The sequence below is a fragment of the Paracoccus ravus genome (genome assembly GCF_004522175.1).
Lineage (GTDB): Bacteria > Pseudomonadota > Alphaproteobacteria > Rhodobacterales > Rhodobacteraceae > Paracoccus > Paracoccus ravus.
On record NZ_SDEB01000002.1, the window covers coordinates 222,277 to 278,072 of the forward strand.

General features: G+C 64.6%; 54 protein-coding genes (2 of these 54 only partly in view). 25 read left to right on the plus strand and 29 right to left on the minus strand.

From position 1 onward, the window contains the following. From ESZ60_RS02960 to aqpZ, 3 genes are all read left to right on the plus strand, one after another. A protein-coding gene (locus ESZ60_RS02960; RefSeq protein WP_134678915.1) for a tripartite tricarboxylate transporter permease crosses the window boundary here: on the plus strand, positions 1-1,503 show its 3' portion. It extends 15 nt beyond the left edge of the window; 1,503 of the gene's 1,518 nt are visible here — the last part of the coding sequence; its start codon lies beyond the left edge, outside the window; the stop codon is at positions 1,501-1,503. A 132-nt stretch (positions 1,504-1,635) separates the two neighbouring features. Then, entirely contained in the window at positions 1,636-1,788 is a 153-nt protein-coding gene (locus ESZ60_RS20670; RefSeq protein WP_167620040.1) for a hypothetical protein, read from the plus strand. 657 nt (positions 1,789-2,445) lie between these two features. Beyond that, entirely contained in the window at positions 2,446-3,132 is a 687-nt protein-coding gene (gene aqpZ / locus ESZ60_RS02965; protein WP_134679011.1) for an aquaporin Z, read from the plus strand. Between the two features lie 17 nt (positions 3,133-3,149). Here the strand turns inward: aqpZ and glmS are convergent, their stop codons facing one another. Both glmS and glmU read right to left on the minus strand, forming a co-directional pair. Continuing rightward, a complete protein-coding gene (gene glmS, locus ESZ60_RS02970; RefSeq protein ID WP_134678916.1) occupies positions 3,150-4,967 on the minus strand; it encodes a glutamine--fructose-6-phosphate transaminase (isomerizing) in 1,818 nt (605 codons plus the stop codon). Between the two features lies 1 nt (position 4,968). Further along, positions 4,969-6,309: a bifunctional UDP-N-acetylglucosamine diphosphorylase/glucosamine-1-phosphate N-acetyltransferase GlmU gene (gene glmU, locus ESZ60_RS02975; protein ID WP_134678917.1), complete on the minus strand. Its 1,341-nt coding sequence runs from the start codon at positions 6,307-6,309 to the stop codon at positions 4,969-4,971. A 102-nt stretch (positions 6,310-6,411) separates the two neighbouring features. Between glmU and ESZ60_RS02980 the strand changes: the two genes are divergently transcribed. Continuing rightward, positions 6,412-7,089: an HAD-IA family hydrolase gene (locus ESZ60_RS02980; RefSeq protein ID WP_134678918.1), complete on the plus strand. Its 678-nt coding sequence runs from the start codon at positions 6,412-6,414 to the stop codon at positions 7,087-7,089. A gap of 38 nt (positions 7,090-7,127) precedes the next feature. On the opposite strand, the gene bfr is transcribed toward ESZ60_RS02980, so the two are convergent. Both bfr and ESZ60_RS02990 read right to left on the minus strand, forming a co-directional pair. Next, complete coding sequence (bfr, locus tag ESZ60_RS02985) at positions 7,128-7,613, minus strand: bacterioferritin (protein WP_134678919.1); 486 nt, start codon at positions 7,611-7,613, stop codon at positions 7,128-7,130. After that, entirely contained in the window at positions 7,561-7,851 is a 291-nt protein-coding gene (locus ESZ60_RS02990) for a (2Fe-2S)-binding protein (RefSeq protein WP_134678920.1), read from the minus strand. Before ESZ60_RS02990 ends, bfr begins: the two co-directional genes overlap by 53 nt. Positions 7,852-7,974: 123 nt before the next feature. Between ESZ60_RS02990 and queA the strand changes: the two genes are divergently transcribed. From queA to lpdA, 4 genes are read left to right on the plus strand one after another with little or no spacing between them, the layout of a single operon-like run. Further along, complete coding sequence (queA, locus tag ESZ60_RS02995; protein ID WP_134678921.1) at positions 7,975-9,024, plus strand: tRNA preQ1(34) S-adenosylmethionine ribosyltransferase-isomerase QueA; 1,050 nt, start codon at positions 7,975-7,977, stop codon at positions 9,022-9,024. A gap of 11 nt (positions 9,025-9,035) precedes the next feature. Beyond that, positions 9,036-10,280: an MFS transporter gene (locus ESZ60_RS03000; protein WP_134678922.1), complete on the plus strand. Its 1,245-nt coding sequence runs from the start codon at positions 9,036-9,038 to the stop codon at positions 10,278-10,280. Positions 10,281-10,334: 54 nt separating this feature from the next. Further along, positions 10,335-10,931: a DUF924 family protein gene (locus ESZ60_RS03005; protein ID WP_134678923.1), complete on the plus strand. Its 597-nt coding sequence runs from the start codon at positions 10,335-10,337 to the stop codon at positions 10,929-10,931. 33 nt (positions 10,932-10,964) lie between these two features. Further along, complete coding sequence (gene lpdA / locus ESZ60_RS03010) at positions 10,965-12,356, plus strand: dihydrolipoyl dehydrogenase (RefSeq protein WP_134678924.1); 1,392 nt, start codon at positions 10,965-10,967, stop codon at positions 12,354-12,356. 158 nt (positions 12,357-12,514) lie between these two features. On the opposite strand, the gene ESZ60_RS03015 is transcribed toward lpdA, so the two are convergent. The 3 genes from ESZ60_RS03015 to ESZ60_RS03025 all read right to left on the minus strand — a co-directional run bounded on the left by ESZ60_RS03015 (position 12,515) and on the right by ESZ60_RS03025 (position 16,941). Further along, a complete protein-coding gene (locus ESZ60_RS03015; protein ID WP_134678925.1) occupies positions 12,515-13,684 on the minus strand; it encodes a M20 aminoacylase family protein in 1,170 nt (389 codons plus the stop codon). 64 nt (positions 13,685-13,748) lie between these two features. Next, entirely contained in the window at positions 13,749-15,092 is a 1,344-nt protein-coding gene (locus ESZ60_RS03020; protein ID WP_134678926.1) for an NAD(P)/FAD-dependent oxidoreductase, read from the minus strand. A gap of 10 nt (positions 15,093-15,102) precedes the next feature. Further along, entirely contained in the window at positions 15,103-16,941 is a 1,839-nt protein-coding gene (locus tag ESZ60_RS03025) for an ABC transporter ATP-binding protein (protein WP_134678927.1), read from the minus strand. A gap of 221 nt (positions 16,942-17,162) precedes the next feature. On the opposite strand from ESZ60_RS03025, the gene ESZ60_RS03030 reads away from it, so the two are divergent. From ESZ60_RS03030 to ESZ60_RS03040, 3 genes are read left to right on the plus strand one after another with little or no spacing between them, the layout of a single operon-like run. Then, positions 17,163-18,866 carry a peptide ABC transporter substrate-binding protein gene (locus tag ESZ60_RS03030; protein ID WP_134678928.1) on the plus strand — a complete coding sequence of 568 codons (1,704 nt, stop codon included), beginning with the start codon at positions 17,163-17,165 and terminating at the stop codon, positions 18,864-18,866. 59 nt (positions 18,867-18,925) lie between these two features. Beyond that, entirely contained in the window at positions 18,926-19,933 is a 1,008-nt protein-coding gene (locus ESZ60_RS03035) for an ABC transporter permease (RefSeq protein WP_134678929.1), read from the plus strand. Next, positions 19,926-20,873, plus strand: a complete 948-nt coding sequence (locus tag ESZ60_RS03040; protein WP_134678930.1) for an ABC transporter permease — start codon at positions 19,926-19,928, stop codon at positions 20,871-20,873. Before ESZ60_RS03035 ends, ESZ60_RS03040 begins: the two co-directional genes overlap by 8 nt. Here ESZ60_RS03040 and ESZ60_RS03045 read toward each other — a convergent pair. Genes ESZ60_RS03045 through ESZ60_RS03055 form a run of 3 tightly spaced genes read right to left on the minus strand, consistent with a single transcriptional unit; the run spans position 20,870 to position 23,017 of the window. After that, the gene (locus ESZ60_RS03045; protein WP_134678931.1) at positions 20,870-21,514 is read right to left on the minus strand and encodes a thiamine diphosphokinase; all 645 of its coding nucleotides are present in this window, start codon (positions 21,512-21,514) and stop codon (positions 20,870-20,872) included. The two genes, ESZ60_RS03040 and ESZ60_RS03045, sit on opposite strands and share 4 nt — an antisense overlap. Continuing rightward, positions 21,511-21,723 carry a DUF2842 domain-containing protein gene (locus ESZ60_RS03050; RefSeq protein WP_134678932.1) on the minus strand — a complete coding sequence of 71 codons (213 nt, stop codon included), beginning with the start codon at positions 21,721-21,723 and terminating at the stop codon, positions 21,511-21,513. Before ESZ60_RS03050 ends, ESZ60_RS03045 begins: the two co-directional genes overlap by 4 nt. Before the next feature lies 1 nt (position 21,724). Further along, positions 21,725-23,017 carry an adenylosuccinate synthase gene (locus ESZ60_RS03055; RefSeq protein ID WP_134678933.1) on the minus strand — a complete coding sequence of 431 codons (1,293 nt, stop codon included), beginning with the start codon at positions 23,015-23,017 and terminating at the stop codon, positions 21,725-21,727. Between the two features lie 195 nt (positions 23,018-23,212). Here ESZ60_RS03055 and ESZ60_RS03060 point away from each other — a divergent pair, with 195 nt between their 5' ends. From ESZ60_RS03060 to ureG, 11 genes are all read left to right on the plus strand, one after another. Further along, positions 23,213-24,022: an urease accessory protein UreD gene (locus ESZ60_RS03060; protein ID WP_245155553.1), complete on the plus strand. Its 810-nt coding sequence runs from the start codon at positions 23,213-23,215 to the stop codon at positions 24,020-24,022. 15 nt (positions 24,023-24,037) lie between these two features. Next, positions 24,038-24,340, plus strand: a complete 303-nt coding sequence (locus ESZ60_RS03065; RefSeq protein WP_134678934.1) for an urease subunit gamma — start codon at positions 24,038-24,040, stop codon at positions 24,338-24,340. Between the two features lie 9 nt (positions 24,341-24,349). Beyond that, entirely contained in the window at positions 24,350-24,898 is a 549-nt protein-coding gene (locus ESZ60_RS03070; RefSeq protein ID WP_134678935.1) for a HupE/UreJ family protein, read from the plus strand. Then, positions 24,895-25,203, plus strand: coding sequence for an urease subunit beta (locus ESZ60_RS03075; protein WP_134678936.1), 309 nt, complete (start codon positions 24,895-24,897; stop codon positions 25,201-25,203). Before ESZ60_RS03070 ends, ESZ60_RS03075 begins: the two co-directional genes overlap by 4 nt. A gap of 21 nt (positions 25,204-25,224) precedes the next feature. Then, positions 25,225-26,040 (plus strand): cyclase family protein, encoded by an 816-nt coding sequence (locus ESZ60_RS03080; RefSeq protein WP_134678937.1) that lies wholly within the window; start codon positions 25,225-25,227, stop codon positions 26,038-26,040. Further along, complete coding sequence (locus ESZ60_RS03085) at positions 26,040-26,438, plus strand: carboxymuconolactone decarboxylase family protein (protein ID WP_134678938.1); 399 nt, start codon at positions 26,040-26,042, stop codon at positions 26,436-26,438. The genes ESZ60_RS03080 and ESZ60_RS03085 overlap by 1 nt, the downstream gene beginning before the upstream one ends. Then, positions 26,439-28,139, plus strand: coding sequence for an urease subunit alpha (ureC, locus tag ESZ60_RS03090; protein WP_134678939.1), 1,701 nt, complete (start codon positions 26,439-26,441; stop codon positions 28,137-28,139). Positions 28,140-28,248: 109 nt separating this feature from the next. Continuing rightward, positions 28,249-28,467, plus strand: coding sequence for a hypothetical protein (locus tag ESZ60_RS03095; RefSeq protein ID WP_134678940.1), 219 nt, complete (start codon positions 28,249-28,251; stop codon positions 28,465-28,467). Positions 28,468-28,492: 25 nt separating this feature from the next. After that, positions 28,493-28,963 (plus strand): urease accessory protein UreE, encoded by a 471-nt coding sequence (locus tag ESZ60_RS03100; protein WP_134678941.1) that lies wholly within the window; start codon positions 28,493-28,495, stop codon positions 28,961-28,963. Beyond that, positions 28,960-29,589: an urease accessory protein UreF gene (locus tag ESZ60_RS03105; protein WP_167620045.1), complete on the plus strand. Its 630-nt coding sequence runs from the start codon at positions 28,960-28,962 to the stop codon at positions 29,587-29,589. Before ESZ60_RS03100 ends, ESZ60_RS03105 begins: the two co-directional genes overlap by 4 nt. After that, positions 29,586-30,212 carry an urease accessory protein UreG gene (gene ureG / locus ESZ60_RS03110; RefSeq protein WP_134678943.1) on the plus strand — a complete coding sequence of 209 codons (627 nt, stop codon included), beginning with the start codon at positions 29,586-29,588 and terminating at the stop codon, positions 30,210-30,212. The genes ESZ60_RS03105 and ureG overlap by 4 nt, the downstream gene beginning before the upstream one ends. A gap of 2 nt (positions 30,213-30,214) precedes the next feature. Here the strand turns inward: ureG and ESZ60_RS03115 are convergent, their stop codons facing one another. From ESZ60_RS03115 to guaB, 8 genes are all read right to left on the minus strand, one after another. Beyond that, positions 30,215-31,009, minus strand: coding sequence for a class II glutamine amidotransferase (locus ESZ60_RS03115; RefSeq protein WP_134678944.1), 795 nt, complete (start codon positions 31,007-31,009; stop codon positions 30,215-30,217). A 65-nt stretch (positions 31,010-31,074) separates the two neighbouring features. Then, positions 31,075-31,365, minus strand: a complete 291-nt coding sequence (locus tag ESZ60_RS03120) for a DUF1330 domain-containing protein (protein WP_134678945.1) — start codon at positions 31,363-31,365, stop codon at positions 31,075-31,077. Next, positions 31,362-34,019 (minus strand): alanine--tRNA ligase, encoded by a 2,658-nt coding sequence (gene alaS / locus ESZ60_RS03125; protein ID WP_134678946.1) that lies wholly within the window; start codon positions 34,017-34,019, stop codon positions 31,362-31,364. Before alaS ends, ESZ60_RS03120 begins: the two co-directional genes overlap by 4 nt. Before the next feature lie 180 nt (positions 34,020-34,199). After that, complete coding sequence (locus tag ESZ60_RS03130) at positions 34,200-36,155, minus strand: ATP-binding protein (RefSeq protein ID WP_245155554.1); 1,956 nt, start codon at positions 36,153-36,155, stop codon at positions 34,200-34,202. Positions 36,156-36,307: 152 nt separating this feature from the next. Next, the gene (locus ESZ60_RS03135; RefSeq protein ID WP_134678948.1) at positions 36,308-37,456 is read right to left on the minus strand and encodes an RsmB/NOP family class I SAM-dependent RNA methyltransferase; all 1,149 of its coding nucleotides are present in this window, start codon (positions 37,454-37,456) and stop codon (positions 36,308-36,310) included. 66 nt (positions 37,457-37,522) lie between these two features. Further along, positions 37,523-38,320: a lysozyme family protein gene (locus ESZ60_RS03140; protein ID WP_134678949.1), complete on the minus strand. Its 798-nt coding sequence runs from the start codon at positions 38,318-38,320 to the stop codon at positions 37,523-37,525. Positions 38,321-38,442: 122 nt separating this feature from the next. Continuing rightward, the gene (locus ESZ60_RS03145) at positions 38,443-38,901 is read right to left on the minus strand and encodes a hypothetical protein (protein ID WP_245155555.1); all 459 of its coding nucleotides are present in this window, start codon (positions 38,899-38,901) and stop codon (positions 38,443-38,445) included. 27 nt (positions 38,902-38,928) lie between these two features. Further along, positions 38,929-40,377: an IMP dehydrogenase gene (gene guaB / locus ESZ60_RS03150; RefSeq protein WP_134678950.1), complete on the minus strand. Its 1,449-nt coding sequence runs from the start codon at positions 40,375-40,377 to the stop codon at positions 38,929-38,931. Between the two features lie 250 nt (positions 40,378-40,627). On the opposite strand from guaB, the gene ESZ60_RS03155 reads away from it, so the two are divergent. Beyond that, the gene (locus tag ESZ60_RS03155; RefSeq protein WP_134678951.1) at positions 40,628-41,782 is read left to right on the plus strand and encodes an OmpP1/FadL family transporter; all 1,155 of its coding nucleotides are present in this window, start codon (positions 40,628-40,630) and stop codon (positions 41,780-41,782) included. Positions 41,783-41,832: 50 nt separating this feature from the next. Here ESZ60_RS03155 and murD read toward each other — a convergent pair whose 3' ends face one another. From murD to ESZ60_RS03200, 9 genes are all read right to left on the minus strand, one after another. Then, complete coding sequence (gene murD, locus ESZ60_RS03160) at positions 41,833-43,233, minus strand: UDP-N-acetylmuramoyl-L-alanine--D-glutamate ligase (RefSeq protein WP_134678952.1); 1,401 nt, start codon at positions 43,231-43,233, stop codon at positions 41,833-41,835. Positions 43,234-43,320: 87 nt separating this feature from the next. Further along, positions 43,321-44,403, minus strand: a complete 1,083-nt coding sequence (gene mraY, locus ESZ60_RS03165; protein WP_134678953.1) for a phospho-N-acetylmuramoyl-pentapeptide-transferase — start codon at positions 44,401-44,403, stop codon at positions 43,321-43,323. Continuing rightward, positions 44,403-45,788 carry a UDP-N-acetylmuramoyl-tripeptide--D-alanyl-D-alanine ligase gene (locus ESZ60_RS03170; RefSeq protein ID WP_134678954.1) on the minus strand — a complete coding sequence of 462 codons (1,386 nt, stop codon included), beginning with the start codon at positions 45,786-45,788 and terminating at the stop codon, positions 44,403-44,405. Before ESZ60_RS03170 ends, mraY begins: the two co-directional genes overlap by 1 nt. Continuing rightward, positions 45,785-47,254 (minus strand): UDP-N-acetylmuramoyl-L-alanyl-D-glutamate--2,6-diaminopimelate ligase, encoded by a 1,470-nt coding sequence (locus tag ESZ60_RS03175; protein WP_134679014.1) that lies wholly within the window; start codon positions 47,252-47,254, stop codon positions 45,785-45,787. Before ESZ60_RS03175 ends, ESZ60_RS03170 begins: the two co-directional genes overlap by 4 nt. 29 nt (positions 47,255-47,283) lie before the next feature. Beyond that, positions 47,284-49,089: a peptidoglycan D,D-transpeptidase FtsI family protein gene (locus ESZ60_RS03180; RefSeq protein WP_134678955.1), complete on the minus strand. Its 1,806-nt coding sequence runs from the start codon at positions 49,087-49,089 to the stop codon at positions 47,284-47,286. Further along, entirely contained in the window at positions 49,086-49,496 is a 411-nt protein-coding gene (gene ftsL, locus ESZ60_RS03185) for a cell division protein FtsL (protein ID WP_134678956.1), read from the minus strand. The genes ESZ60_RS03180 and ftsL overlap by 4 nt, the downstream gene beginning before the upstream one ends. Next, complete coding sequence (rsmH, locus tag ESZ60_RS03190; RefSeq protein ID WP_134678957.1) at positions 49,496-50,470, minus strand: 16S rRNA (cytosine(1402)-N(4))-methyltransferase RsmH; 975 nt, start codon at positions 50,468-50,470, stop codon at positions 49,496-49,498. The genes ftsL and rsmH overlap by 1 nt, the downstream gene beginning before the upstream one ends. Position 50,471: 1 nt before the next feature. Next, a complete protein-coding gene (gene mraZ / locus ESZ60_RS03195; RefSeq protein WP_134678958.1) occupies positions 50,472-50,981 on the minus strand; it encodes a division/cell wall cluster transcriptional repressor MraZ in 510 nt (169 codons plus the stop codon). A gap of 676 nt (positions 50,982-51,657) precedes the next feature. Beyond that, on the minus strand, positions 51,658-52,773 hold the full coding sequence (locus ESZ60_RS03200; protein ID WP_134678959.1) for an Mrp/NBP35 family ATP-binding protein: 1,116 nt from the start codon (positions 52,771-52,773) through the stop codon (positions 51,658-51,660). A 320-nt stretch (positions 52,774-53,093) separates the two neighbouring features. Here ESZ60_RS03200 and ESZ60_RS03205 point away from each other — a divergent pair, with 320 nt between their 5' ends. Further along, positions 53,094-53,321 (plus strand): DUF1127 domain-containing protein, encoded by a 228-nt coding sequence (locus ESZ60_RS03205; protein ID WP_134678960.1) that lies wholly within the window; start codon positions 53,094-53,096, stop codon positions 53,319-53,321. 533 nt (positions 53,322-53,854) lie between these two features. Beyond that, on the plus strand, positions 53,855-54,631 hold the full coding sequence (locus ESZ60_RS03210) for a 23S rRNA (adenine(2030)-N(6))-methyltransferase RlmJ (protein WP_134678961.1): 777 nt from the start codon (positions 53,855-53,857) through the stop codon (positions 54,629-54,631). Here the strand turns inward: ESZ60_RS03210 and ESZ60_RS03215 are convergent. Together ESZ60_RS03215 and ESZ60_RS03220 are read right to left on the minus strand one after the other, a co-directional pair. Further along, on the minus strand, positions 54,616-55,242 hold the full coding sequence (locus tag ESZ60_RS03215; RefSeq protein ID WP_134678962.1) for an N-acetylmuramoyl-L-alanine amidase: 627 nt from the start codon (positions 55,240-55,242) through the stop codon (positions 54,616-54,618). The genes ESZ60_RS03210 and ESZ60_RS03215 overlap by 16 nt on opposite strands. Beyond that, positions 55,239-55,796: the 3' portion of a hypothetical protein gene (locus ESZ60_RS03220; protein ID WP_134678963.1), read on the minus strand. It continues 9 nt past the right edge of the window; 558 of the gene's 567 nt are visible here — the last part of the coding sequence; the start codon falls outside the window, past its right edge — the gene reads right to left on this strand; its stop codon occupies positions 55,239-55,241. Before ESZ60_RS03220 ends, ESZ60_RS03215 begins: the two co-directional genes overlap by 4 nt.

Consider the following 55,796-nt stretch of genomic DNA (forward strand, 5'->3'; position numbering starts at 1 on the left):
TTTCTTCTGCAAGGCCTCGCCACCGCCGCCGAGCCGATGATGCTGCTTTACGCGCTGATCGGCGTGACGCTGGGCACCGCCGTGGGCGTTCTGCCCGGCATCGGCCCGGCGCTGACCGTGGCGCTGCTCTTGCCCGTCACATACCGGCTGGATGCGGCGGGTTCGCTCATCATGTTCGCGGGCATCTATTATGGCGGGATGTATGGCGGCTCGACCACCTCGATCCTGCTCAATACGCCCGGTGAAAGTGCCTCGATCATCACGGCGCTCGAAGGCAACAAAATGGCCCGCAAGGGGCGCGGAGGCCCAGCGCTGGCCACCGCCGCCATCGGTTCCTTCATCGCGGGCCTGATTGCGACGCTGCTTCTGGCCTTTCTGGCGCCCAGCATCGTCAAGGTCGCGCTGGTCTTTGGCCCGCGTGAATATTTCGCGCTGATGGTGCTGGCTTTCGTCACGGTTTCCGCCGCCTTCGGGGATTCCGCGCTGCGCGGGTTGACCTCTCTGTTTCTGGGCCTTGCGCTGGCCTGCGTGGGCATCGACCAGTTGACCGGTCAGGCGCGGCTGTCCTTCGGCGTGCCTGAGCTGCTGGACGGGATCGAGGTCACCACCATGGCCGTCGCCATGTTCGCCGTCGGCGAGGCGCTGTTCATCGCCGGGCAACGCAATGTCCAGGCTGACGAGGTGACTGCGGTCAAGGGCTCGATCTGGATGAGCCGCGCGGATTGGGCGCGCTCGTGGAAGCCATGGCTTCGCGGCACCTTCCTGGGCTTTCCCATCGGGGCCATGCCCGCAGGCGGTGCCGAGATCGGGACTTTCTTGTCCTATGCGACCGAAAAGAAGCTGACCAAGCATCCCGAGGAATTCGGCGAGGGAGCAATAGAGGGCGTCGCCGGTCCCGAGGCCGCGAACAACGCCTCGGCCGCCGGGACGCTGGTGCCGCTCTTGACGCTGGGCCTGCCGACCTCGGCCACGGCGGCGATCATGCTGGCGGGCTTCCAGCAATTCGGGCTGCAACCGGGTCCGCTGCTTTTCGCGACCAACCCGACGCTGGTCTGGGGTCTGATCGCCTCGCTCTTGATCGCCAACGCGATGCTGCTGGTCCTGAACCTGCCGATGATCGGGCTTTGGGTGAAGCTGCTGACCGTGCCGAAACCCTGGCTTTACGCGGGCATCCTGCTTTTCGCGACGCTGGGCACCATCGGCGCGAACCCCTCCAGCTTCGAGCTGGGGATGCTGCTGGCCTTTGGCGTGCTGGGCTATGTGATGCGGCTCTTTGGCTATCCCATCGCGCCCATCGTCGTTGGCCTGATCCTTGGCCCCATGGCCGAGCAGCAACTGCGCCGCGCGCTATCGATCAGCCAGGGCGACTGGACGACGCTGGTGCAATCACCCATCGCTGCCGTCCTGCTGGGGATCGCCGCGCTGGCGCTGATCGTTCCGCTGATCCTGCGCGCGCGGGGCAAGGGACAGGTTCTGTCGCAACTCGCGGGCGACGAAGACTGACTATCCCGCGAGTGCGGGCAAAGGCCGCCATGTCCTGAAGGCATGGCGGCTTTGACCCGTTCCCGTGTTGTGGAATCCCGGCACAGGGCACATCTGATGGCTATCGAAACATCAGATCAGTCAGGCAGAAAAATGACCGTCCTCCGCTCCATCCGCTCGGTTTTCAGCACGCTTCGTGCCGCTGTCCATGCCGCCTCGGCGGTTGAGATGCACCGCGTTCCGGCAACCCGCGATCTGAACACGCTTGGCATCGACAAGGACGCCTTCCGCGCGATCCATCTGTAAGGGCAAGCAATCCTTACGACGTGACTAGGTGATGCAATGCCGCTCTGGTTCAGACGAACCAGGGCGGCTTTTCATTTTCACCCTATGTGAGGCCGCGCAAGTCGCTGGCAGGTCCCGGCGCTGCCAAAGAGGTCGTGGCCCCTCCTTGGTGAAAGATGGCGATGCGATCCGGGCCGGGACCACGATTGGCCCGATCATGATCGAGCCACCGGAATTGGCCGCCCGGTAGGGAGCCGCCACATGCAATGCCTTGCGGCCCGCGGGCGAGGATCACCGGGGCGCAGGGCTTTGTCGGGGATCTCTACGTCACGGCAGGAAGCCCGGCGGTCCAACCGACCGCCATTCGAAGAGGAAGCGCAATCCGGCATCGCGGCGGCAATGGGCCGGATGGCATGGGCAATGCACGCACGACCGAGCTCGTTTTGTGGCGCGAGGACGGCCCGGCCACCGCCCAAACGTCTTCCACAGCTGATAATCCTGCGAGGGCGCAGCTAACTTTGTGCCGCGCGTCTATTGAAGCCAAGCTGCAACAGTCCGGGTATCCCGCAAATGCGCGGGTCATTAATCCATTCGGGATCCGGCTCGGGAATGAGACCATTCCGGCGCATTGCTCCAATTTGTCGGCGCGATGGCGGTTTCATCTTGTGGAGACGAATGATGCAGAAGCAATTGTCTGCCGAAGCTCTTGGAACATTCTGGTTGGTTTTCGGAGGTTGTGGCAGTGCGGTTCTGGCCGCTGGCGTGCCGGAACTGGGAATCGGATTTGTTGGTGTATCCATGGCGTTCGGCCTGACGGTCTTGACCATGGCCTATGCGGTGGGTGGCATATCGGGGGGGCATTTCAACCCTGCCGTCACCGTCGGGCTTACCGTGGCCGGGCGTTTCCCGGGATCTTTGGTATTGCCCTATATCCTCGCGCAGCTGGCCGGCGCGATCGCGGCTGCGGCGGTTCTCTACGTGATTGCGTCGGGCAAGGCCGGGGCAGAGTTGGGCAGCTTCGCGGCCAATGGTTACGGCGCTGCTTCGCCCGATGGCTATTCGATGATGGCGGGGCTGCTGGCCGAGATCGTGTTGACCGCGTTCTTCCTGATGGTGATCCTCGGCGTGACGCATGGCCGCGCGCCCGTGGGCTTTGCCCCGATCGCGATCGGCCTTGCGCTGACGCTGATCCACCTGATCTCGATTCCCGTCACCAATACATCGGTCAACCCCGCGCGCTCGACCAGTCAGGCGATCTTTGCCCAAGGCCCGGCCTTGGCGCAGCTCTGGTTGTTCTGGGTCGCTCCGATGATCGGCGCCGCAATTGGCGCGCTCATCTGGAAGGCGTTCGGCGAGACCGACTAACCGCGCGATCCCGCCGCCTATTCCACCGTGACCGACTTGGCGAGGTTGCGCGGCTGATCCACATCCGTGCCCTTCGCCACAGCGGTGTGATAGGCCAGATATTGCATGGGCACGGCGTAAAGAATGGCCGCGAAAGCGCCCCCGCCCGAAGGCATGGTCAGGCTGGCCCGGGTGCCGTGCCCGCCTTTCTCGATGCCCTCGGCATCCGAGATCAGCAGCACCTGCCCGTGACGGGCCATGACCTCCTGCATGTTCGAGACGGTCTTGTCGAACAGCGCATCGCGCGGCGCGACGACCACCACCGGCACGTTGCGGTCGATGAGCGCAATCGGCCCGTGCTTTAGCTCGCCCGAGGCATAGCCCTCGGCATGGATGTAGCTCAGTTCCTTGAGCTTCAGCGCGCCTTCCAACGCGACCGGGTAAAGCGGCCCGCGCCCCAGATAAAGCACGTCCTGCGCCTCGGAGAGCCAGCTTGCGAGGCTGCGGCATTCGTCGCTCACCGAAAGGGTCTGGTTCAGCAGGCCCGGCAGCGCGCGCAGGTCCTCGAGATGGGCGCGCTGCTCGGCATCCGTCAGGCGACCCCGGTCATGCGCGGCCTTCAGCGCAAGCACGGCCAGCACAGCCAATTGGCAGGTGAAGGCTTTGGAAGATGCGACGCCCACCTCGATTCCGGCCAGCGTCGGCAAGGCGATATCGGCATCCCGTGCGATGGCCGAAGTGCCGACATTCACCACGCCCACGGTCTTGGCGACCTTGTCGCGGGCGTAATGCAGGGCGGCCAGCGTGTCGGCGGTTTCGCCGGACTGGCTCACGAACATGGCCCAGCTTTTCGGGGAAAGCGGCGGCTCGCGATAGCGGAATTCCGAGGCCACATCGAGGTCGCAAGGAAGCCCGGCGAGGCTTTCGAACCAGTAGCGCGCGACGCAAGCAGCGTAATAGGCGGTGCCGCAGCCGACCAGCGTCAGACGATCGACATCGGCAAAATTGATCGCCTCGGGCAGGACGATACGGCCGTCCTTGATGTAATGGCTCAGCGCGTCGCCCAGGACGGCGGGCTGCTCGGCGATCTCCTTGGCCATGAAATGGCGATAGCCGCCCTTGTCGATCTGGGTCGCCCCCACGTCGATCTGCTGGATCTCGCGGTTCGCGGGTGCGCCGGCGGCGTTGAAGATTTCGGCCCCTTCACGGGTGATGATCGCGTGATCGCCGTCTTCCAGATAGGTGATGCGGTCGGTGAAGGGCGACAGCGCCACCGCGTCCGAGCCGATGAACATCTCGCCCTTGCCATGGCCGACCGCGAGCGGGCTGCCCTTGCGCGCGGCGATCATCAGGTTGCCCTCGCCCTCGAACAGGAAGGCCAGCGCGAAGGCCCCGTGAAGGCGGGCCAGCGTCGCACGGGCGGCCTCGACCGGGCTATTGCCTTGATCCATGTGCCAGGCGGTCATGAGCGCCACGATCTCGGTATCGGTCTCGGATTCGGGCGTGAGCCCCAGCGAGATCACCTCGTCGCGCAACTCGCGGAAGTTCTCGATGATGCCGTTATGGACCACGGCGACGGGGCCGCGGCGATGCGGATGGGCATTGGCCTCGGTCGCGGCGCCATGCGTGGCCCAGCGGGTATGGCCGATCCCGGCATGTCCCGGCAGCGGCTCATGCACCAGCCGGTCGGACAGGTTCACCAGCTTGCCGACCGCGCGACGGCGGTTTAGCTGCCCCGAGGCGTCCACGGTCGCCACCCCCGCGCTGTCATAGCCGCGATATTCCAGCCGCTTCAGCGCCTCGACCAGTTGCGGCGAGACCTCGTGGCTGCCCAGAATGCCGATGATTCCGCACATGTTACTGACCCTTCTTCTGGCGCAGCGCCTGCATCAGGCGGGTGGCGAGGCCGGGCTTGTTCACTTGCCGCGAGCGACCCAGCGCCATCGCGTCATCCGGCACGTCCTCGGTGATGACCGAGCCCGAGCCGGTCATGGCGCGGTTGCCGACGCGCACCGGCGCGACCAGCATCGTGTCCGAGCCGATGAAGGCGTTGGCCCCGATCTCGGTCCGGTGCTTGCCGACGCCGTCGTAATTGCAGGTGACGGTGCCGGCGCCGATATTCGTGGCCTCGCCGATGTGGGCGTCGCCCAGATAGGTCAGGTGGCCGACCTTGACGCCTTCGTCCAGCACCGAGTTCTTGATCTCGACGAAATTGCCGACATGGACATCGCCGCCCAATTCCGCACCGGGACGCAGGCGCGCGAAGGGGCCGACGGTCGCGCCGGAACTGATATGGCAGCCTTCGAGATGGCAGAAGGGCAGGATCTCGGCTCCGCTTTCCACGGTGACGCCGGGACCGAAGACCACGTTCTGCCCGATGATGGCATCGCGCCCGACATAGGTGTCGAGCGCGAACCAGACGGTCGCCGGATCGGTCAGGGTCACGCCATCCTCAAGCGCGCGGGCGCGGGCGCGGGTCTGGAAGGCAGCTTCGGCGGCGGCGAGTTCCTCGCGGGTGTTGATGCCCAAAGTCTCGGCTTCGTCGCAGGTGACGACCTCGACGCGGCGGCCCTCGGCGCGGGCGAACGCGGGGATATCGGTCAGGTAATATTCGCCCGCCGCATTGGCATTGCCGATGCGCGGCAGAAGCGCGCGCAGCAGGTCCGCATCGGCGGCCAGAACGCCGGAATTGACCAGACGGATGGCGCGGGTGGCCTCATCGGCATCCTTGTATTCGACGATGCGCTCTAGCCCCTCGGGACCAGTGACGAGGCGGCCATAGCGGCCGGGATCGGCGGCCTCGAAGCCCAGCACGACGACATCGGCATGGTGGCTCGCCAGCGCCAGCAAAGTGTCCTCGCCGATGAAGGGGGTGTCGCCGTAAAGCACGATGACGCGGCCCTCGAAGCCCTCGAGATGCGGCAGCGCCTGCTGCACGGCATGGGCGGTGCCCAGTTGCTCTTCCTGCAGGGCGATCGCGGCCTCGGAATCAAGCTTGCCGACAGCCTTCTTCACCGCCTCCGCGCCATGTCCGGCAACGACCACGACCTGTTCAGGCTCCAAGGCGCGTCCAACGGCCAGCGCATGGCCCACCAGCGGCACGCCGCCCAGACGATGCAGAACCTTGGGCAGATCCGACTGCATCCGGCTTCCCTGCCCTGCTGCCAGAACGATGAGCGCGACGGGATTGTCTGACATGACGGCCTCTTGCCTGTTTCTTATCTGATCTTGGCGTTCTACCTATGGGGCGGCATCGGGGAAAGTCCCGACCGATCAAACATCTTTACGGAAGGTTACAGCATGGCGGGAACGGTGGTCTTCGATCTGGACGGGACGCTGGCGGATACGTCGGGCGATCTGATCGCGGCCGCGAATGCCTGCTTTTCCGGTCGCGGCCTCGGCCCGCTTCTGGATCCCGTCGCCGATGCGCTGATCGCATTTCACGGCGGACGCGCGATGCTGCGGGCAGGCTATGCGCGCATCGCGGCCGATACGCTGTTGCCCCCCGGTGCCGAGGACGAGGATTATCCGCGCCTGCTCGAGCATTATGCTGGGTGCATCGCGCAGCATACCCGCTTGTATCCGGGAACCGCGAGGGCGCTGGATCTGCTTGCCGAGGCCGGCCACAGGCTTGCCGTCTGCACGAACAAACCCGAGGCCCTCGCTGAAATCCTGTTGCGGGAACTGGGGATACGCGACCGCTTCGCGGCCCTGATCGGGGCTGACACTTTGCCCGTCCGCAAGCCCGATCCCCGCCCCTATGCCGCGGCGGTCGCGGGCGCGGGCGGCGAAATTGCCCGCTCGTTTCTGGTCGGCGATACGGAGACCGACCGCAAGACAGCTTCGGCTGCGGGTGTCAGGGTGGCGTTGGTGGCTTTCGGACCCGAAGGCGAGGCCCTGTCCCGGCTTGCCCCCGAAGCCATGCTTGGACATTTCGATGAATTGCCCGCATTGGCGCAGGACTGGCTTGGGGCGTGAAAAGGGGGCCAGGACGGCCCCCGTTCCCGGTCCCGATGTCACTCGGCCTCGCTGGCCGGTTTCGCGTTCAACTGGCCGTAATTCTGCGCCCCGATCGTCTCGTAGAGATCAAGCTGGGTCTCGAGGAAGTCGATATGGCCTTCCTCATCGGCGATCAGATCCTCGAACAGGTCCTTGCTGACATAGTCCTTGACCGATTCGCAGTGGTCGCGGGCCTCGATATAAAGCGTGCGCGCGTCATGCTCGGCGGCAAGGTCTGATTCCAGCGTCTCGCGCAGATCCTGCCCGATGCGCAGCGGATCCAGCTTTTGCAGATTCGGATGACCTTCAAGGAAGATGATGCGCTGGATCAGCCGATCAGCGTGATGCATTTCCTCGATCGATTCGGCGCGGGACTTGTCGGCGATCTTGCCGAAGCCCCAATCCTCTTGCAGCCGGTAATGCAGCCAATACTGGCTGACGGCGGTCAGCTCAGACCGTAGCGCTGCGTTGAGATATTCGATGACCTTGGCGTCGCCCTTCATCGCTGGCTCCTTTGCGGCTGGCTCTCAGCCCCCGAAGGATCGGGGGCACGGCCAGATTATCGCAATGGCGCATCGTGTCCAGAAACAAGGGCATACAGCCGCCGCAATCGGCGCGTTTGCCGAGGGCGTGGTAGATTTTTCCGGGGGTGATGATGGTCTCGGGATCGGCCGCGCGCATCCAGTCCACCGCCGCGCGGATGTCATGGTCGGAAATCTGGGTGCAATGGCAGACGATCATGTGAGTCACCTAGTCGAATTGGGCAAAACTTACCGATTCCGTCGGCCAAGTAAAGTCCGAGTTTTTCACTTTGTGATTAGTCGCCGCCTTGACGCTGCGAGATGGCGGCGCGACAAGCCGGGCATGAAGCTAGACGATTTCGACTTTCACCTGCCCGAAGGGCTGATCGCCACCCGTCCCGCGCGCCCGCGCAGTTCGGCACGTTTGCTGCTGGCCGAGGGCCTCGCGACGCGCGATCTGCATGTGCGCGACCTGACCGACCTGCTCGGGCCGGGCGATCTTTTGGTGCTCAATGACACCAAGGTCATTCCCGCCCGCCTCACCGGCACCCGCGCGCGCCAGACGCCCCAGGGCGAGGTCGTGGCCAAGGTCGAGATCACTCTGCTGGAACCCGACGCCAATGGCGGCTGGAAAGCGCTGGCGAAGCCCCTGCGCAAACTGAAGCAGGGCGAGGTGATCCGCTTTGGCGAGGCGCTTTCTGCCGAGGTCGCCGAGATTGCCGAGGCCGGGCTGACCCTGCGCTTCGACGCGACGGGCGATGCTTTCGACGCGGCTCTTAGCCAAGTCGGCGCGATGCCCCTGCCGCCCTATATCGCGGCCTTGCGCGCCCCGGACGAGGCCGACCGCGAGGATTACCAGACCGTCTGGGCCAAGAAGAGCGGTGCCGTCGCTGCGCCGACGGCCAGCCTGCATTTCGACGCCGAACTTCTGGACGCACTTCGCGCCAAGGGTGTGCGTTTCGCCCATGTCACGCTGCATGTCGGCGCGGGCACTTTCCTGCCCGTCAAGGTCGAGGATGTCACCACCCACAAGATGCATGGCGAATGGGGCGAGGTGACCCCTGAAACCGCCGAGGCGATCAATGCCACCCGCAAGGCCGGTGGCCGGATCATCCCCGTGGGTACCACGGCGCTGCGCCTGATCGAATCCGCCGCGCGCGAGGATGGCACCGTCGCGCCGTTTCGCGATGTCACGGAAATCTTCATCTATCCCGGTTACCGCTTCAGGGTGACCGACGCGCTGATGACCAATTTCCATCTGCCGAAATCAACCCTGCTCATGCTGGTCAGCGCGCTCATGGGACAGGACCGGATTCGCGAGATCTATCGCCATGCCGTGGATTCGGGATATCGCTTCTTTAGTTACGGCGATGCCTCTCTTCTGATTCCCTGAAGGATTCCGAAATGCTTTCCGTGCTGCGCACCACCTGGCCCTTGCTTCTTGGCATCCTGTTTCTGATGGTCGGAAACGGGATGCAGGGCACGCTACTGGGTATTCGCGGCGCGATCGAGGGCATGTCCACGACGCATATGTCGGTGGTGATGTCCTCGTATTTCGGCGGCTTCTTGCTGGGATCGCGGATCGTTCCGGACATGATCCAGAAGGTCGGGCATGTGCGGGTCTTTGCCGCGTTGGCCTCGATGATTTCGTCGGTGCTGATCCTTTACGCGGCATGGCCGCATTGGATCGTCTGGGCGATGCTGCGGCTGGGCATCGGCTTCTGCTTCTCGGGGGTCTATATCACCGCGGAAAGCTGGCTGAACGCCAGTGCCCGCAATGAAACGCGCGGGCAGGCCCTCTCGGCCTATATGATCGTGCAGATGCTGGGCATCATCGCCGCGCAAGTCCTGATGAACATCAGCGATCCGGCAGGCTATCTGCTTTTCGTGATCCCTTCGGTCCTGGTCAGCCTGTCCTTCCTGCCGATCCTTCTGTCGAGACAGCCCGCGCCCCAATTCTCGACGATCCAGCGCATGACCTTCGCCCGCCTGTTCCAGGTCTCGCCCCTTGGCTGCATCGGCATGTTCCTCATGGGCGGCGTGTTTTCGGCGATTTTCGGGATGGCCTCGGTCTGGGGCTCTCTCAAGGGCCTGAGCGTCACCGAAATCTCGGCATTCGTGGCGGCGATCTATCTGGGCGGGCTGGTGCTGCAATACCCGGTGGGCTGGTTCTCCGACCATAACGACCGCCGCATGATCGTCATGGTCCTGTCTCTGGTCGGGCTGATCGTCAGCGCGGTCACGCTCTATGTTCAACCGGGGATCTGGGGGCTGTTGCTGACTGCGGCGATCATCGGCGGCGTCGCCAATCCGGTCTATTCGCTCCTCATCGCCTATACCAACGACTTCCTCGACAATACCGACATGGCGGCAGCCTCGGCCGGTCTGCTGTTCATAAACGGCATCGGCGCGATCACCGGCCCGCTGATCACCGGCTGGCTGATGTCGCGGCTGGGACCCGAAGGGTTCTGGGTCTATATCGGCATCCTGCTCGCGCTGCTGACCATCTATGCGGGCTGGCGCAAGCTGCGTCGCGCCGCGCCGGCGATGGACCAGAACTTCGCCGTCATTGCGCCCTCGGCCACCCCCATCGCCATCGAGGCCGCGCTGGAAAATGCCGGCCCCGACGAGGTTCAGGCTGCCCAGTGACTTGCAGCCCGGGTGCGGCTCTGCAACCATCTCCTATGCAATAGGAGGGATGGCATGACCCAAGGGATCGCAACCCCGGATGAGATCAACCGCTTCTGGCTCGACGAGGTCGGGGAAAAGGGCTGGTATACCCGTTCTGACACGCTCGACCAGACGATCGAAAGGCGCTTTCTCGCGACTTGGCAGATGGCCGATGCGGTTGTCCCGGACTGGGTCCGCAGCCCCGAAGGCGCGCTTGCAGCACTGATCCTCACCGATCAGTTCCCCCGGAACATGTTTCGCGAAGATCCGCGCGCCTTCGCGACGGATGAGCTGGCCCTGAGCCTCGCCGAAACCGCGATCGCCGCAGGCTTCGATCTCAGCATCCCACCCCCCGCGCGGCAGTTCTTTTACCTTCCCTTCGAGCATAGCGAGAAACTGGCCCATCAGGACCGCGCCGTGGCGCTGTTTTCCGAATTCATGCCCGGAGAAAACCTGCGCCATGCCGAATTGCATCGCGACACGATCGCATTTTTCGGCCGTTTTCCCTGGCGCAACGCGGCGCTCGGTCGCGAACCGACGGCAATTGAAACCCATGTCATGCAGACCGGCGGCTATGGCGCGCTGGTCTCGGGAAAGCTGTTGCTTGCCGATCTGGAGAAAATGGTTTAACGCTCAACTATCTTTTTCGGTAGGGGGAATTTCATGGCGCAATCCTTCGATATGGTGGTGATCGGCTCGGGTCCGGGCGGTTATGTCTGCGCCATCCGCGGAGCCCAGCTTGGCCTGAAGGTCGCGGTGATCGAGCGCGAGCATCTGGGCGGCATCTGCCTGAACTGGGGCTGCATCCCGACCAAGGCGCTGTTGCGCTCGGCCGAGGTCTTCCACCTGATGCACCGCGCCAAGGAATTCGGCCTGTCGGCTGGCAGCATCGGCTATGACCTGCCCGCCGTCGTCCAGCGCTCGCGCGGCGTGGCCAAACAGCTTGCCAGCGGCGTCGGCCATCTGCTGAAAAAGAACAAGGTCACCGTCATCATGGGCGAGGCCACGCTGACCGGCCCCGGCAAGATCTCGGTCAAGACCGACAAGGGTGCCGAAGACGTCATCGGCAAATCAATCGTTCTGGCCACCGGCGCCCGGGCCCGCGAACTTCCGGGCCTCGAGCCCGATGGCGATCTGGTCTGGAACTACAAGCACGCGCTGAACCCGCCGCGCATGCCCGGCAAGCTCCTCGTCATCGGTTCAGGCGCGATCGGCATCGAATTCGCGAGCTTCTTCAACACGCTCGGCGCGGACACCACCGTTGTCGAGGTGATGGACCGCGTTCTTCCCGTCGAGGACGCGGAAATCTCGGCCCTGGCGAAAAAGCAATTCGTCAAGCAGGGCATGAAGATCATGGAAAAGGCGACGGTCAAGAAGCTCGACCGTGCCAAAGGAAAAGTCACCGCCCATATCGAGATCGGCGGCAAGACCGAGACCCATGACTTCGACACTGTCATCTCGGCTGTCGGCATCGTCGGCAATGTGGAAAACCTCGGCCTCGAGAAACTGGGCGTCAAGATCGACCGCACCCATGTCGTGACCGATCAATATTGCCGCACCGGCGTTGCGGGCCTCTTCGCCATCGGCGACGTTGCGGGCGCGCCTTGGCTTGCGCACAAGGCCAGCCACGAAGGTGTCATGGTCGCGGAACTGATCGCAGGCCAGCACCCTCACCCCATCAAGCCGAACTCGATCCCGGGCTGCACCTATTGCAATCCCCAAGTCGCCTCCGTCGGCCTGACCGAGGACAAGGCCAAGGAAGCGGGCTACGAGATCAAGGTCGGTCGCTTCCCCTTCGTCGGCAATGGCAAGGCCATAGCCCTTGGCGAGCCCGAAGGTCTGGTCAAGACCATCTTCGACGCCAAGACCGGCGAACTTCTCGGCGCGCATATGGTCGGCGCCGAGGTCACCGAACTGATCCAGGGCTATGTCATCGGCCGCACGCTGGAAACCACCGAGGCGGAACTGATGGAAACGGTCTTCCCGCATCCGACGCTCAGCGAAATGATGCACGAATCGGTGCTCTCGGCTTACGGCCGCACCATCCATTTCTGATGCGAAAGGGGGCCGATGGCCCCCTTCTTCTTTCTTGAAGAAATATCCCACGGGGGTCCGGGGGTGTGAAACCCCCGGAATCTTGTCGCGGGTCCGGGGGTGTGAAACCCCCGGGATCTTGCCGCGGATCCGGGCTTTCCCGCCCGCGCGCCGGTAGTTCAGGCCGAAACCGGCATCCTGGCCTCGACCATGCCGGCATACCAGCTCGAACCGGCAGGGATGGCATTGTCGTCGAAATCATAGGCCGGGTGATGCACCATCGCCGTGTCGCCATTGCCGACAAAGATATAGGCGCCGGGACGTTCGTTCAGCATATAGCTGAAATCCTCGCCGCCCATCATCGGCTGCATGTCCAGATTGACCGCTCCCGCGACCTGACGGGCCACCTCGGCGGCGAAACCCGTCTGCTCGGGATGGTTCATCGTCACGGGATAGCCGCGTTCATATTGCACATCGGCCTTTGCGCCAAAGGCTGCCGCGATATTCTCGGCGACCCGCGCAATCCCCTCTTCAAGCTGGTCACGCACGTCGGGGTCAAGGCTCCGGGCGGTGCCCTTCAGCTTCACCACCTGCGGGATGACGTTATGCGCCTTCGAATCCGTCTCGACCACGCAGACCGAGACCACCGCGTTCTTCAGCGGGTCGATATTGCGCGAGACGATGGATTGCAGCGCCACGATGATCTGGGCGGAAACCAAGGTCGTGTCGATCGTCTCATGCGGCTTCGCGGCATGGCCGCCCTTGCCGGTCACCACGATGTCGAACTGATCCGCCGCCGCCATCATCGCACCCTCGCGGATCGCGAAACTGCCGGTCGGATAGCCCGGCATATTATGCATGCCGTAGAATTCCTGAATACCCCAGCGCGAGACAAGGCCGTCCTCGACCATGGCGAGCCCACCGCCGCCGCCCTCTTCCGCGGGTTGGAAGATCACCACCGCCGTGCCGTCGAAATTCCGGGTCTCGGCCAAATATTTCGCCGCGCCCAGCAGCATGGCGGTATGGCCGTCATGGCCGCAGGCATGCATCACACCCGGCGTCTTCGAGGCATATTCCGCGCCGGTGATCTCGCGGATCGGCAATGCATCCATATCGGCCCGCAGGCCGATCACCCGGCCCGCACTGTCGCTGCGGCCCCTGATCACGCCGACCACTCCGGTCCGGCCCACGCCCTCAGTCACCTCATCGACGCCGAAACTGCGCAGAAGCTCGGCGACCTTTCCGGCGGTGCGATGGACCTCATAGAGCAATTCGGGATTCTCATGAAAATCCCGCCGCCAGGCGGTGATTTCAGGCAGCAATTCGGCAAAGCGGTTCTTGACGGGCATGTGGCATCTCCTTCGGAGGCAGCTTCGCCCTTTTGATTTGCCGCCGCAAGCCTCGGCGCCGCTCTCAGATCGATGGCCCAAGCTCGATTTTGCTGCCGTCCGAAAAACGGGCAAAGCGGAAACGCGCAAGGTCGTGCCCCGTCGCGCGTCCTAGCATCCGATCGGCCATCACCCGGCCCACCCCCGGGCCGATGCCGAAACCATGACCCGAAAGCCCGGTGGCAATGAAGAAACCCGGCACCGAAGTTTCGTCCAGGATCGGCACCTGATCGGGCGTCACGTCGATCATCCCGGCCCATGCCCGGACAATCGCGGGCTTCCCGAGCTTCGGGAAGGCCGCCGCGAAATCGCCGCGCAACCGCTCGATCCGGGTCAGGTTCGGCACGGGGTCGAGCACGCGCATCGCCTCGAAGGGCGAGACTGCGTCCAGATCCCAGCGCCGCTTCGTGCTCCAGGCATCCGGAAAGCCCTTGGGCGCGGCGGGGCTCAGCCGGGTATGGCGCAGATCGCGACGGACTTGAGGCAGGAAATTCGCCAGATTGCGGAACGCCGCAGGACCAATCCAGAAATCATGGCCAATGCCGGGGGCAAGCGTATAGCCGCCATCCGCGCGGCGGCGGAAGGCAAAGCCCTGATCCGCCGCATTTCCGGCATGGAAATCGGGCATGGCTTCGGTCGCGGCCACGGTCGCGCGGACGGAAAGCTGCGGGAACCAGATCCCGGCATTGCCCGCGAATAGCGAGGACCACGCCCCCCCGGCCAGCAGTACCCGATCCGCCGCGATGCGTCCCTTTTCCGTCACCACGCCCGAGACGCGCCCGCCGGTGGTCTCGATCCCGCGCACGGCGCAGGTTTCGCAGATCGTCACACCGGCCTCGGCGGCCAGCCCGGCAATCGCTGGGACGGCAGTCCAAGGCTCGGCGCGGGCATCGCTGGGCGTGGTCAAGGCACCGACCCAACCCGCCGCATTGGGCAGCATCTGGTCCAGTTCCGCCCGGCCCAGCATGCGGGTATCCAGACCATGTGCGCGGGCATGGGGCAGCCATGCCTCGAAATTCGCAAGATCGGCCTCGGAATTGGCCAGATAGGTCGTGCCGCTGCGGCGCAGGCTGACCCCCTCGCCGAGACGCTGATCTAGCCCCTGCCAAAGACGCAAGGCCTCGATCATGATCGGCAATTCATCGGGATCGCGGCCCTGCTGGCGCACCCAGCCCCAATTGCGCGAGCTTTGTTCGCCGGCGATTCGACCCTTTTCGCAAAGCACGACGCGCTGCCCGGCCTCGGCCAGATAAAGCGCGGTCATCACCCCGGCGATGCCGCCGCCAATGACGACCACATCCGCCTCGGCGGGAGGCATTGCGGGAAAGCGCGCGGGCGCGGCGAGGGAAATCGGGCCACCAATCTGCATGGGCAAGGCTTTACTGATGCGTCACGGGGTCCACAAGCACGCGATGGCCCGGCGCGACCTCGCGATAGACCGAGCGCGGGGGGTGGTAGCCCAGCGGATGGATCGGCGAGGGGATGGGGCGGAAGCGCAGATCCTCGCTGATCTTCTTCTGGCGCGGATCGGCCACAGGAACGGCGGCCATCAATTGCCGCGTATAGCTGTGCTGCGGGTTTTCAAAGACCTGCCGACGCGTCCCGATCTCGACGATGCGGCCCAGATACATCACCCCGACATGGTGGCTGACGCGCTCGACCACCGCCATGTCATGGCTGATGAACAGGATCGAGATCCCAAGGTCCCGCTGCAATTCCATCAGCAGATTCAGCACCTGCGCCTGCACCGAGACATCCAGCGCCGAGACCGCCTCATCGGCGATGATCAGGCGCGGGTTCAGGGCAAGGGCGCGCGCAATCGCAATGCGCTGACGCTGGCCGCCCGACATTTCATGCGGGTAGCGGTTCATGAAGCTGCGTGGCAATTCCACCCGGTCGAAAAGCTGCGCGATCCGGTCGCGGCGCTCGGCGCGGTTTCCGATGCCGAAATTCAGCATCGGCTCTTCGACCTGATCGACCAGCTTCATCTGCGGATCAAGGCTGGCAAAAGGATCCTGAAAGATCATCTGCATGTCACGCCGCATCCGGCGCAAACCCGTCCCTTGCAAGGCCAGCACGTCCTGGCCGCCCATATGGACCGTGCCCGCGCTTGGCTCGACCAGCCGCAGGATCGAGCGGCCCGTCGTCGATTTGCCGCAGCCCGATTCGCCGACCAGCGACAGGGTCTCGCCGGCATTCACGGTGAAAGTGACATCCTCGACGGCATGGACCTGCGCCACCACGCGGCGCATCAGCCCGCCCCGGACCGAGAATCGGGTGCAGAGACCGCGCACCTCGAGCAGCGGCGCGCTGCTGCGCGCCGGCACCGGCTCTGCAGTTGTCACCCTACCCTCGCGCATCAGCCGCATCGGTTCGGGCGCGTCACGTCCGGTCATTTCGCCCAGACGCGGCACGGCGGCCAATAGCGCCTTGGTGTAATCGCGCTGCGGGCGCTCGAAGATCTGGGTGACCGGGCCTTCCTCGACCTTCTCGCCGCGAAACATCACGACGACGCGGTCGGCCATCTGCGCCACCACGGACATGTCATGGGTGATGAACATGACGGCCATGCCGGTCTCGCGCTTGAGCCGGTCGATCAGCGCCAGAACCTCGGCCTGGATGGTGACGTCGAGCGCGGTGGTCGGCTCGTCGCAGATCAACAGGCGCGGACGGCAGGCCATGGCCATGGCGATCACCACGCGCTGGCGCATCCCGCCGGACAGCTCATGGGGATATTGGTTCAGCCGGCGTTCGGGCTCGGGGATGCGGACCTCGCGCAGAAGCTCCAGCACGCGGGCCATTGCCTCTTTTCTGGACAGGCCGCGATGGGTCATCAAGCCTTCGGCAAGCTGATCCCCGACGGTGAAGACCGGGTTCAGGGCCGTCATCGGCTCTTGAAAGATCATCGCGATCTCATTGCCGCGAATGTCGCGCATGGTCGCAGGGCGTGACCGTGCCAGATCGACTGGCCCGCCCTCGCGCTGAAACAGCAATTCCCCCTTGGCGATCTCGCCGCCGCCGAATTCGACGAGCCGCATCAGCGAAAGCGAACTGACCGATTTTCCCGATCCGGATTCGCCCACGATACAGACGCATTCGCCGGGACCGATGTCGAAGCTAAGCTCCTTGACCCCCACGACCGGCCCGTCATGCGTCTGAAAGGACACCCGCAGGCCGCGGATCGAGACGAGAGGTTCCTGAAGGTCGGCGTCAAGCATCGGGCAGCCCGTCCCCTTTGTGATCACTTCAAAGGCTAAAGCCGCCGTGCCTCTTTGCAACTCTTTTCCCGCGCCAACTTGATTCTTGCTTTTCCGCGGGCACCTGTCCGACACTCGGCCATGTTCCACGGGCAGACCATTCGGGAAGGCAAAAAAAACAATCACTAGACGGCCATATCGGAAGCTCGGCGAACGACCCAACAGTCCAACAGGAGTGAGTGATGCGATTGAAGTTCCTGATGCTCGGTGCCGCCTCCGCGGCATTGATGGCCCCTGTCGCCCATGCCGAGCGCGGCAGCGACGGGCAGCTGAACATCATTATGTGGCAAGCCCCCTCGACGATGAACATCTACCTTTCGGGCGGCACCAAGGAGCTGATCGCAAGCAGCGCCGTGCTGGAGCCTCTCGCCGGATCGATGCCCGACGGCACGCTTTTCCCGCGCCTCGCCAGCGAGATCCCGACGCTGGAGAACGGCGGCATCGCCGAGGATCTGAAATCGGTCACCTGGAAGCTGCGCGAGGGCGTGAAATGGTCCGATGGCACGCCCTTTACCGCCGATGATGTTGTCTTTTCCGCGCAATATTGCATGGACCCGACGGGCGGCTGTGCGCAGCTGGCCAAGTTCGAGGGCGTCGAAAAGGTCGAGGCCGTCGATCCCCTGACCGTCAAGATCAGCTTCGCCGCGCCCCAGCCCGATCCCTATTCCGCCTTTGTCGGCTCGCAGGCCCCGGTCATCCAGAAGGCCCAGTTCGAGGCCTGCATCGGAGAAAAGGCCCCGACCTGCACCGAGCAGAATTTCGGGCCGATCGGGACCGGCCCGTTCAAGGTTACCAGCTTCAAGACGAATGACGTGATCACCTTCGAGGCCAATCCCGAATATCGCGACGCGTCGAAGCCTGCCTTCGCATCGCTCACGATGAAGGGGGGCGGCGACGCCGCTGCAGCCGCGCGCTCGGTTCTGGAAACCGGCGAATTCGACTATGCCTGGAACACCCAGCTTGCCCCGGACGTGATCTCGGGGATGGAGGCCGCGGGCAAGGGCAAGGTGCAGGCCGCTTTCGGAAGTCTGGTCGAGCGCATCCATGTCAACCTGACCAACGCCTCGTCGGACCTGCCCGAGGGCGAGCGCTCGACAACCGCCCATCCCCATCCGTTCCTGACCGACATCGCGGTGCGCAAGGCCCTGTCGATGGCGATCGACCGCGCGCTGCTGGTCGAGATCGGCTACGGCCCCGCAGGACAGCCGACCTGCAATTACGTGCCCGCCCCCGCCGCCTGGGCCTCGGATAACACCGATTGCCTGCAACAGGATATCGAGGGCGCGAAAAAGCTTCTGGACGAGGCGGGCTGGACCGTCGGCGGCGACGGGATCCGGGAAAAGGACGGGCAAAGGCTGTCGCTGCTCTATCAGACCTCGGTCAATGCCGTGCGGCAGGACTTCCAGGCGCTGATCAAGCAATGGTGGCAAGAAATCGGCGTCGAGACCGAACTCAAGACCGTGGACGCCTCGGTCTTCTTCGGGGGTGATGCCGGCTCTCCGGACACGTTCCAGAAATTCTATGCCGATGTCGAGATGTATGCGAATAATTTCGAGGGCGGCAATCCCGCGCCCTATCTCGCCAAATTCACCTGCGACAAGGCACCTGGTCCCGACAACCAGTGGCAGGGCGAGAATGTCAGCCGCTATTGCGACCCGGAATTCGACAAGCTCGTTGCCCAGATGGCCACGATCGTCGATCCGGCCGAGCGCGGCAAGCTGGGCCAGAAGCTGAACGAGATGCTGACCAAGGAAAGCTACGCGATCATCCCGCTGGTCTATCGCGGGACGGCCTCGGCGGTGTCCAACACGCTCGGGAACGTCCAGATCAATGGCTGGGACAGCGAATTGTGGAACGTCGCCGACTGGACCCGCACCGCCCAGTGACGCAACCGGCCCCGCCCGCGCGGCGGGGCCAAAGCTGACATCCCCAGGAGAGCGGATATTTGCTGACTTTTGCCCTTCGCCGCCTATTGCTGGCGATACCGACCCTGATCTTCATCTCTTTGGTGATCTTTCTCTTGCTCGAGGCCTCTCCGGGCGATCCGCTGGCCGATGTCCCTCTGACGGTCCCTCCCGAGGTCAAGGAGAGAATGCGCGAGGCCTTGGGGCTGGGCGAGCCTTGGCATATCCGCTACGCGCTTTGGTTGAAGCAGTTCTTCTGGGTCGAGCCATTGCATTGGTTCGACCAGATCTTCGGGACATCCTTCAGCCAAGGGATGCAGCGCGTCATCAGCTTCCAGTCGCGCAGCCCGGTCTTTGACGTGATTGCCGAGCGTGTGCCGCAGACGCTGACCGTCGTCGGCATGTCCTATCTGATCGGCGTCCTGATCGCGATTCCCATCGGCATCATCTCGGCCTATCGGCAATATAGCTGGTTCGACCAGATCGGGACGTTCATCTCGATGGTCGGCTTCTCGCTGCCGACGTTTTTCACTGGCGTCGTGCTGATCATCATCTTCGGCATCAAGCTGCAATGGTTCCCCTCGATCTATGACACCACTCATCGCGTCACCGATTGGGACAGTTTCGTCCAGCAGATCCGCCAGATGGTCATGCCCGTGACGGTTCTGGCCCTATACAACGCTGCCCAGATCAGCCGCTTCATGCGGGCCTCGATGCTGGACAATCTGCGGCAGGATTACGTCCGCACCGCCCGCGCCAAGGGGTTGGCAGAGCGGGTCGTGGTGCTGAAACATGTGCTGCGCAATTCGCTGATCCCGGTCGTGACCGTCATCGCCCTCGGCCTGCCTGCGGTTTTCGGCGGCGCGATTGTCACCGAGCAGGTCTTCAAGGTGAATGGGCTGGGACAGCTTCTGATCCTTGCGATCCACGGCAATGACATTCCGATGGTGATGACCCTGACCTTCATCTTTGCGATCCTGATCGTCGGCTTCACGCTGATCGCCGATCTGCTTTACGGCATTCTCGATCCGAGGATCCGCTATGAATGATCCCCTCAGCGCCGCCAACGCGGCGGGCCTGCCCTCGGAATTGCCGGACGAACCGACCACCCCGCCCCGCAGCCAGTGGCGCGACATCTGGCGGCAGTTCCGCAACCATCACGGGGCCATGATTGCGCTGGTGCTTTTCGTGTCGATCCTGCTCTTCGTCCTGATCGGCCCGCTGCTCTGGACCATCGAGCCGACCTATGTCGATATCCGCGCCCGCAATCAGGGCTTCTCATGGGCACATCCCCTGGGCACGGATCAGTTGGGCCGCGACATGCTGGCGCGGCTGATGGCCGGGGGGCGGGTCTCGCTCGCCGTGGGGCTGACCGCCATGTCGATCGCGCTGACGCTGGGCAGCCTGATCGGCATTCTCTCGGGCTATTTCCGGGGCTTGGACGCGCCGCTGATGCGCCTGACGGAACTGTTCCTCGCGCTTCCGCTGCTGCCATTGCTGCTGCTGATGGTGACCCTGTTCCGCGAGCCTCTGGGCAAGGCGTTGGGGCCTGCGGGCGGGATCTTCCTGCTGATCGTCTCGGCGATTGGCGTGACCTCATGGATGCAGACCGCCCGGATCGTGCGCGGCGAAGTCCTTGGCCTGAAGGAGCGCGAGTTCATGCTGGCCGCCAAATCCATCGGCACGCCGATCCACCGCATGGTGCTGCGCCATGTCCTACCGAACGTTCTTTCGCCGATCATGGTGGCGGCCACGCTGGGGATCGCGACCGCGATCATCACCGAAAGCGCGCTGTCCTTCCTTGGCCTTGGCTTCCCGCCGGATTTCCCGACTTGGGGGCGGCTGCTATATGATGCCGTGGACCAGATGCAGCAATTCCCGTGGCGCGTGGTGCTGCCGGGCCTTTGCATCTCGCTGACCGTGCTGTCGGTGAATTACATCGGAGACGGGCTGCGCGATGCGATGGACCCGCGCATTCGCGGCCGCTAAAGCGCGGCGGCCAATAGGCCGAGGCAGGCCCTTGGCAGGATCAGCAGCACGGGGCCTTCGACCGACAGATCGATCGGCCCCGTTGCCATATTCGACGTTCCGACCCGGCCGTCCGGCGCGAATTCCAGCCGGTCGATGGGCCATTTCAACCCAATCGAACGCCCGCAGGCCTGCCCCATCGGAAACAGAGAGACCCGCGTGCCCGCGAGCAGGTCCAGCCTGATCCGGGGCGGGCAAAGCGTGATCACGTCATCCCCGGCCAGCAGGATGCAGGGCGGCCCGACGCGGCGCGACAGAGTGTTCAGCGCGGCAAGGAAATGATCCTGCCGCGCACCGCAAAACCCCACGGCAAGGATCAGCGGCGCCTCGATCCGGCTCAGGCATTTCTCGAAATCGGTGCTGTCCTGCTCGGCAATCGGATGCAGCCGCTCGGGTGGAATGGCCGACCGTGCCTCGGCGGAAATCGAGTCGAAATCGCCAAAGACCGCATCCGGCATCAGCCCATATGCTAACGCCTGATCCGCCCCGCTATCGGCGGCGGCGATCACTGGCGCAAGGGCCAGCGCCGCATCCAGATCAGTCTTGGAAAAAGGAGCGCCCCCGATCAGCGTGACCGCGCGGGGGCTGACAAGGGCGGTCATTCGCCCTTGCCGATGCCGGAAAACACCCGGCGAAAGGGCAGAATCCACAGGATCCCGAGCCCGATATAGACCGCCAACTCAACGATGATGGGCTGACGCCCCAAGGCGCGATCCATCCAGTTCACCAGCGTCACGGCCGCCACGATGTAGAGTGGCAGGCCGATCAGCAGGATCACGAGGGACCAGCGTTTGCGCGCCTTGAGGTTCATCTCAGTCCGCGAAGGGGTCGGTGACAAGGATCGTGTCGTCGCGCTCGGGCGAGGTCGAGAGCAGCGCCACCGGGCACTGGATCAATTCCTCGATGCGGCGGACATATTTGATCGCATTCGCCGGAAGGTCGGCCCAGCTACGCGCGCCTTGGGTCGATTCCTCCCAGCCGTCCATCTCTTCATAGATCGGCGTCACGCGCGATTGCAGCGCGGCGGCAGTCGGCAAGTGGTCGTAATGAACGCCGTCGATCTCGTAGCCGGTGCAGATCTTGATGGTCTTGAACCCGTCCATCACGTCGAGCTTGGTCAGCGCGATGCCGTTCACGCCCGAGATCGCGCAGGTCTGGCGCACCAGAACCGCATCGAACCAGCCGCAGCGGCGCTTGCGGCCGGTGACGGTGCCGAATTCATGGCCACGCTCGCCCAGACGCTGACCGTCGGCGTCCTCCAGCTCGGTCGGGAAGGGGCCTTCGCCGACGCGGGTGGTGTAAGCCTTGACGATGCCCAGCACGAAACCGATCGCGCTGGGACCCATGCCGGTCCCGGTCGCGGCCATGCCCGACATGGTCGTCGAGGAGGTCACATAGGGATAGGTGCCGAAGTCGATATCGAGAAGGGAGCCCTGCGCGCCTTCGAACAGGATGCGCTTGCCGGCCTTGCGGTAGTCGTTCATCACCTTCCAGACCGGCTGCGCATATTGCAGCAGACGCGGGGCGATGTCCTGCAGCTTGGCTTTCAGTTCGGCGCGGTCGATCGGCGTCGCACCCAGACCCTGACGCAGCGCATCGTGATGCGCGAGCAGGCGGTCAAGACGCGAATCCAGCGTTTCCTCATCGGCGAGGTCAGCAACGCGGATGGTGCGGCGGCCGACTTTGTCTTCGTAGGCCGGGCCGATGCCGCGACCGGTCGTGCCGATCTTGGACGTGCCCGCAGCGGCTTCGCGAAGCTGGTCGAGGTCCTGATGCAGTGGCAGGATCAGCGGGGTGTTTTCCGCGATCATCAGGTTCTCTGGGCCGATCTCGACGCCCTGAGCCTCGAGCTTGGCGATCTCGCTGAAGAGCGACCACGGGTCAAGCACGACGCCGTTGCCGATGACCGCCATCTTGCCCTTGCGCACGATGCCCGAGGGCAGCAGCGACAGTTTGAAAACCTTTTCGCCGATGACCAAGGTGTGGCCCGCGTTATGGCCCCCTTGGAAGCGCGCGATCACGTCAGCGCGTTCGGACAGCCAGTCAACGATCTTGCCCTTGCCTTCGTCGCCCCATTGCGCGCCGACGACCACCACATTGGCCATATTGGATCCCTTCCGCGGTCATGAAATGCCGCTTGCGGTATAAACATTGAAAGCGCTGGATTAAAGCGCAATTACCCTTGCCTTTTTTTTGGGCGCATCGCCCGATTTTTGGCCCGAATCGCGAGAATCGATGGACAGCCATTCGGTTCCATTGCGAAATCCTCGCATCTTTGCCCATGGTTCAGGCAAGAGGCCATGATGCTGCACCAGAACCTGTCATCCGAATTGCCCCGCGCCCGCGGCACGCTCCGTGCCGAATTCGCGTTTTCACGCGGCGCGACCCGCGTCGCGCGGCTGCATCAGGCTGGCAGTGCGAAGGCCATGCTGCCGCCCGCGCCGGGCTGCGAGATGGTGATGCTGAACACGTCGGGCGGGCTGACGGGCGGCGACCGGATGGAGATTTCGGTCAATCTCGCCCTCGGCACCCGCCTGACCGCGACGACCCAGACGGCGGAGCGTGCCTATCGCTCGACCACCGGGCGGGCGCGGGTCACGGCGCGTTTCGATGTGGCCGAGGGCGCGCATCTGGACCTTCTGCCACAGGAAACCATCCTTTTCGACCGCTCGGCCCTGCTGCGCGAGCAAGAGGTCGCGCTAGCGGGCGATGCCTCCTGCCTTTGGGTCGAGACCCTGATCCTTGGCCGCGCCGCAATGGGCGAGGTGGTCCGCACGCTCGACCTGACCGACCGCCGCCGCATCACCCGCAACGGGCATCCGGTCTTTATCGAGAACCTGCGCCTCGACGATGCGGCGCTTGCAGGCGACAGCCCCGCGACGCTCGCCGGATGCCGCGCCTTTGCGACGCTGGTTCTGGTCGCCACCGATGCCGCCGACCGTCTGGCCCGCGCCCGCGAGGCCTTGGGCCCCGACGGCGCGGCCAGCGCCTTCGACGGCAAGCTGGTGGCGCGGATGATGGCCCGCGACGGCTGGCCCTTGCGGCAGGCATTGATGCGGCTGATCCGGGCGATCCGCCCCGGTCCCCTGCCCCGCGTCTGGCAAATTTGAACCCATGAGGACAAGATGAACCTGAGCCCCCGCGAAAAGGAAAAGCTGCTGGTCTCGGTCGCCGCGATGGTGGCCCGAGGGCGGCTGGCGCGCGGCGTCAAGCTGAACCATCCCGAAGCCATAGCCCTGATCACCGATTTCGTCGTCGAGGGCGCGCGCGACGGCCGCTCGGTCGCCGATCTGATGGAGGCCGGGGCCCTTGTCATCACCCGCGACGACTGCATGTCCGGCATCCCCGAGATGATCCATTCCGTGCAGGTCGAGGCGACTTTTCCCGACGGCACCAAGCTTGTCACCGTCCATGATCCGATCCGCTGAGAGGCCAAGATGAAACGTATCCTTCCCTTCCTTCTGATGCCGACCGCAGCTTTCGCGCATGTCGGCGAGCATGGTCACGGCTCGGCCTTTGCCCAAGGCTGGACGCACCCGCTGGGCGGCACGGACCATATGCTGGCGATGGTCGCGGTGGGCCTTTGGGCCGCGACGGCGACGGATAAGCGCGGCATCTGGGCGCTGCCCTTGGCGTTCGTCACGTCGATGGTGCTGGGCGGCGTGACGGGTGCAGCCGGGATCGGCCTGCCTGCGGTCGAGCCGATGATCCTTGCCTCGTCGATCATCCTTGGCCTCGCGGTGGCGCTGACGATGCGCCCCTCGCTGGGCTTTGCCCTGCCGATCGTTGCGCTGTTCGGATTGTTCCACGGCCATGCCCATGGTGCCGAAGGCCCGGCGGCGGGGCTGGCACTCTATGCGGCGGGCTTCGTGCTGGCGACCTCGGCGCTGCATCTGGCGGGGATCGGTCTTGGCAGGCTGGGCGCAAGCCGGCTGCTGGGTGCAGCCACGGCGGCGGCAGGAGTCGCGCTGGCGGTGATGCCATGATCCCCGGAGAGGTCTTCCCCGCCGAGAGCGAGATCACCCTGAACGCGGGCATCGAGGCGATCACCCTGATGGTCGCCAATACCGGCGACCGTCCCGTTCAGGTCGGAAGCCACTATCATTTCGCCGAGACCAATCCCGGTCTCGATTTCGACCGCGATGCGGCGCGCGGCATGCGTCTGGACATCGCGGCGGGCACGGCGGTGCGCTTCGAGCCGGGCCAGAGGCGCGAGGTGCGGCTGATCCCGTTTTCAGGGGCGCGCGAAATCTGGGGTTTCAATCAGAAGGTCATGGGTCGGCTCGACTGACCGCAATCGGAGGAGACGGGAATGTGCAATGCCTGCGTGATCGAAAGCGTCAAGAACTCCATGCTGAGCCGCCGCAGCCTGTTCATGGGCGCTGCGGCCTCGGGTGCGGCGGCGATCGCCGCCAGCGCGATCAGCGCGCGCCCGGCGCTGGCCCAGTCCTCGGGCAAGGTCGTGGACCTGACCTATACGTTGGACGAGAAATTCCCAACCTTCGACGGCGTGCCGGGCATCGCCTATGAAGAGGCGGTGAATTTCGACAAGAGCGGCTACCAGCTGTGGAAGCTGACGATCTTCGAGCATTCCGGCACGCATATCGACGCGCCGCTGCATTTCTCGAAAGATGGCGCGTCGGTCGATCAGATCCCCGCCGAAAGCCTGATCTGCCCGCTTTGCGTCATCGACATCACGGCCAATGCGCGCGACGACGCCAATGCGAGCCTCGAGGCCGCGGATGTCGAGGCCTGGATCACGGCCAATGGCGAGATCCCCAAGGGCGCCTGCGTCGCGATGAATTCGGGCTGGGGCACCAAGGTCGGCACGCCCGAGTTCCGCAACACACCCGATGGCAAATTCGCCTTCCCCGGCTTCGGCAAATCCGCGACCGACATGCTGGCCGAGATGGGCGTGGCGGCGATTGCCAGCGACAGCCTGTCGCTTGATCCCGGCAATTCGGCAGACTTCGCGGTTCATTACTCGTGGCTGCCCTCCGGCCGCTACGGCATCGAGAACCTCGCCAATGTCGACCAGCTTCCCGCCAAGGGCGCGACGATCTTTGTCGGCGCGCCGAAACATGCCCGCGGCACCGGCGGCCCGGCCCGCATTCTGGCGATGGTGTGATGGGAACGGTTCCGCTGCTTGCCGATGGCGACGCGCCGCCCGAAAGCCTCGCGGTCTTTGACGAGATCCGCGAGGCGCGGGGCACCGATTACGTCAACAATTTCTGGCGCGCTCTGGCGCATGACCCGGCGCTTCTGCGCGCCACATGGGAACGCGCGGCCCATGTCATGGCCCCCGGCGCACTGCATCCGCTGGTCAAGGAGCTGATCTACATCGCGGTCTCGACCGCGAATGGCTGCGCCTATTGCGTCCATTCCCATACCGCGGCCGCCCGCGCCAAGGGCATGACCCCCGACCAGCATGCCGAACTTCTGGCCGTGATCGCCATGGCCAGCCAAACCAATGCCTTGGCCACCGCCCTCGCCGTGCCGGTGGATGACCGTTTTCAGGAGAACTGAATGGCCCTGACCATTTCCCGCGCCGAATATGCCCAGATGTATGGCCCGACCACCGGAGACCGCGTGCGCCTCGGCGATACCGAGATCATCATCGAGGTCGAGCGCGACCTGACCACCTATGGCGAAGAGGTCAAGTTCGGCGGCGGCAAGGTCATCCGCGACGGCATGGGCCAGTCCCAGATCAGCCGCGCGGGCGGGTCGATGGACACGGTCATCACCAATGCGCTGATCCTCGACCATTCCGGCATCTACAAGGCCGATATCGGGCTGCGCGACGGCCGCATCGCGGGCATCGGCAAGGCCGGAAACCCCGACACGCAGCCCGGCGTGACCCTCGTCATCGGCCCCGGCACTGAGATCATCGCGGGCGAGGGCCGCATCGTCACCGCGGGCGGCATGGATGCGCATATCCATTTCATCTGCCCGCAACAGGTCGAGGACGCGATCTCCTCGGGCATGACCACCATGCTGGGCGGCGGCACCGGCCCGGCGCATGGCACGCTCGCCACCACCTGCACCCCCGGCCCCTGGCATATCGGGCGGATGCTGATGGCGATGGATTCGGTGCCGGTGAACATGCTGATCTCGGCCAAGGGCAATGCCTCGCGCCCCGAGGCGCTCGAGGAAATGGTCCGCGCCGGGGCCTCGACCCTGAAGCTGCACGAGGATTGGGGCACCACCCCCGGCGCGATCGACTGCTGCCTTTCGGTCGCCGATGCGATGGATGTGCAGGTCACGATCCACACCGACACACTGAACGAATCCGGCTTCGTCGAGAACACCCTTGCCGCGATCAAGGGCCGCACCATCCATGCCTTCCACACCGAGGGGGCGGGCGGCGGCCATGCCCCCGACATCATCAAGCTGGTCGGCGCGCCGAACGTGATCCCCAGTTCGACCAACCCGACCCGGCCCTTCACGGCGAACACGCTGGAAGAGCATCTCGACATGTTGATGGTCTGCCACCATCTCGACAAGCGCGTCCCTGAAGATGTCGCCTTCGCCGAATCCCGCATCCGCCGCGAGACCATCGCCGCCGAGGACATCCTGCATGACCTGGGCGCTTTCTCGGTGATCTCCTCGGACAGCCAGGCCATGGGCCGTGTCGGCGAGGTCATCACCCGGACCTGGCAGACCGCGCACAAGATGAAGGTCCAGCGCGGTCGTCTGGCCGAGGAAACCGGGCAGAACGACAATATCCGCGCCCGCCGCTATGTCGCGAAATACACGATCAATCCCGCCATCGCGCATGGCATCGCGCATGAAATCGGCTCGATCGAGCCCGGCAAGCGCGCCGATCTGGTGATCTGGGACCCCGCCATGTTCGGCGCCAAGCCTGAGATGGTGCTGGTCGGCGGCATGATCTCATGGGCGCAGATGGGCGACCCGAATGGCTCGATCCCGGTGCAGCCGATGTATATGCGCCCGATGTGGGGCGCGATGGGTCGGGCGATGCAGGCCAGCGCCGTGACCTTTGTCAGTCAGGCCGGGCTGGATGCAGGCTGCGCCGATGGTATGCTGAAAAATGCCGTCGCCGTGCGCGGCACGCGCGGTATCGGCAAGGCCGATATGAAACTGAACGCCGCGACGCCGATGATCGAGGTCGATCCCGAGACCTACGAGGTCCGCGCCGATGGCGAATTACTGACCTGCCAACCCGCGACCGAGCTGCCTCTGGCGCAGCGCTACTTCCTGTTCTGATCGGTGCTGCAACGCAGCATTGCAGAAAGCGCAATAGATAAGGCAAGATCTATGACCTATAGTCAGACCCATGGGGGGAAACCATTCGCCAACACCGAAAGGGTTTCCAATGGCTATCCAAACGACCGAATTTGCGCCCTCGCTGCGCGACCGTATCGATGCAATCTTTGCCCGCATCGGTCAGGGCATGAACACCTATGTCGAGGCGCGCTCGCGTCACCGCGAGATCGCGGCGCTCGAAGCCAAGTCGGACAAGGAACTGGCCGAAATGGGCATCACGCGCGACCGGATCGTGCATTACGTGTTCCGCGACCTGGTCTGGCTGTAAGCCGAAACCTCGCGGGGGTGCGTCGATGAACGCGCCCCTGACCGTCCTGCGCGCGACGGAAATCCTGCGCGCGACCCCTGCCGACGATGCCGTGGTTCTGGATTACGAGGGCCGCTTTTTGCGTCGCAAGCGCCTGACCTCGCGCGGCGGGTTGTCCTTCATGGTCGATCTGCCCGAGACCGTCAGCCTTGATCCCGGCGACGCCTTCCGCCTGACCGATGGCCGGTTGATCGGCGTTATCGCCGCGATGGAACCATGTCTACGCGTCGAAGGGCCCCTGCCCCGCCTGGCATGGCATATCGGCAACCGCCACACCCCCTGCCAGATCGCCGACGCTCACCTGCTGATCCGCGCCGACCATGTGCTGGAAGGCATGTTGCGCGGCCTTGGCGCGACCGTCACGGCGACCATGGCCCCCTTCGCCCCCGAGGGCGGCGCCTATGGCCATGGCCGCACCATGGGCCATGACCACGGCCCCGGCTTCCATTCGCACTGATGCTGTCGCGTCTGACCCTGATCCAATGGCTTTCCCCGGCCTTTCCGACCGGGGGGTTTGCCTATTCGCATGGTCTTGAACAGGCCATGGTCGATGGAGCGCGGGATGCCGATGCGGTTGTCGCTTGGGTCTCGGACGTGCTGCGCCGAGGGGGCGGATGGACCGATGCGGTTTTGCTTTCCCTGACGCTGCGCGGCGAGGATGCCGATGAGTTGTCCGAACTCGCCCGCGCACAGGCCGGATCGGCAGAGCGCCTGACCGAGACCATGGATCAGGGCCGTGCCTTTGCCCAGACAGTCGAGGCGCTGACCGGCTCATCCCAGCCGCCACGCCCCCTGCCCGTCGCGGTTGGCTTTTCGGCGCGCGGCTTGGACCTGCCCGCCGACGATGTCATCTCGCATTACTTGCATGCCTTCGCTGCGAATCTCATCTCGGCGGCGACGCGGTTCCTGCCCTTGGGACAGGCGCAGGGGCAAAAGGCGCTGGCCGCCTTGCATCCGGTGATCGCCGAAACCGCCGCCCGCGCCCTGACCGCTGAGCGCGACTCGCTTGAAACCGGTTGCTTTGGCGCCGATCTTGCCGCCATGCGGCACGAAACTTTGGACGTAAGGATTTTCCGCACATGAGCCATAACGGCCCCCTGCGCGTCGGCATCGGCGGCCCCGTCGGCGCGGGCAAAACCACCCTGACCGAGCAGCTCGCCCGCGCCCTTGCCCCTCGCCTGTCGATGGCGGTCATCACCAATGACATCTATACCCGCGAAGACGCCGAGGCCCTGATGCGCGCCCAAGTCCTGCCGATCGACCGCATCCGCGGTGTCGAGACCGGTGGCTGCCCCCACACCGCCATTCGCGAGGATGCCAGCATCAACCTCGCCGCCGTTGCCGATCTGCGCGCGGCCCATCCCGGTCTAGAGCTGATCCTGATCGAATCGGGCGGCGACAATCTGGCCGCGACCTTCAGTCCGGAACTTGCCGACCTGACGATCTATGTCATCGACACCGCCGCCGGTCAGGACATCCCGCGAAAGCGCGGGCCGGGGCTGGCGCGATCCGACCTGCTGGTGGTGAACAAGACCGACCTCGCGCCCCATGTCGGCGTCGATGTCGAGCTGCTGCAAAGCGATGCGAGGGTCGCCCGCGGCGAGCGCCCCTTCGTCATGGCGCAACTGCGTCACGGCAAGGGCATTGCCGAGATTGTGGATTTTCTTGTGCGCGAGGGCGGGCTGACGCTTTCCGAACCTGTCTGACCTCAGGCCGCCAATTGCGCCTCATTCGGCACAAACGGTGTCACGACCAGATCCGCCCCGTCAAAGACGCAGAAGCTTTGGGGCGGAACTTCTAACCAATCCGTCTCATCCGTCTCAAGCGGTTCTGACACCACTGCCCGACCACCGCGCGTATCCGACCAGCGATGGAATAAGGTCGGCGCTTGGTTGTCGCTGGCATAGCGCAGGGCATAAAGCCTTTGCCCATCGGAAAAGGCTGCAGTCAGGCGGACATGCGGCGCTTCGCCTTTCTGCCGAGCCAAAGCCTCGAAGCGCGCCGTGGCGACGGCCATCGCACGGGCGGGATCGCTGTCCATCCCCTCGCCCAAAGCCATCAAGAACAACGCCTCGCTATCGGTCGCGCCTTTACGATGCGCGTAGTATTCGTCGGGGATCAACACCTCTGCATGGCGGCGATAGCGGTCATAGCCGCCAAACTGGCCATTATGCATGAAGCTCCACTTGCCGACGACGAAGGGGTGGCAATTGTTGCGGCTGGTCGCAGTGCCGGTCGAGGCCCGGACATGGGCCAGAAACAGATGCGATTTCAGCGTGGCGGTCAGGCTGCGCAAGTTGCTGTCCGACCATGCGGGCATGATGTCGCGGTAAAGCCCCGGCTCTTCGCGCTCGCCATACCACGCCATGCCGAAACCATCAGCATTGACCGGCGTATGGCAGCGCGTCGCGCCCTGGCTTTGCCGGACCAGCGAATGGCCGGGCCGGCAGATCACGTCCTCAAGAAAGATCGGACTGCCGATATAGGCTGCCCAGCGACACATGCCTGTCCCCTTTCGTGCTTTTTCTGAAGCTTGGCACGAAAAGCTTGAGGAATCACCAATTAGTCTTAGGCCGGGTTTTCCTCGACGATCACAAGATCGCGTTCCGCGGCACCTTTGGCGAATTCGAGGGCAGCCTGATATTCAGGTGAATGATAGCAGGCAACCGCATCTTCGACGCTGGGGAAACGCGCGACGACATTGCGGGCGCGCTCATTCCCTTCAAGCTGCACATAGCGCGAGCCACGCGCGAGGAAAGCCCCGCCATGCGCGGCGATGGCTGGCCCGGCCAGCTTGGCATATTCGCCATAGCTGTCGGGATTGGTCACGTTGACATGGGCAATCCAAAGCGCGGTCATGCTTTCTCTCCGATCAGGGTCTCGATGGCGGAAATGGCGCTGTCGGCGGCGTCGAGGCTGGGCGCACCGCCCTGTGCGCGGTCGGGACGGCCACCGCCGCCCTTGCCGCCAAGCGCTGCGGTCGCGGCCTGCACCAGTTCGACAGCCGTGACGCGGGAGGTCAGGTCAGGCGTGACACCCGCCGCGACGGTGGCCTTGCCATCGGCCTCGGCCAGAACGACCACGGCACCCGAGCCAAGCTGGGCTTTCATCTCATCGACCAGCGGGCCGAGTTCCTTGCCCGAGACGCCCTCGACGCGACGGGCGATCAGCTTGATGCCGTTGATTTCCTTGGGGGCTTCATCGGAACCCCCGCCCATCGCCAGTTGGCGCTTGAGTTGCGCTACCTCATTGGCCAGCGCCTTGCGCTCATCCGCCAGTGCGCGGACCTTGTTCACCACGTCGCCGGCCTGCGCCTTGACGATGCCCGCGACCTCGGCCAGTTCGCCATCGACGCGACGCAGCGCGTCCATCGCCGCCTGACCGGTCAGCGCCTCGATCCGGCGAATGCCGGCGGCGGAAGCGGTTTCCGAGGTCAGCGCGAACATGCCGATATCGCCGGTGCGCCCGACATGGGTGCCGCCGCAAAGCTCCAGCGAATAGGTCTTGCCGCTCACGCCTTTGCCCGAACCGGTCAACTCGCCCATCGAAACGACGCGTACTTCGTCGCCGTATTTCTCCCCGAACAAAGCCTGCGCGCCAAGACCGCGGGCATCGTCCGGGGTCATGATGCGGGTCTCGACCGGGCTGTTCTGGCGGATGAAGTCGTTTACCTCACGCTCGACCTGCGCGATCTCTTCGCTGGTCAGAGCCTTGGTGTGGCTGAAGTCAAAGCGCAGACGGTCCGGCGCGTTCAAGCTGCCGCGCTGTGCGACATGCTCACCCAGCGCGCGGCGGAGCGCCTCGTGCAGCAGGTGCGTGGCCGAGTGATTCGCCCGGATCGCGCCACGGCGGTCGTGATCGACGGCCAATTGCGCGCCCTGACCACGGCTGATCGTCCCCAATGTGACCTCGGCGACGTGGAAGAACAGGCCACCCGATTTCTTGGTGTCGGTCACGCGGGCCGCGCCGGTCTCGGTTTTGATCAGACCCGTATCGCCGACTTGGCCGCCGGATTCGCCATAAAACGGCGTCTGGTTGACGACGATCTGGATCTGCTGGCCTTCAGTCGCGGCCTCGATCGCTGCGCCATCCTGCACGAGGGCAAGGATCTGGCCTTCGCTTTCCTCGGTGTCATAGCCAAGGAATTCGGTCGCGCCGTGCTCTTCGGCAAGGTCGAACCAGATCGCGGCATCCTTCGTCTCACCCGAGCCGGCCCAAGCGGCGCGGGCCTTGGCCTTCTGTTCCGCCATAGCGGTGTCGAAGCCTTCGGTGTCAACCGCGCGGCCCTTTTCGCGCAGCGCATCCTGCGTCAGGTCCAGCGGGAAACCGTAGGTGTCGTAAAGCTTAAAGGCCGCCTCGCCGGGCAGGTTCGCCCCTTCGGGAAGGCGCGACAGCTCGTCATCCAGCAGACGTAGACCGCGATCCAGCGTCTGCTTGAAGCGGGTTTCTTCCAGCTTCAGGGTTTCTTCGATCAGCGCCTGCGCGCGGCCAAGCTCGGGATAAGCGGCGCCCATCTCGCGCACCAGCGCGGGGACCAGCTTAAACATGACCGGATCTTTCGCACCCAGAATATGGGCGTGACGCATGGCGCGGCGCATGATGCGGCGCAGCACATACCCACGGCCCTCGTTCGACGGCATCACGCCATCCGCGATCAGGAACGAGGTCGAGCGCAGGTGGTCGGCGATCACGCGGTGATGCACCTTGCCCGGACCATCGGGATCATTCGAGGTCGCATGCGCCGAGGCCTCGATCAGGCTGCGCATCAGGTCGGTATCATAGTTGTCGTGCTTGCCTTGCAGCAGCGCGCCGATCCGCTCGAGCCCCATGCCGGTATCGATCGACTGCATGTCGAGGGCGCGCATCGAGCCATCCTCGAACTGCTCGTTCTGCATGAAGACGAGGTTCCAGATCTCGATGAAGCGATCGCCATCCTCGTCCGCCGAACCGGGCGGGCCACCCCAGATCTTGTCGCCGTGATCGTAGAAGATCTCGGTGCAGGGGCCGCAGGGACCGGTCGGGCCCATCTGCCAGAAGTTGTCACTCGTCGGGATGCGGATGATGCGGTCGTCGGAAAGGCCCGCGACCTTCTTCCAGATATCGGCGGCCTCGTCATCGGTGTGATAGACAGTGACCAGGAGCTTGTCCTTGGGAATGCCGAAATCCTTGGTCAGCAGTTCCCAAGCATAGGGGATCGCCTGCGTCTTGAAATAATCGCCGAAGCTGAAGTTCCCCAGCATCTCGAAGAAAGTATGGTGGCGCGCGGTATAGCCGACATTGTCGAGGTCGTTGTGCTTGCCGCCGGCGCGCACGCATTTCTGCGCGGTGGTGGCGCGGTTGTAATCTCGGGTCTCGACCCCGGTGAACAGGTTCTTGAACTGGACCATGCCCGAGTTGGTGAACATCAGGGTGGGGTCGTTGCGCGGAACAAGCGGGCTCGACTCGACGACACGGTGGCCGTTGCGTTCAAAGAAGTTCAGAAAGGTCGAGCGGATTTCGTTCAAACTGGGCATGTCGGGCCTTCATCGCAAAACGGTTGCGTCCTGTCCGGCCAGAACCGGGTTGCCGCCCGGTCTAGCCCCAGCCATTGCGGCTGTCCAGCAATCCACGGCATTTTGCCCGCAAATTGGCGGTCCTGCGCAGCGCAAGGGGTCAGGCCCTGATCGAGGCGCGCGCCTGTCTGCCCGCCACCGTCAGCCCGGCGCGTTGCGAAGCTCGGAGGCCGAGGGTTGCCCTGCGCTCCAAGGCGGCATTTCGAGCTGTCGCGCCACGAGCGCGGTCAGATCCGAAAGCGAAAAGGGTTTGGCCAGAAAGGCCGCGTCGGGCTGCGCGCCGAAGCTTTCCGAAAATACGTCCTCGGTATAGCCCGACATGTAGATGACGCGCGCGTCCGGCCGGTTGCGCAGGGCCGTTCTGACCCAGGCGGGTCCGTCCATGCCGGGCATGATCACATCCGTCACGAAAACATCGACATGCAGGCGATCATCGGCCAGGAGTTCCAGCGCATCCTCGGCGCAGCAGGCCTCGATCACGTTGAAGCCCTGCAGTTTCAGGGCCCGGCTCGCAAAGGCCCGAACGGGGGCTTCGTCCTCGACCAGAAGCACCGTCGCCTCGGCATCTGGGCGAAGCGCGGCGCTGGCCTTTTCCGGCTCGTCGCCAAGGCTCTGGGAAACCCGGTCATGCGCCGGAAAATAGAGCGAAAACGTCGTCCCCTCGCCCAGGACACTGTCGCAGAAGATATAGCCGCCGGTCTGCTTCACTATTCCGTAAGCCGTGGACAGGCCCAGTCCGGTGCCTTCGCCGGTCCGCTTGGTGGTAAAGAAGGGCTCAAAGATCTTGCTGCGGTCGTGCTCGGCAATGCCGCAGCCGTGATCCTTGACCCGCACCATGACATATTCTCCGGCAGGCAGCGTGACCCGCCCGACCTGACTGGGCTGGCTGGAATTGAAATTCGCGGTCGTCACGACGACATCCCCGCCCGCAGGCATGGCGTCCCGCGCATTGACCACGAGGTTCATGATCACCTGCTCGAACTGGCGCTTGTCGGCGCGGACCATCCGCAGCGAGGGGTCGTGATCGAAGGTCAGGGTGATATGCTCGCCGACCAGCCGGTTCAGCAGATGGGTCAGTTCCGACAGCGTGTCGCGCAAGTCCATGATCTGCGGCTTCAGCGTCTGTTTGCGCGAAAAGGCCAGCAGCTGCCGGACAAGTGCCGCCGCACGATTGGCATTCTGGCTGATCTGGTCCAGATCCGAGAAATCGGGATCCGCCTTGTCGCGCCGCAGCATCAAGAGGTCGCAATGCCCCGATATGGCCGTCAGCAAATTGTTGAAATCATGCGCGATGCCGCCCGCGAGCTGGCCGATGGCCTGCATTTTCTGACTTTGGACGAATTGTGCCTCGAGTGTCTTCAGCGCGCTGGCATCCGACAAGATCGCCGTGACGCGCCCGCCCGCGATGCGCGTCAGATTGACCTGCACGAAGCGATCCGTCTCGCCTCCTTTCAGGTGCAGAACCTCGGATCCCCCGGCCATGCGGCCCTCGGAGATATCCTCGACCCAATCCCGCAGATCGCGGCCGAGACCGTCGAGGAACAGGGTCAGCGACTGTTCCGCGCGCACCGGACCCAGCAAGCTGCGCGCCGCATCATTCGCATAGATGATCGCCGCCCTGCGGTCCAATGTCACAATCGCCACAGGCAAGGCGTCGATGGCATCGACCGGTTCGAGCACGACCGGCACGACATCGGGCGCGGGCTCGGCCTGCCAGAGTTGAAGCGGGGCGCGCCCGGCGCGCAGGATCTGGAACCGGCCGTAATCGCCCAAATCCACCCGCGCCTGCCCCAACCTTGCCAGAGCACGGCAAATCTCTTGGCGAATGACCGCAGGATCGGCATGGGCGACACCCAGTATCCGCTCGATGCTCTTGCCACGAAGATCCCCGAGCAAATCGCGCGACGCGGCGCTTTGCATCAGGATTTCGCCTGTCCTGCCGGCGACGAGGGTGACCCCAAGCTGCAATTCCGGTCGCTTTCCCAGGCGTCTGAGGGCAAGCCAATCGCCCCAGATCTCGGGGAGAGGCGCGAGCTTCCTGACGGCAAAGAGCATCAGCAAGGCGCTGCATCCGGCGAATCCGGCCCAGATCATCATGCCCGCATGCCCCGTATCGCAAGACAGCCCCTTGGCCTCGGCATGACTGCCGACCGTCCCAAATTCCCGTTCCGCACACCCGACGTCGTCACAAGCCTTGCCATTCATTCCCCGCGCATCGCCTCTGTAAGGCTGCGGGGGTTAAGCACAGGTTAACGGCGTCGCATGACCGCGACGAAAAACCCGTCCGAGGCATCGAGTGGCGTGAAAATCTGCTGCATGACCGGCTCGAACGCCGCTTGCGCAAGGAACGCAGCGACTTGGTCCTGGTTTTCCTCGCGCAGCAGCGAGCAGGTCATATAGGCAAGATGCCCACCTGCCGCGACATGTCCGGCGGCTTCTGACATGATCCGCGCCTGCAGCCCCAGCAGATCCTGAAAGCCCTGTGCGGTCAGACGCCATTTCGCATCGGGCGTGCGCCGCCAGGTGCCGCTTCCCGAACAGGGGACATCGGCCAGCACCAGATCGAAATCCCCCAGCACCTGGCCCGGCTTGGCGATCTCGATGCGCGCCCTTGCCCGTTTCGCCCGGGCAGGCAGATCGCGCATCCGGTCATGATTCGCGTCATGGGCGATGATCTTCGCCCCGCCCCGCGCCGCGAGCGCGAGGGACTTGCCGCCGCCGCCGGCGCAGAAATCCAGTACCGTCGCGGCCTGGGGAAGCTCTGCGCAAGCGAGCTGCGGCGACAGATCCTGCAACTCGACCATGCCTTCGAGATAGGCCCGCGACGAAGCGATCCGCCGCGCCCCCGCGCGCACGCAAAGGGCCGATGGCAGATCACGGCTGGGCTCGGCCTCGATCCCCTCTTCGGCCAGGCAACGCTGGGTGGAAGCGGTATCGGCGAGTCGCGTGTTGATCCGCAGCCAGACCGGAGCCCGCTCGCGCATCGCGCGTGCGATCGGCCCGGCCTGCTCGCCCAAAGCCATGCGCCAACTTGGCAAAAGCCATCCCGGCAGGTCCAGCGCCTCGTCATCATCGGGCTGCCGGCCTCCGGTCAATTCGCTGTCGGCCAGCGGATCGGGACCGTGCCCGGAGCCCGAAAAGATCAGGGCGGGGTCCAGACCTTCCTCGCGGCACATGCCGAGGATGAGACCACGTCCGCTCAGCGCACCGCCCAGAGCGGCCCGGCTGTCGCGGCACCGCAAGGCATCGAAGACCAGATCCCGGACAGCGGCGCGGTCGCCAGAGCCGGCAAAGCGGCTCGCGCGCGACCAGCGCAGCAGCGCGGCTTCGGCGGGCTCGCCAGAGAGGATCTGATCAAGCACGGTTATTGCGGCCTGTGCACGCGCGGCAGGGGTCATTCGAGTCACTATTCCTTGGGGCGGGTCCCAAAAATGCGCTGCGCCCGCCAATGTCAATCCTTCGCCTCAGGGCGGCACGGGGGGATCCTGCCCCGCGGCGCCCAGCAATGGCCCCTGCGCGCGGGTGAAAAGCAGCGGGCCGCGTGCGGCGGTCAAAGGCGAACCGCGCCCGGACCCGATCGCGGCCAGCGAGCCCGCCGCGCCCGTGGGCTTGGTCCCCAGAGGGGCCCCAAGCAATGTCAGACGCTCTCTGACCCGCAGGCGCTGCGCCGAATCGACCGAGGCGAAGCTGTTATATGTCCCCGGCGGCTCGTGCATCCTGTCGAAACCGCGCGATATCAACGAAGCGTGGATCGCGTCGAACCGGGCAAGATAGCGCTCGGCATGGCGTCTTGTCCGCGAATGGAACATGCCAGCGGCCCGCCGCCAATCACCGCTTTCAGCACGGAGATCGCGCAGGAATCTCGCGGCGTAACGGGCCGATTCCAGCGGATCGAACATCCGCTCGACCGAGGTAAAATTTTCGCCATGCCAGCGATAGTTCAACTGGAAGCAGCCGATATCCAGATTCGTGACGCCCTGCGCAAGCCGGTCACGCGCATAGGTCAGGGCCGCCAGGGCATCATCGAACCATGTCCCCTCGCCCTCGGAATTGACGCTCCAGGCCCAGGGGCGGACGGTGCCCCCATGCCTGCGCCCAGTTTCTGTCAGGGTCAGCGCGCCCAGAATATCGGGCGGAACTCCGGTTTCATGCGCGGCCTGAATGGCGGCCCATTCGCAGATCTCGGCCGCGGCCATCGCCTCGGCGCGGCCAGCCGTGCCGGCAAGCGCCAGAACAACGCCCAATGTCAGAAAAATGCGCATGCCCCGCCATTCGCAACCTGCGCATCAGGCTATGCCGGGACGATTAATTTTCGGTTTCGGGTGAAGCCGGTCGCGGGAGGGGGCGAAGTGGCGCGCCGCCCCGCCCCGGTTCATGCCGAAAATCAGCCGCAATCGATGTTGTAGATGTTGCCCGACGCATCGAGGCGGAAGACGATACGCAAAGGGTTGTATTCCTGCGATTCGATCCCGCGATACTCGACGACGCGATATTCGCGCGTGATGCCCAGACCAGGGATCACGGAGCCCGGCTGACCCAGGGCTGCGACATAGTCCTTGGCGTGGCAGGCATCCGGCTCTCGCGATTCGAGGCCCGACACCCCGGCGACGGGAGTGACGGGAATCGGCTGAACGGCCGGGATCGGCTCGGGCACCGGTGCCGGAGCGCAGGCGGCAAGAGAGACCAATAGGGCAAGGGCGGAAAAGGCTGGTTTCATCAAGTTCATCCGGGTCGGTTTGAAAAGCATCCGCATATCATAGGCGACGATGCCGGTGATGAGAAGCAACGGACGCGCGAGCATGCCCGCAAGAAAACGGCCCGGCCCCTCTCGGGTCCGGGCCATCTCAAACCATTCGTTCAGCTCTTCGCTTCAGCCCAGACGGTAGTTCGGGCTTTCGCGGGTGATCTGCACGTCATGGACATGGCTTTCCTTGAGCCCCGCGCCCGTGATGCGGACAAACTCGCAGCCGCCCCGCATCTCGGCCACGGTTGCATTGCCGGTATAGCCCATGGCCGCGCGCAGGCCGCCCACGAGTTGATGAATGACTGCGGCCGCCGAGCCCTTGTAAGGCACCTGCCCCTCGATCCCCTCGGGGACCAGCTTGTCCGAGGCCGCGTCCTTTTGGAAATAGCGATCGGCGGAACCCCGCGCCATGGCGCCAAGGCTGCCCATGCCGCGATAGGATTTGAAGCTGCGGCCCTGATAAAGGATCACCTCACCGGGGCTTTCATCGGTCCCCGCAATAGCCGAGCCGACCATGGCGCAGCTTGCGCCCGCGGCAATGGCCTTGGCGAAATCGCCCGAAAACTTGATCCCGCCATCGGCGATGACCGGAATATCGCCCGCCCCCGAGACGGCATCCATGATCGCGGTCAGTTGCGGAACTCCGACGCCGGCCACGATCCGGGTCGTGCAGATCGAACCCGGCCCGATCCCGACCTTGATCGCATCCGCGCCCGCGTCGATCAGCGCCTTGGCGGCAGCGGCGGTTGCCACATTGCCCGCGACGACCTGCACCTCGTTCGAGAAGGACTTGATCCGGGACACGGCCTTGGCCACGCCTTCGGAATGGCCATGCGCGGTGTCGATCACGACCATGTCCACGCCAGCCTCGACCAGCGCGACGCTGCGCTCATAGCCTTCCTCGCCCACGGTCGAGGCGGCGGCCACACGCAGCCGGCCCAGATCGTCCTTGCAGGCCAGCGGGTTCAGGACCGATTGCTCGGTATCCTTGAGGGTCAGCAGGCCCGTCAGGCGGCCCTCGCCATTGGTGATCAGGAGCTTCTCGATACGGCGCGCCTTCATCAGGCTGATCGCCTCGGCCCGGTCGGCGGGCTCGCGCAGGACAGCCAGATTGTCGCCGGTCATCACGGCATGGACCGGGGTGCGGTCGTCGCTGGCGAAGCGCATGTCCCGATTGGTGATAATGCCAAGAACGCGGCCCGCTTCATCGACGACCGGGAAGCCGGTGACATTGTAACGCGCCTGCAGGGCCTTGGCATCGGCGATGGTCTGGTCGGGGCGCAAGGTGATCGGGTCATAGACAATGCCCGATTCGAAACGCTTGACGCGGCGAACCTCGTCGGCCTGCTGCTCGGCGGTCAGGTTGCGGTGGATCACGCCGATCCCGCCCGCCTGGGCCATGGCAATCGCCATACGGCTTTCGGTCACCGTATCCATGGCGCTGGAGAGCAGGGGAATGTTCATCCGGATCTGCTTGGTGACGAAAGTCGTCACATCGGCCGTCGAGGGCATCACCGAGGAAGCCGCAGGTACGAGAAGAACGTCGTCGAAGGTCAGAGCCTCACGAATCTGCATGGGAGCATCCTATCAGGGGTTCGTTTGGCAGTTTCCCATTTCATGGGCCGCGGGGAATGTCCAGCCTTGCCGCGCAGCGGCGGACAGAATGTCGCTGGTCCCGCTGCTGTTGTATGCGCGCCGCAGTCCTACACGCACTGCGTGATCGGCCTTACGACGCCGCGTCAATTCACCGATAAGATTGACGCATGCAAACTCACGGCGAAAGCTTCGATTGAGTTCCCGAACGGGGCTCGAATGGGAGGATAAGATGAAAAGAACAATAACCGGGCTGGGCCTGCTGCTGGCCAGCACCGCCCCCGCCCTGGCCGGAGGGATCGAGCGCGCTCCGCAATCGCTGGCCGTGCTGTTCGAGCAGGGCAATTATGTCGAACTGAGCTTTGGTGGCGTGGACCCGACGATCCAGGGCCAGGACATCGCGGGCTATGATACCAGAGACGTGGCGCAGGGCTATGGCTTCTTCGGTCTGGCCTACAAGCACCAGTTCAACGAGAACCTCTCGGGCGCGTTCATCATGGAACAGCCCTTCGGTTCGGACCTGCTTTATCCGCAATTCGACGGTATCAGCGGCTCTCCGGTTCTCAACGGCACGCGGGTCGAGATCAATTCGACGACCTATACCGCCATCCTGCGCTACAGTTTCGACAACAATTTCTCGGTCCATGGCGGGCTGCGCGCCTCGCATGCCGACGGTCGCGTGTCGCTGGACGGGCTCGGCTATTCCTCGACCGCGGGCTATGACCTCAAGATCGACGGCGCTTGGGGCATGGGCTGGGTCGCGGGTGTCGCCTATGAGATCCCGGAATATGCCGCGCGCGTCTCGCTGACTTACAACTCGCCCATCGAACATGATTTCGACATGACGGAAAGCGGCGGCCCGCTGCCGATGACCTTCGAGGGTGAATACACGGTCAAGACCCCGCGCAGCTGGACGCTGGAAGGTCAGACCGGAATCGCCGAGGACACGCTGCTGTTCGGTTCGATCCGCTGGGTCAAATGGTCCGAGTTCAAGGTCGACAACTTCCTGTTCCCGATCACCAGCGCGAACAATCCCGCCTTGCCGCCGGGCACGGTCATTCCGCTGGTCGAGTTGGAGGATACCACGACCTACACGCTGGGCGTCGGCCGCAAGTTCACCGAGAACTGGGCCGGTTCGGTCGCGTTCAACTATGAACCGACGGTCGGCGGAAAGATCTCGCCACTCGCGCCCTATGACGGACGCAAGGGGATTCAGGTCGCGGCGATCTACACGATGGACAACATCAAGGTCACGACCGGGATCAACTACTCGAAACTGGGCGATGCCGATCTGGGCGTCGGACCCAGCGGGGCCAAGCGCGATGTCGGCGAAACCAACGATAACGAACTTTGGGGCATCGGCGTCCGCGTCGGCTATTCGTTCTGAACCCAAGACAAAGGCCCCGGAACCTCCGGGGCCTTCTCCCTTTGGTCAGGTTACGGCGTGAGGGCCTGAACCAGAGCCGCGAAATGCTCGCCCCGCTTCTCGAAATTCGGATATTGATCGAAGCTGGCGGCGGCGGGGGCCAGCAGCACCGTCTCGCCGGGCTGGGCCTCGGCACGGGCATGGGCCACGGCCTGCTCCATCGTCTCGGAGATCTCATAGGGGGTCTGGCCGATCTGCAGCGCGAAATCGCGCGCCGAATGGCCGATGAGGTAGGCCTTGACCACCTGACCCAGATGCGGGGCAAGCGCCTCGATCCCGCCCTCCTTGCCCATGCCGCCGGCGATCCAGCGAATGTTCCGGAAGGCCGTCAGCGCCTTGGCAGCGGCATCGACATTGGTCGCCTTGCTGTCATTGACCCAGCGCACGCCGTCGATCTCGGCCACGGTCTGGCTGCGATGCGGCAGGCCCGAGAAGCTCGCGAAGGCGCGCTCGATCTCGCGCGGGGCAATTCCGACGGAACGCGCGGCGGCATAGGCGGCGCAGGCATTCTGGTGGTTGTGCTCACCCGGCAGGCCCGTGACCTCGCGCAGGTCGATCGAGGCCACCTGACGGCCCTTGCGATATTCCGACAGGAACCCCTTGCGGACAAAGACCGACCAGCCGAAGCGCTCGAGCTTCTGGCCCGAGGAAATCCGGATCACCCGGTCATCCGCAGCGCTCATGGAAAGCTGGTCTGCCAGATAGCGGCCCTCGACCTCATCGACGCCGATCACGGCGCGATCCGGCCCGCCTTCGGCGAACAGGCGGCGCTTGGCCCCGAAATAGCCCCCCGGGCCACCGTGGCGGTCCAGATGATCGGGCGAAAGATTGGTAAAGACCGCGACATCGGGCGTCAGGGCACGGGCCAGGTCGGTCTGGTAGCTCGACAGTTCCAGGACAACCACCTCGCCGTCATGGGGCGGTTCCAGCGACAACACGCCGGTGCCGATATTGCCGCCCATCTGGGTCGGGCGACCCGCCTCGCGCAGGATGTGATGGACCAGCGCCGTGGTCGTGGATTTCCCGTTCGAACCGGTGATCGCGATGACCCGTGGCGCAGTGTCGAACTGGTCCCAGTCCCGTGTCGCGAAGCTGCGGAAGAACAGGCCGATGTCATTATCGACCGGCACGGCCATCTCATAGGCCTTGGCGATGACGGGATGAGGCTTGGGGTAAAGATGCGGAATGCCGGGGCTGGTGATCAGGGCCGATACGCCCTCCCAGCTTTGGTCACGGGTCAGGTCCAGCACCTTCATCCCGTCCGCCGCGGCCTGCTCGCGCGTGTCGACGCCATCATCCCAGACGACAACATGCGCGCCGCCGGCGGCAAGGGCAGCCGCGGTGGCGCGGCCGGAGCGACCAAGGCCGAGCACGGCAATGGTCTGGTTTTCGACGCCCTGAACCGGGATCATGGCACTTCCTTCATCTTGGCAAGCAGGGCGCGCAGGTCGCGCCCCCGCGGCAAGATTATTGACCCTCGAAGGAAGTTGCGAGGGGCCTCAACGCAGTTTCAGCGTGGCAAGCCCGATCAGCGCAAGGATCACCGCGATGATCCAGAAACGGATGACGATCTGCGCCTCGCCCCAGCCCTTCTTTTCGAAATGGTGGTGGATCGGGGCCATCAGAAAGACCCGCTTGCCGGTCCGCTTGAAGTAGAGCACCTGGATGATCACGGAAAGCGCCTCGACCACGAACAGACCGCCGACGATCGCCAGAACGATCTCGTGCTTGGTGACGACCGCGATCGCGCCAAGCGCGCCGCCAAGCGCCAGCGAGCCGGTATCGCCCATGAAGACGGCGGCAGGCGGGGCGTTGTACCACAGGAAGCCGAGGCCACCCCCGATCAGCGCCGAAACGAATACCGCAAGCTCACCCGTGCCCGGCACGAAATGGACGCCCAGATAATCCGCGAAATTCGCATGGCCGACCATATAGGCGATGATCGCGAACGTGCCCGCCGCGATCATCACCGGCATGATGGCCAGCCCGTCCAGACCGTCCGTCAGGTTCACCGCATTGGCCGCGCCAAGGATCACCAGCACGCAGAACGGCACATAGAGAATGCCCAGATTCAGCAAGGCGTTCTTCATGAAGGGCAAAGCCAGTTGCCCGCTCATTTCCGCGGGATGCAGATAGGCCGCAAAGCCCGCAGCCCCGGCCGAGATGCACAGCCCGATCAGCAGACGCACCCGGCCCGAAAGGCCCGCGTGATGCTGCTTGGTGACCTTGGCATAGTCATCGGCAAAGCCGATCCCGGCAAAGCCCAGCGTGACCAGCAGCACGATCCAGACATAGCCATTGTCGAGCCGCGCCCAAAGCAGCGTGCCGACGACCAGCCCGGCAAGGATCAGGAAACCGCCCATGGTCGGGGTGCCCGCCTTGGAGAAATGGTTCTGCGGCCCGTCATCGCGGATCGGCTGGCCCTTTTTCTGCTTGCGGCGCAGCAGGTCGATCAGCGGCCGCCCGAAGAAGAAACCAAAGATCAGCGCGGTAAAGAACGCGCCGCCCGCCCTGAAGGTGATATACCGGAAAAGATTGAAAAAATCTCCGCCATCAGACAGGGACGCAAGCCAATAGAGCATTACTGGTTCCTTTCGCCAGGCGGCGTGCTTTGCCGTGTCCGCCGCAGGGCGTCAACCACGGTCGAGACTTTCGAGGATTTCGAGCCCTTGACCAGCACGATATCGCCGAGCGCCACCAACTCTTCGACCCTTGCGGCGAGTTCGCTGGCATTCTCGGCATGGATGCCGCGACGGGCCTCAGGCAGCGCCTCATGCAGCGCGCGCATCAGCGGGCCTGCGGTATGGACGAGGTCGACCGCCGTCATCGAGGCATCCTCGGCCATGCCCTGATGCATGGCGCGTTCCTCGGGGCCAAGCTCCAGCATATCGCCAAGGATCGCGACGCGGCGGCCCCCGGTCAGGCGGGCCAAGGTCGCAAGCCCCGCCGAAAGCGAGGTCGGGTTCGAGTTATAGGCGTCGTCGATCAGGCGAATGCCGCCCAGTTCCTCGACCGCGCCGCGGCCCAGAACCGGACGCCACTCGCCGAGCCCCTTTGCCGCCGCCGTGAGATCGGCCCCGGCAGCGCCAAGCGCCGCCAGCACGCCAACGGCATTCATCACGAAATGCGTCCCGGCACTGGCCAGCGTGAAATCGAGCGTCTCGCCCAGCACCCGCGCGCGGACCTGCGTCACGCCGTCCACCGTCTCGGCTTTCAGCGGCTTCGCCATGCCATTTTGGCCGAAGCCGATGACGATCGCCCCGGCCTCATCGGCATAATCGCGCAGGATCGGTGTGACCGTAAGATCCTCGGGGACGACGGCCGTGCCGGGCTGCAGAAGGCCCCGGAAGATCGCGCCCTTTTCGCGTGCGATGCCCTCGATGGCGCCGAAGGCCTCAAGGTGGGCGGCAGCCACCGTCGTGATCATCGCGACATGCGGTCGCGCGAGTCGGGCCAGAGGCTCGATCTCGCCGGGATGGTTCATGCCGATCTCGATAATGGCGAAATCAGTGTCGGCGGGCATCCGCGCCAGCGTCAGCGGCACACCCCAATGGTTGTTGTAGCTCGCCTCGGCGGCATGGATCTTGCCCTGCCCCGTCAGCGCGATGCGGGCCATCTCCTTGGTCGATGTTTTGCCGACCGAGCCGGTAATGGCGATGACCTTGCCCCGCATCCGGGCGCGACCGGCGCGGCCAAGCGCCTCAAGGCCGGCCAGCACATCGGACACGACCAGCAGCGGCGCATCCTCGGGCAGTCCTTCGGGAATGCGACTGACCAAGGCAGCACCCGCGCCTTTCGCCAAGGCCTGCGCCACGAAGTCATGCCCGTCACGGGCGGCGGCAAGCGCCACGAAGAGATCGCCCGGTTGGATCGTGCGGGTATCGATCGAAACGCCACCAATGGCGAAATCGCGGGTGGCGCGCCCGCCCGTGGCGGCGGCGGCCTCGTCAGAAGTCCAAAGCGTCATATTTTGCCATCCAGTGCCGCGACGGCAACCGAGGCCTGCTCCGCGTCATCAAAGGGGTAAATGTCATTGCCGATGATCTGGCCGGTTTCGTGACCCTTGCCCGCGATCAAAAGCGCATCGCCCGGCTGCAGCGCATCGACGCCGCGCAGGATCGCCTCGGCCCGGTCGCCGACCTCAATGGCCTCAGTGCCCGCGCCCGCCATAACCTCGGCGCGGATCGCGGCAGGGTCCTCGGATCGGGGATTGTCGTCGGTGACAAAGACGATATCGGCGAATTCGCGCGCCGCCTCGCCCATCAGCGGGCGCTTCAGGCGGTCGCGGTCGCCGCCTGCGCCAAAGACCACGATAATCCGGCCCATGACATGCGGACGCAGCGATTGCAGCGCCGAGGCCAAGGCGCCCGGCTTGTGGCTGTAATCGACAAAGACAGCCGCGCCGTTTTCGCGCATGGCGGCCAGTTCCATCCGCCCGCGCACGGTGGAAAGCTGCGGCAGTGTCTCGAAGACCTGCTCGGGCGCATCGCCTGCGGCAATGACCAAGCCAGCGGCGGCCAGCACGTTCTCGGCCTGAAAACCGCCGATCAGCGCAAGCCGCACCAGGTGCGCCTGCCCCTGCCAGCTGAAGCGCAGATCCTGCCCGGTCGCGTCATAGCGCTGGCCAAGGATGCGCAGATCGGCCGCGCCGTCCCGCCCGATGGTGGTCAGGTTCAAGCCGCGCTCGCGGGCGATCTGGGCCACCTGTCGGCCGCGCGGGTCGTCGATATTGACGACCGCACCCGCACCTTCATCCAGGATATGATTGAAAAGCAATGCTTTGGCGGCAAAATACTCGTCGAAATTCTTGTGATAGTCGAGATGGTCCTGACTGAAATTGGTGAAACCACCTGCCTTCAGCCGCACCCCGTCGAGCCGCCGCTGATCAAGGCCGTGCGAACTGGCTTCCATGGCGGCATGGGTCACGCCCGCCGCCGCGGCCTCGGCCAGGACCCGGTGCAGGGTCAGGGGATCGGGCGTGGTATGGGCAAGCTTCGCCTGATAGTCGCCCTGCACGCCCATGGTGCCGAGGCTGATCGCCTTGTGGCCCAGAGCCTGCCAGATCTGGCGGGTGAAACTCGCGACCGAGGTCTTGCCGGAAGTGCCGGTTATGCCCACCATCGTCTCGGGCTGGGCGGCGAACCACAAGGCCGCAGCCCCGGCCAGCGCGGCGCGCGGGTCCTCGGCCACGACCAGAGCGGCATCCGAGGCGGCAAGCTCTGCCGCCGCGATCTCGGCCCCGCGACGGTCGGTCAGGATCGCACCCACCCCCTGCCGCAAGGCATATTGGATAAACTCGCCGCCGTGGCGGGCCGAGCCGGGCATGGCTGCGAACAGATGCCCCGGCTTCGCTTCACGGGAATCAACCGAGATCCCCGTTACCTCGGGGTCGCGCCCCTTGTCCCCTCTCAGCCCCAGAAGGGACAGTCGCATGGCCCGGTCAGTCACGGAAACCTCGTTTCTCAGTTCGAGACGAGCTTTATCCCATCCGCCAGAGGGCGTTCAACCACAGGAAGCGGGGTCTCGGTGATTGGACGCATCCCCAGAAGCGGCGCGACACGGCGGATCACCTCGCCCGCCACGGGCGCAGCCGTCATGCCTGCGGTGCGGCTTTCGCCCCCGCCCTTGACCGAGGTCGGTTCGTCGAGCGACACCACCACGACATATTTCGGATCATTGGCCGGAAAGACCGAGGCGAAGGTCGAAACCACCTTGTTGCCGTAATAGCCGCCTGTCGGGCGCGGCTTGTCGGCCGTTCCGGTCTTGCCCGCGACCTCGTATCCCTCGACATTGGCGCTGCGTCCGCTGCCCCGGACGACGACCTGGCGCAGCAACTGAACGGCGCTGCGCGCCGCTTCTGGAGACAAGACCTGATCGCCCTGACGCGCGCGGTCCCGGATCAATGTGGGCAGCACACGACGACCACCATTCGCAATGGTGGCATAGGCCGAGGCAAGGTGAAGCGGACTTGCGGCGAGACCGTGCCCGAATGCCACCGTCGCCGAAGTCACGGCCGGCCAGCGACGCGGCACCAGCGGTTTCGCGCCCGGCGCTTCGATCAGTTCGACCGGGGTCGCCTCGAAGAAGCCGAGTTTCTCCAGGAATTCCTTTTGCCGATCCGCACCCAGAAGCTGGGCCACCCGCACCGTCCCCACATTCGAGGATTTCACGATGATATCGGTGATCGAAAGCTGATTGCCGTAGTTATGGCCTCGGAACTCGTTGATCAGATATTTCCCGATCTTGAGCGGCGCTTTCGAATTGATCATGGTCGTGGGATTCACGAGCTTCAGATCCATGGCCTGCGCCACCGGAAAGATCTTGAAGGTCGAGCCCAGTTCGTACTGCCCCTGAACGGCACGGTTGAACAGCGGGCTGTCCGACGGATCACCCTTGAGCAGCGGGGCGGGACGGTGGTTCGGGTCGAAATCGGGCAGGCTCGCCATCGCGAGGATCTCGCCCGACGCCACTTCCATGACGATGCCGGTCGCACCCTTGGCGTTCATGACCTTCATGCCATTCGAGAGCACTTCCTCCATGGCGGCCTGAACGGTCAGATCCACCGAAAGGGTCAGCGGCGCGCTGTCCTTGGTCGGATCGGTAAGATATCCGTCGAAGGCCTTTTCAACGCCGCCCGTCCCAAGGATCTGCGCGCTGGCGACGCCCTCGTCGCCGAATTTCGTGCCGCCCAGAATATGGCTGGCGATCTTGCCATTGGGATAGAGCCGCATCTCGCGCGGGCCGAACAGCAGGCCGGGTTCACCGATGTCATGCACCGCCTGCATCTGTTCGGGCGAGATCGTCCTCTGGATCCACAGAAAGCTCAGCTTGCCAGAGAAATCGCGCTTGAGCCGCGCCGCGTCCAGATCGGGAAAGATCGCGGCCAGCTTCTCGGCCGCGCCTTCGGGATCGATCATCTGGCGGGGATGGGCGTAAAGCGCATAGGTCGGAAGGTTCGTCGCCAGCACCCGGCCATGCCGATCGGTGATATCGGCCCTCTGCGAGGTGATCCGGCTGGCCGAGGCCTGCGCGCGCGGCTCGCTGGGTTCGCTGGCCGCGAGCATGGCCATCCGGGTCCCCACCGTGCCAAAGGCTAGGACAAAGACCATCGCCATGAAGGTCAGCCGCCGCTCGGCCCCCTTGCGGGCGCTGTCCTGAATGGCGGCGTGCCGCAGGGCGCGGTTCTCGGCCTCGATCGCGTCGGGATTCTCGCCGGTTTCCCTGGCGCGCAGAATACGGGCAAGCGGGCGCAATGGGGTGCGGATCATGGCGTGCTCTCCTGTGGTCTGAGGGGCGGGAACCCGGCCGGCCGTTCGACCGGCGGTTCGGGCGGAACGGCGCTGCCCATGGCGGGATCGGCGAAACCGGGCATCGGCAGGCTGGGGCGGACCGCCCGATAGGCAACCTGCCGCACATCCACGAACTGTTCTGCCGTGAAGGGCACCAGCTTCAATTGCTCGATATTCAGCGAAACCAGTTCGCGCAGCCGCGCGGGGCGGTTCAGAAAGGCCCATTCGGCGCGCAAGACGCCCAGATCATCGCGCAGCGACGCAATCTCGCGCTGGACGCGCTCCATGTCGTTGAAGGCGGCCTGCGTGCGGTAGTTTTCGCGATAGGCCCAGAATGCCATCCCCATCACCGCCAATGTCGTCAGCAGGTAAAGGATCGATCGCATCACTGGCCCCTTTCACTCAGCCGTGGCAGGCCCAAAAGGTTCGGATCAACCTGCCCGGCCGGCGTTTCCGTGCGAATGCCGACACGCAGCAAGGCCGAGCGCGACCGCGGATTGGCCGCCAGTTCGGCCTCGTCAGGGCCAATGGCGCGACGGAACGGCAGCGTGAAAGCCGGCGCTTCCTGCTTGGCCTCGGGGGCATGGCGGCTGCCGCCCCCGGCACTGCCCGAGCGGGACTGCATGAAGCGTTTGACGATGCGATCCTCGAGCGAATGAAAGCTGACCACGGCGAGCTTGCCGCCCGGTTTCAGCGCGCGTTCGGCCGCGGCAAGCCCCGCGACAAGTTGGCCGAATTCATCATTGACCCAGATCCGGATCGCCTGAAACGCCCGCGTCGCCGGATGGCTCTGGCCCGGCTTGGGACGCGGCAAGCAGCCCGCGATGATCTCGGCCAACTCGCCTGTGCGGCTCAGCGGCCGCGCCGCGACGATGGCCTTGGCGATGCGGCGCGAGGCGCGCTCTTCGCCGAAAAGATACAGCACGTCCGCGATCACCGCTTCGGGCGCAGTGTTCAGGAGTTCCGCGGCAGAAGGCCCCTCGCCCCCCATCCGCATGTCCAAGGGTCCGTCGCGCAGGAAGGAAAAGCCGCGCTCGGCCTGATCCAGCTGCATCGAACTGACGCCAAGGTCCAGCACAACACCATCGACCGGCTCTGCGGCCAACTCGTCAAGCTGCGAGAAGGTGCCCTCGACCAGCGTCAGCCGGTCGCCAAACTCACCGGCCCATTCCTGCGCCATGCGAAAGACCATCGGGTCGCGGTCGATGCCGATGACGCGCGCAGCACCCTGCGCCAGCAATCCCCGCGCATAACCGCCCGCGCCGAATGTGCCATCGACCCAAACACCCGAAACCGGAGCCACGGCCCGCAAGAGAGGCCCGAGCAGAACCGAGATATGGGGATCATCCGCGCTCGACATGTCAGCCCTCGGCCCTTGGCGCGGTCGAGAGCAGCGACAGTGGGTCGGCGCCCGGTTCGAAATTGGGGACGAGGTCTTCCAGGGCGCTCTCCTGCGCTTCGTAATTGGTGGGGCTCCAGACCTTGAGGCTGTCACCCGAAGAGATGAAGAAGGCGCTGTCGGTCAGCCCGATCCGGTCGCGCAGTTTCTGCGGCAGGACGAGGCGACCGTCATTGTCGATCTCGGACTCTTCCGCATGGCCGTAATAGATGTTTTCAAGGATATTGCGCTCGGCGCTGCCGCGCGCGAGGCCCGAGATCTGCTCGTCGATCTCTTCCATCGCTTGCATGGTATAAAGCTGAAGGTGCTTCCATTCGCGGGTGCCGAAGACGATGACCAGACGGGGACGCTTGCCGGTCTCCCATGCCTCGTCGCAAGATTCGAAGACCCGGCGGAACTTGGCCGGGATCGAAACGCGACCTTTCGCGTCGACCTTGACCTCTTCGGATCCTCTGAACCTGCTGCGTGCCACTGGCCCGCGCTCCTTACCACTGTCCCGGCCATTCCGGTGTTCCGAAATGGAAAGGGCGGATCGGGCTGCTGCCACTGCCCGATCCGCCGCCCTCGTTCCCATCTCTGGGCCCCGTAGTTTCGGGGATCGTCCCCGCGTTTGCGCCACCTGGGGGAGGTGCTGCTCGCGCGCCGCGGAGGCGTTATCCGGAAGCGGGTTGCCTGTATGAAGCCTGCTTGTCGCCTTGGGATCTTGTCGTCCCGTTATGCCCGTTCCGTGAGGAAAGGGATGACATGGGATTGCATGGGACGCAATGGGTTTGTTTGGTCCGCAACCTCTCGGCGGCAGGGTTCCGCCCGGCCGAATCGCACGAAGAAAACGACACGAAAGATTCACAAAGAGAAGGTTTGGAAAATTTGGCGGATCAGACCACTAGATGTAGTAGGTAAAATAAGGTGAAGCAAAAATCCCACAAGTTTCGAGAAAGCGATCGAAAAGGGATGCCAACTTCGACAAGAGCGGCTATCAGGGCCGGCTCGCCGCGTGCGGCTTTCCTCGAATTTCCCGGAAATCACGGCTGCTCACGTCCCGGTGATTCGTGATTCCGCTCGTTTCCCGTGAATTCCCAGCCGCGCGGGAAAGAAAGAAGGGTCCGAACCGGCCCCTTGCTGCTTTTCTACTTCTGGGCGAATCGGCTTCACGCCATCCCGCCGCCGATCAGCCGCTCAGCGAGACGGGAAAACGCCTGCGCGACCGGCCCATCGGTCACCGCAACCGGCGTGCCCGCATCACCCGCCAACCGGACATCCAGATTCAGCGGGATTTCGCCCAAGAAGGGCAGGCCGATCTGCTGGGCCTCGGCCGCGACCCCGCCATGACCGAACAGATGCGCCTCATGGCCGCAATTCGGGCAGATATAGGTGGACATGTTTTCGACCAGACCCAGAACCGGGGTCTTGAGCTTGTTGAACATGTCGATGGCGCGGCGCGCATCGATCAGCGCCACGTCCTGCGGCGTCGAGACGATGATTGCCCCTGAAACCTGCGCCTTCTGGCAGAGCGACAATTGCACATCGCCCGTGCCGGGCGGCAGATCCACCAGCAGCACGTCCAGCTCGCCCCATTTCACCTGATTGAGCATCTGCTGCAGCGCGCCCATCAGCATCGGGCCGCGCCAGACGAGGGCCTCGCCCTCTTTCATCATCAGGCCGATCGACATGACCGTGACGCCATGGGCGTGCAGCGGCTCGATCATCTGGCCGTCGCTGGTCGGGCGCTGCCCGGTCAGGCCCAGCATGCGGGGCTGCGAGGGGCCGTAGATATCGGCATCGAGCAAGCCGACCCGGCGTCCGGCCTTGGCCAGCGCCACCGCGAGGTTCGAGGTCAGGGTGGATTTCCCGACCCCGCCCTTGCCCGAACCGATGGCAATGATGCGCGCCACGCCGCTGACCGGCTCGGGGCCGGCCTGCGGGGTCGGATGACGACCGATCTTGAGGCTGGGCGGCGGCTCGCCCTGACCCGAGCGGCGCGCCACCTCTGCGCCGGCGGGCGGCGCTCCGCGCGGCGCGGCGGGTGCGGTCATCACGATCTGGACTTTCTCGACGCCGGGAATGGCGCGCAAGCGGCGCTCGGCCTCGGCCTCGACCGGGGCAAGCGCCTTGGCCGCTTCCGGATTCGCGGCCTCGATCACGAAACGAACGGTTCCGCCTTCGACCGCGAGCGCCCGCACCAGATCGGCCGAGATTAGATTCCCGCCCCCCGGAACGGCGATCTGTTGCAGTTCGGACAGCACACGTTCTCGTGATATGGTCATTTCGATCCCCGGCATTCAAAGCGACCGCAGCATGTCAATTTTGGCTCCGCTCTTCAAGCACGGCCAAATCGGTCGTGATAAGCCCATGAAACCTTGGGTAACTTGCCAACTACTTTCGTCCATTTCTTGAAACTGATCGAAAGAAGTCTGAAAAAGTTAATGTTTCTAAACCGTTTGCACCGCTGTTTCTTGAAAGCTATTCGGTTTCTGCATAGCAGCATCACGCCCCTGTCTCTTGTGCATTTGCGGCGAAACGCGCATGTTCGCCCTAACAAAGCGACGGGAAAATCCGAAGCTGACAGATCGCAAGAGTGCTGGACATGGCTGTTATCGAACTGAACCAAGGCATGGCTCACAAAGCCGAAGCTGCAGAAGGTCGCTTCGGGAACCTCTTTGCCGATCTGCGCGATTACTTTGCACGCCGGTCGCTGTTCCGCCAGACCGTTCGCGAGTTGAACGACCTTTCCGGTCGCGAGCTTGCCGATCTGGGGATCAACCGGTCGATGATCCGCAGCGTGGCCTATCAGGCCGCCTGGGGGTCGAAATAAGAATTTAATACCCGACCCTCTCCTCCTCCCTTGGGTCCGGGTTCAGGCGACATCCTCTCTCCTCCTCCCTGAGGATGTCGCCGCTCCAATACCGTAAGGCCCCTCCTCCTCCCTGGGCCTTGCAGTTCAGGCGGCACCCTCCTCCTCCTCCCTGAGGGTGCCGCCGATCAGATACGGTGAAACCCCTCCTCCTCCCTGGGTTTCACGGTTACGGCGGCCTCCCCCTCCTCCTCCCTGGGGCGCCGCCACCGACACGGCGAAGCCCCTCCTCCTCCCTGGGCTTTGCGGTTCAGGCGGCACCCTCCTCCTCCTCCCTGAGGGTGCCGCCGCAAACCCCCGGTCGGAACACGGAATACGATGGCCCCTCCTCCTCCCTGGGTCATCGGATCGCGGCACATGGCTCCTCCTCCCTGCCATTGCCGCACCCATACGCGGCCCCTCCTCCTCCCTGGGCCGGCGTTACGCGGCGGTGCCCTCCTCCTCCCTGGGCGCCGCCGCTTTTCATTTCAGCCCAACGCAGGTATTCGCGGGACATGTTGTCCTATCAGCACGCCTATCACGCCGGGAATCTCGCCGATCTGCAGAAGCACGCGCTTCTGGCATGGATGCTGGATTACCTGACCGCCAAGCCCAAGCCCCTGACCTATCTGGAAACCCATGCCGGGCGTGGTCTTTACGACCTTGCCGGGCCGGAATCCGAAAAGACCGGAGAGGCCCGCGCCGGCATCACCCGCGCGCTTTCCGAGGACTGGCTGCCCGAGGATCACCCGCTTTGTCAGGCGCTGGACCAGATCCGCGCCATGCACGGGCCGAATGCCTATCCCGGCTCGCCACTGATCGCGCGTTATTTCCTGCGCCCCGAGGACAATGCCCATCTGGCCGAGTTGCACCCGACCGAGCATGAGGCCCTGTCGCAAGTCGGCGGCTTTGCCCACCTGCACAAGCAGGACGGCTTTGCGATGGCTCAGGCAATCTGCCCGCCGACGCCGCGCCGCGGCCTTTTGCTGATCGACCCAAGCTATGAGGTGAAGGACGAATATGACGCCATTCCGCGCCAGATCGCCAAGCTCGCGCGGAAATGGAACGTTGGCGTCATCGCGCTGTGGTATCCGATCCTGACCGATCTGCGGCATGTGCCCATGCTCATGGCCCTGCAGCAGAACCACCCCGAGGCATTGCTCTCGGAGGTCCGCTTCCCGCCCGCCCGTCCGGGACATGGCATGGTCGGCTCGGGGATGTTCGTGATCAACCCGCCTTACGGGCTCGCGGATGAGGCCCGCCGGATCAAGGCGCTTTATTCCGGCCTGTAGGCCAAAGCGGCGGCCAGCCTGCGATCCTCGGGATGCTCCTCGCCCTTGCCCCAAGGGCGAAAGCGCAGCCGAAAGGCGCTGAGCGCCGCCGGGCTTTCCGGATAGCCGATCCGGGCGAGGCTTGCGCCCAAGGGCAGATCCGCCCCCTCGCCCGGCCAGAGGGCAAGTCCCTGAAGCGCCAGACGTTTCCAGTCGAAGCGCGGTCCGGGATCAATCTTTCGATCCGGGGCCATGTCGGAATGGGCGATCACCGCATCGGCAGAGATGCCCCAGCGCAGCATAACTCCGCGCAAAAGCACCTCGAGCGCCTTCATCTGCGGTTCGGGAAAGGGGCGGTCGCCGGGATTGACCAACTCGATGCCGATCGAGCGCGAATTCACATCCGTGCGGCCCTGCCAGCTTCCCGCGCCCGCATGCCAAGCGCGGCGGTCCTCGGGGACGAGGGCTTCCGTCAGCCCATCCTCATGGATCAGCCAATGCGCCGAGACCTCGGATGCGGGATCGCATAGTCTCGCACGGGCCGAGGGGCCATCCACCATGCCGGTGTAATGCAAAACGACCAGTTCGGGTTTTTGCCCGCGCCGGTCGCCGTGATTGGGAGAAAGGCTCAAAGCCCGTTCTGCTGCCTGACCGGGCGCGGGTCCCATCCACAGACGAAGCCGTCGCCATCCGGGTCCATGCCGCCCGGATCAAGCACCGGCCCGCCCTTGGCGATGAAACCGCGCTGCGCCGCATCGCGCGACGGATAGGTGCTGCAGAGACGCGCCGCCTGTGCGACCGAGCCGCCCGTGCGCCTGTAAAGCGAGGTGCCGGGGTCCTGCCGCTCTTCATAGGCGTATTTGACCAGAACAGGCGTCGTTCCGGCATAGGCTCCGGTGGTGGCGACCGGGGCCGCCGTCACCTTTTGATCGACCACGACCACTTTCGGCGGCGTGGTCGATTTCGGCGTCGCGCCGATATCCAGAACGCTCGGCGCATTCGCGGGCAATTCCACCGGAATCGCCTGCGGTACCGGACCCTGCCCAACCAGCGCGAGTTCGCGCTGCTTGGAATAGGTCGCATAGGAGGTCCCGTTGCGGATCGCGCTGTAATTCGGGTTCCAACCCGAATTCTCGCCGCAACCCATCAGCGTCAGGACCGGGGCCAGAACGGCCAGAGTCATCAG

Excerpts from the sequence above, each read along its gene's own strand:
- ureC (WP_134678939.1), top strand. The coding sequence starts at position 26,439 with ATGGCCCTGACCATTTCCCGCGCCGAATATGCCCAGATGTATGGCCCG.
- ftsL (WP_134678956.1), bottom strand. The coding sequence starts at position 49,496 with ATGCGATCGATCCTTTACCTGCTGACGACATTGGCGGTGATGGGGATG.
- ESZ60_RS03095 (WP_134678940.1), top strand. The coding sequence starts at position 28,249 with ATGGCTATCCAAACGACCGAATTTGCGCCCTCGCTGCGCGACCGTATC.
- mraY (WP_134678953.1), bottom strand. The coding sequence starts at position 44,403 with ATGCTCTATTGGCTTGCGTCCCTGTCTGATGGCGGAGATTTTTTCAAT.
- glmS (WP_134678916.1), bottom strand. The coding sequence starts at position 4,967 with ATGTGCGGAATCATCGGCATTCTGGGCAGCCACGAGGTCTCGCCGCAA.
- ESZ60_RS03065 (WP_134678934.1), top strand. The coding sequence starts at position 24,038 with ATGAACCTGAGCCCCCGCGAAAAGGAAAAGCTGCTGGTCTCGGTCGCC.
- ESZ60_RS03080 (WP_134678937.1), top strand. The coding sequence starts at position 25,225 with ATGTGCAATGCCTGCGTGATCGAAAGCGTCAAGAACTCCATGCTGAGC.
- ESZ60_RS03075 (WP_134678936.1), top strand. The coding sequence starts at position 24,895 with ATGATCCCCGGAGAGGTCTTCCCCGCCGAGAGCGAGATCACCCTGAAC.
- ESZ60_RS03120 (WP_134678945.1), bottom strand. The coding sequence starts at position 31,365 with ATGACCGCGCTTTGGATTGCCCATGTCAACGTGACCAATCCCGACAGC.
- ESZ60_RS03210 (WP_134678961.1), top strand. The coding sequence starts at position 53,855 with ATGTTGTCCTATCAGCACGCCTATCACGCCGGGAATCTCGCCGATCTG.
- murD (WP_134678952.1), bottom strand. The coding sequence starts at position 43,233 with ATGATCCCGGTTCAGGGCGTCGAAAACCAGACCATTGCCGTGCTCGGC.
- ESZ60_RS03170 (WP_134678954.1), bottom strand. The coding sequence starts at position 45,788 with ATGACGCTTTGGACTTCTGACGAGGCCGCCGCCGCCACGGGCGGGCGC.
- ESZ60_RS03130 (WP_245155554.1), bottom strand. The coding sequence starts at position 36,155 with ATGATGATCTGGGCCGGATTCGCCGGATGCAGCGCCTTGCTGATGCTC.
- lpdA (WP_134678924.1), top strand. The coding sequence starts at position 10,965 with ATGGCGCAATCCTTCGATATGGTGGTGATCGGCTCGGGTCCGGGCGGT.
- ESZ60_RS03015 (WP_134678925.1), bottom strand. The coding sequence starts at position 13,684 with ATGCCCGTCAAGAACCGCTTTGCCGAATTGCTGCCTGAAATCACCGCC.
- ESZ60_RS03140 (WP_134678949.1), bottom strand. The coding sequence starts at position 38,320 with ATGCGCATTTTTCTGACATTGGGCGTTGTTCTGGCGCTTGCCGGCACG.
- bfr (WP_134678919.1), bottom strand. The coding sequence starts at position 7,613 with ATGAAGGGCGACGCCAAGGTCATCGAATATCTCAACGCAGCGCTACGG.
- ESZ60_RS03040 (WP_134678930.1), top strand. The coding sequence starts at position 19,926 with ATGAATGATCCCCTCAGCGCCGCCAACGCGGCGGGCCTGCCCTCGGAA.
- ESZ60_RS03050 (WP_134678932.1), bottom strand. The coding sequence starts at position 21,723 with ATGAACCTCAAGGCGCGCAAACGCTGGTCCCTCGTGATCCTGCTGATC.
- ESZ60_RS03045 (WP_134678931.1), bottom strand. The coding sequence starts at position 21,514 with ATGACCGCCCTTGTCAGCCCCCGCGCGGTCACGCTGATCGGGGGCGCT.
- ESZ60_RS03200 (WP_134678959.1), bottom strand. The coding sequence starts at position 52,773 with ATGACCATATCACGAGAACGTGTGCTGTCCGAACTGCAACAGATCGCC.
- ESZ60_RS02990 (WP_134678920.1), bottom strand. The coding sequence starts at position 7,851 with ATGATCGTCTGCCATTGCACCCAGATTTCCGACCATGACATCCGCGCG.
- ESZ60_RS03175 (WP_134679014.1), bottom strand. The coding sequence starts at position 47,254 with ATGCGACTGTCCCTTCTGGGGCTGAGAGGGGACAAGGGGCGCGACCCC.
- ESZ60_RS03180 (WP_134678955.1), bottom strand. The coding sequence starts at position 49,089 with ATGATCCGCACCCCATTGCGCCCGCTTGCCCGTATTCTGCGCGCCAGG.
- ESZ60_RS02980 (WP_134678918.1), top strand. The coding sequence starts at position 6,412 with ATGGCGGGAACGGTGGTCTTCGATCTGGACGGGACGCTGGCGGATACG.
- ESZ60_RS03020 (WP_134678926.1), bottom strand. The coding sequence starts at position 15,092 with ATGCAGATTGGTGGCCCGATTTCCCTCGCCGCGCCCGCGCGCTTTCCC.
- ESZ60_RS03060 (WP_245155553.1), top strand. The coding sequence starts at position 23,213 with ATGATGCTGCACCAGAACCTGTCATCCGAATTGCCCCGCGCCCGCGGC.
- ureG (WP_134678943.1), top strand. The coding sequence starts at position 29,586 with ATGAGCCATAACGGCCCCCTGCGCGTCGGCATCGGCGGCCCCGTCGGC.
- ESZ60_RS03100 (WP_134678941.1), top strand. The coding sequence starts at position 28,493 with ATGAACGCGCCCCTGACCGTCCTGCGCGCGACGGAAATCCTGCGCGCG.
- ESZ60_RS03005 (WP_134678923.1), top strand. The coding sequence starts at position 10,335 with ATGACCCAAGGGATCGCAACCCCGGATGAGATCAACCGCTTCTGGCTC.
- alaS (WP_134678946.1), bottom strand. The coding sequence starts at position 34,019 with ATGCCCAGTTTGAACGAAATCCGCTCGACCTTTCTGAACTTCTTTGAA.
- ESZ60_RS03115 (WP_134678944.1), bottom strand. The coding sequence starts at position 31,009 with ATGTGTCGCTGGGCAGCCTATATCGGCAGTCCGATCTTTCTTGAGGAC.
- ESZ60_RS03145 (WP_245155555.1), bottom strand. The coding sequence starts at position 38,901 with ATGGCCCGGACCCGAGAGGGGCCGGGCCGTTTTCTTGCGGGCATGCTC.
- ESZ60_RS20670 (WP_167620040.1), top strand. The coding sequence starts at position 1,636 with ATGACCGTCCTCCGCTCCATCCGCTCGGTTTTCAGCACGCTTCGTGCC.
- ESZ60_RS03085 (WP_134678938.1), top strand. The coding sequence starts at position 26,040 with ATGGGAACGGTTCCGCTGCTTGCCGATGGCGACGCGCCGCCCGAAAGC.
- ESZ60_RS03070 (WP_134678935.1), top strand. The coding sequence starts at position 24,350 with ATGAAACGTATCCTTCCCTTCCTTCTGATGCCGACCGCAGCTTTCGCG.
- ESZ60_RS03205 (WP_134678960.1), top strand. The coding sequence starts at position 53,094 with ATGGCTGTTATCGAACTGAACCAAGGCATGGCTCACAAAGCCGAAGCT.
- aqpZ (WP_134679011.1), top strand. The coding sequence starts at position 2,446 with ATGCAGAAGCAATTGTCTGCCGAAGCTCTTGGAACATTCTGGTTGGTT.
- ESZ60_RS03000 (WP_134678922.1), top strand. The coding sequence starts at position 9,036 with ATGCTTTCCGTGCTGCGCACCACCTGGCCCTTGCTTCTTGGCATCCTG.
- ESZ60_RS03030 (WP_134678928.1), top strand. The coding sequence starts at position 17,163 with ATGCGATTGAAGTTCCTGATGCTCGGTGCCGCCTCCGCGGCATTGATG.
- ESZ60_RS03025 (WP_134678927.1), bottom strand. The coding sequence starts at position 16,941 with ATGCTTGACGCCGACCTTCAGGAACCTCTCGTCTCGATCCGCGGCCTG.
- ESZ60_RS03135 (WP_134678948.1), bottom strand. The coding sequence starts at position 37,456 with ATGACCCCTGCCGCGCGTGCACAGGCCGCAATAACCGTGCTTGATCAG.
- glmU (WP_134678917.1), bottom strand. The coding sequence starts at position 6,309 with ATGTCAGACAATCCCGTCGCGCTCATCGTTCTGGCAGCAGGGCAGGGA.
- guaB (WP_134678950.1), bottom strand. The coding sequence starts at position 40,377 with ATGCAGATTCGTGAGGCTCTGACCTTCGACGACGTTCTTCTCGTACCT.
- ESZ60_RS03055 (WP_134678933.1), bottom strand. The coding sequence starts at position 23,017 with ATGGCCAATGTGGTGGTCGTCGGCGCGCAATGGGGCGACGAAGGCAAG.
- ESZ60_RS03155 (WP_134678951.1), top strand. The coding sequence starts at position 40,628 with ATGAAAAGAACAATAACCGGGCTGGGCCTGCTGCTGGCCAGCACCGCC.
- rsmH (WP_134678957.1), bottom strand. The coding sequence starts at position 50,470 with ATGTCGAGCGCGGATGATCCCCATATCTCGGTTCTGCTCGGGCCTCTC.
- queA (WP_134678921.1), top strand. The coding sequence starts at position 7,975 with ATGAAGCTAGACGATTTCGACTTTCACCTGCCCGAAGGGCTGATCGCC.